Origin of the sequence: Chitinophaga silvatica, assembly GCF_003419895.1 — a bacterium.
Lineage (GTDB): Bacteria > Bacteroidota > Bacteroidia > Chitinophagales > Chitinophagaceae > Chitinophaga > Chitinophaga silvatica.
The window spans coordinates 1-57671 of sequence record NZ_QPMM01000014.1 but is presented as its reverse complement, the minus strand read 5'-3'; the positions used below and the strand labels follow the sequence as shown (position 1 = coordinate 57671).

Here is a 57671-nt window from a genome sequence, read left to right as displayed (position 1 = left end):
TTCCGTGGTACCTTCTGTTGCATCGGGAACCGCGCCAATGATATGATTTGCATAAAAAATTTGCTGGAATTTATTCTTCCAGTCATATGTATTTATGTTGTTCCCATTATTTTCATCCCATAAATAGTTGGGTTGAAGTTGGTTTACATCCCCGGAACGGGTTTCATTCATTTTAATTTCGTCTCCCCTGTAGGAAGCCAGTCCTTTATCATAAACATTGATTGCATAAGCGGCATCAAGTTCTTTGCGGAAATCTTCTACAGTAGTTGGGATAACCTTTCCTACCGGTACAATATCCAGATATTTTTTGCACGAAGTGGCAGTAGTTAATATTCCTATCAGTCCGGCTATATATAATACATTACGCATTGATAACAATTTTAGAAAGTGGCATTCAGGCCGATGGTAAATGTTTTAGGAATAGGCTGAGCATAGATATTTCCCATTGTTTCAGGGTCTAGGAAGCCATCATAGTTACCAGAGAATACGAAAGGATTACGTACTTCAGCGGTTACCTTCAGTGCCTTAAAACGGGTACGGTTACAGATCTCTTCCGGCAAGCGATATCCTAAAGTGATATTACGCACCCGAACATAACCTCCGTTTCTTACCCATAATCCTAAACTTGAATATTGATAGTATTTATCTGCCAGCCAGTGGCCCAGCAATTTCAATTCCTCATTTGTGTTTTCACCATTTCCAAACAGCGGTGGCATTTGTCCATTCGGGTTAGAAGGTGTCCAACGGTCAAGAATCTTATTGGAGGCATTGGTGCCACGATCATAGAAGAATGGATTGTAATAAGGCTGGATTTGTACTTTCTGCCCCAGGTTAAACATTACACCGATAGCAAGATCAAATCTTTTATAGGTAAAGTTGTTATTGAAACCACCTGTGTACAGTGGATCTGATGTACCCATATCATGAAACAAGGCTCTTTGTTCGGCATTGGTCAGGTTACTGTAAGGGAATAATCCGCCTAAATCCGGGTCCCCGGCAAAATCGTCCTGCAGCTGTAACAGCTCCGACAATGTTTGTTTTTTACCCTGATAATTAACGAGGATCATACCATGTTCATTCAGACCAGCATAATCAATTCCCCAAACTGTACCTGTTGCATGCCCTTCCCTGGAAGGGAAATAGGTATTATCCTGCAGGGTTTCACGCAATACGGTGTTCTTATTGTATGAGAAATTAAAATCAGTTGACCAGCGGAAATCCTTACGGATGATATTACGGGTATTGATACTAAATTCTACACCACGGTTACGCATTTCAGCCCAATTGACAGTCATATTCTGGAAACCGGTTTCCAACGGTAATGCACGAACGTTTATCAGATCTTTTCCATGACGATCATAGTAATCGGCAGTAATATTAACCCTGTTCTTAAGTACACTGATATCAATTCCTATATTCTTATTGATAGTTTTCTCCCATCTGAGCTTCGCATTCGGAGGGGTGCCTACCTGGATAGTTTGTATCGGATTTCCTGGTAAGATTGGCACATTCACATAAGTGCCTACAACAAATGGCGAAGTGTTTTTATCAATATTTCCTTGCAAACCATAAGAAGCACGTACATTCAGTGCATTGATGAAATTTACATCCTTCATAAAAGGTTCTTCCATCACTCTCCATAATCCGCTTACCGACCATAAAGGCAGGTATTTATATTTAGGATCAACCCCAAACAGATCAGAACCATCGAAGCGAATACTTCCACCTAGTGTATAACGGTTGTTGTAAGTATAACTACCTGTACCGAAAAATGAAACAAATGCATTTTCCAGATAGGTATTAGTATTCTTATACAGCTCACTTATATCATTGTCGTTCTGAAATTTGATAGGAATAGTTGTCAGCGTTTTCGGATCATAACCATACCCTGTATTGGTAAGGTATTTCTCTTTAACCCTTCTCAGCTCATTACCTGCCATGAAAGTAAAGTCATGTTTTTTATTCAGGTTGAAGTTATACTCCGCCATTGTTTTGAGAGTATACTGCTGCATGTTACTATTGCTGTTATTGATTACGCCACCATTAGGGATAATGGTTTTCTGAGTACCGGTCGCCGGATCGTAACGCATGTTCTGATCTGCCAGCAATCTAACATAATAAGTATTGCCTAAAGCAATCTGTTCGCCAGTTGTGATGTCTGATTGAACACCCAGTTGAGAGCTTACATGCAACCCTTTAATCACTTCATAATCCAGTTTGAAATTGGTATTCACCGACTGGGTTTTGAGTGTGTTGGAGGTATTTTTTCTTTCTTCCAGGAGGTTAAAGTCTACCACATTTCTATCGCCTCCAATGTTCTTGTCGTAAACGTAGTTACCATTGGCATCAAGAACATTCAGATAAGGATTAGCCAGGCGTGAATATTGTACCGGGTTTGTATTTCCACCACGATTAGAATTGAAAGAAGTCTGGCTACGTTGATTTGCAAAAATACCGGCAGAAAATTTAAGTTTATCTGTCAGGTCGTAGTCAGTTTTCAGGGTGATATTATATCTGTTGGCACCTGTTCCGATGGTTGCACCTTTTTCATCATAATATCCTCCGCTGAAATAATAGGAAGATTTATCGCCTCCACCAGCAACGCTTACACTATGTTCCTGAGTAAATGCACTTCTGAAGATAAGGTCATTCCAGTTGGTATTAATCTTTCTTAATGCATTAATTTCATTACGTGCAGAAGAATTAATACCATCCAATCCTTTAGTAGCAAGATCCTCAGCTGAGACATTGTACTTCCGAAGGATGCGTGAAACTTCTCCATTATTTTCGCCATAGGTGAAATCAGATGCAAACAGATCTAGCTCCAGATTTACTTTCTGGTCGCTGTTCATCAGATTTAACCGGCTTAAATCCGGTTTCTGGGTAAAGGTGAAATTGTTGCGGTAATTTACAGATAATCGCTCTCCTCTTTTCCCGGATTTAGTAGTGATCACAATTACACCATTGGCAGCACGGGCACCATAAATAGCAGTAGCGGCAGCATCTTTCAGTACAGTAATACTTTCGATATCTGAAGGGCTATAACCAGCAATAGAGGTAGTATAAAGTTGATCTATTGCTTTGGCATCTTCTAATTTTGGGAGATTTGTACCCTCAACCGGTAAACCATCAATTACCCATAAAGGGTCCTGAGTGCCCTGTAAGGAAGAGGTACCACGGATACGTATTTTTGCCGCCTGACCAGGAGCGCCCGATTGTGGTGTAATAGCCACACCGGAAAGCTGCCCCTGCAACATTTGTTCTACACTCATTACGCCACCAACATCGATTTTATCCATGTCGATTTTGTCGATAGCGCCGGTCGATTTATTTTTTCTAATAGTTTGGTAACCGGTAAATACAAATTCGTTCAGGTTTTTCCCGGCGGTAGCCAAAGCTACTTTATAATAATTGCTGGCCGTAAGATTCAATAACCTGGTTTCATATCCCATAAAACCAATAGTCAATTGCTTTACAGATAAGGAATCCGGCAATTTTATTGAAAACTCTCCTTTTTCATTGGTAATAGCGCCAATACTAATGTTTTCAATTACATTTTCCGTACCGGTAGTAGTACCAATTGTTTTACTACTTACATACACCGACACTCCAGGCAATGCTTCACCAGACGTGGCATCTACCACCTGGCCCCTAACAATACGCTGGTTTGTCTGGGCCTGGGCCCACCCCGGGGAAAGGCATACTGCCATAAGAAGGCAGAATACCTTTGCTAAAAACTGATTTTTTTTCATTACTTACAGAAGATCAGATTCTCGATTGATTGATTTATTTATTGTTTAAGGCTTGCTGAATACGGATAATCAAATCATTATAATGATCTGCCGTTGCCCTGTCATTAGTATTCTTACGGCTGTTCAATAACAGCAACAAACGACTTAGTTCGCCACGTTTTGCACTCACTGCATCAGATACACGATGAATAGAGAAATAATTGAGATTGCGGGAAGCACGTTCATTTTCTTGTTGTGGTTGCATGGAAAAACTACAGAATTCATTAAAGCCGGTAAGTTCAAATTGTGTTTGCAACTTTTTAGCTGAAGGAGGTGCAATAGACTTATCAATACTTACTATCAAGGCATCCACAAAACCTTTTTGACTGTTACGCTCAAAAATATCCAGAGATTGGCCTTTGATGGTTTTGGCAAAAACACCCTGGTGCATATCGCTCATCAAATCTGAAACGGTGTAAGCGGAAGAGCCGTTGGCTGCTTCATTTTCCAGCATGCGCGACAATCTTTCATCGCGAAGCAGATCGTAGTAAAAGAAAGATTGTAAACCCTTAGCATATACTAAAGCGCCATATTCTATATTACCAATCGGACTTTCCTTAATAGGATAACTTTTGGTATAAATATCATTTTTAAACAGCCATGCCGGTGTGTTAAAAACTTCTTCAATAAGATATTTTACAGCTTCCTGTTGTTTCTTCTTTGGTACATGCTGATAGCTGTTTTGTTTCTGTCCGAAAACCGTAGGGGTAACATAAATTCCACCAACATTAGCCAATACATGATAGCCATATTGGTTCCACTGGCCGATAGCACTGTTCAGCATTTTTCCTGCTTCATCATAAGTGCTACCCTCTTCTTTTGTCCAGCTGAGGATCTGAGGTACTATACGCTTCAAATTCAGCAGACCATACTTACTGGCTTTCACTGCATCATTGCCAAGATCTTCTATCTGGCTGCGCGGGTCAATGGCATCTCTTACATCCTGTTGTTCCCCGAATGCATACAGAGGGTCATTTTCGTGGGCACGCAATTGTTTGTTCAGTTCCGGCAGCTCTTCATGCGGATTCTTACCAGTATAGCGATATGCCCATCCGATAGCGAATTTATCATACACCCCAATAGCCGGAGTGATCTGAGTAACGTTATCTCCCGGCTGTGCCACATAGTTAAACCGTGCATAATCCATAATAGAAGGTGCAGTACCACCCATCCGGGAAGTAAATTCCGGAGAACGCAGTGAGTCCACATCAAAAGCAAAGGAACTACCCATATTATGTTGGAGCCCTAAAGTATGGCCCACTTCATGGCTGGATACAAAACGGATGGCATGGCCCATCAATGAGTCGCTAAACTGATTTCCTCTGGCACGCGGATCAATAGCTCCAGTTTGGATTCGTACCCATGAATGCAGTGTGCTCATTACATTATGCCACCAGATAATATCTGCCTCAAGAATTTCACCCGAGCGTGGATCTATAACAGATGGACCCATAGCGTTAGCTTTTGCAGAAGCAGCATAGGTAACTAAAGAATAACGTGCATCATCTCCATCAAAATCGGGATCATCGGTTGGGGCATCTTTTGCAATGATGGCATTTTTGAAACCGGCTGCTTCAAAAGCTTTCTGCCAATCTTCAATCCCGGCTTTAATATAAGGGCGCCATTGGGCTGGTGTGCTGGCATCTATATAGTAAATTATCGGCTTCTTAGGTTCCACAAGTTCCCCTTTCAGGTAACGCTGCAGATCTTCTGGCTTAGGTTCCAGGCGCCAGCGGGTTATCAGTTCACGCTCTTCCAGTTTATGTTGTGCATCACTAAAATACCATCTTGGAGTGGTAAAGAGCCCTACTCTTCTATCAGCAAATCTTGGCTTCATGGGTTGTTCACTAAGCAAAACCAAATTAGTAGTGGTTTCGATAGATACTTCCACACCGGTGATTTTCGATGTCAACTCAGATTTAGCTACTATATTTTCCTGGAATGATTTGATACCACGAATCCTGGAAAGGTCTCTGATAGGTGAACCTGGCAGTCCTAGTGCTTCAAAAACATTATTAATACTATTATTAGATCCATCAAATAATTTGGAAACATTCACAACTACTGCCGAGGAATCCTTACTAATTGCCTCTATCTTAAACTGATCGATCAGCGATGGAATAAAATTATCGGCCACAGATTGGGCGATAGCGTTATCGGCTGGTACTTCCAGGAATGGGTTTTGCTTACGCAAAAAGATTTTATTCAGAAGGGTATCTCTTTCAAATGCAATGACCATATTGGCATAGTTCATGCCTTTATTAACTCCTGCATCGTTGAGCTGCTCCGGCACTTTGGAAAGCTTATTCACTACAAGCAGTTGCCGGCCCAATAGGTTCAGGGGAATTTCAAAGTAATAATCAGTCTTCACCCGGTGCACTTTCATCAAACCATTACTGGTTACGGCATCCGAGGTGATTACTTCAGAATAGGGTTTCATCCCTTTGGTATCGGGTTTCTTTTTAGCAGTGGTATCTGCAACAACAACAGCTGTTTTCTTTCCGAACAGCCATCCACTTTTCTTCCTTGATTGAGCAATTACATCAGTGGATGTAAAATATTGTGTCGAAAGGGCTACGCATGGGAATAGCCATAACAGTTTCCTGTAACTCACGTGCATAAATAGGATGTTGTTAAATTGTTTTAAACAATACTTATGGGCAATAACGATCCAGTCCCATTGCGGAAATCAGGAATAACTATATGAAATAGCTAAACCCAGCAAGGGCTGGGTTACAAAGGACGAACGGATTGCTATAAAGTATTGGTGCGGCTATATTAATTTGGGCACGGATCTCTTCTCAAGCAAAATGGTTTCTACGTTTAATATATTTTTAAATTCAAGGCCGCAAAGCTATTGAAAAGTATAACGTAAACCGCTTTTCGTTAGACAACTTTCTAAAACTTGATAAAATAGTGCGCCGAAAACGGCTACAGCAAAGCGTTTCCGTTCATCATATTTTTTAAATTTTTTTATTAACTGGGTTATTTCGAACTACTAACCATATTATTGAAATGCTTTAAGGAGACTATCTTTATAGGCCGGTGAAACTTCCACCTCAGTTCCATCATTAAGGCAAACATACCCGCCGGCACCTTTATGATAAGACTGTACGAAGTGAATATTTACAATATGGGATTTGTGAACTCTAACAAATGGATGGGGTAACATCTCTGAAAAATGCTTAAGAAAACGACATACCATCTTTTTAGTTCCATTGATCAAATAAACATCTGTAAAATTTCCATTACCCTTCAACCTAACAATTTCATTCATCTTTACAACATCAAAACCATCAAGCGTTGGCAAAATCACCTGTTGCATGCCTGGATTATTTTCCCTGGCATTCTCCATGATTATACGATTCCTGTTAAGCCATTGCTTTTGTTGTAATTGTTGCTGCACCTTATTTACAGCCAGAATCAACTCTTCTATGCTAACAGGTTTGAGTAGATAATAAGCAGCACTCTGATTTAATGCTCTGAGTGAATACTCTGAAAAAGCTGTAACAAAAATAGTTTCGAATTGCAGATCCTGGCATCCTTCCAATACATCAAAAGCATTTCCAAAAGGCATTTCTACATCCAGAAATACCAGTTGTGGCTGCAGTTCATGCAGGAGTGAAATGGCTGTCCGGCTATTTTGTGCAGTACCAACCACCTCCACCTGGGGGCAATACTTACCGAGGTAATTTTGCAATGCAATTGTAGCCGCGGCTTCATCTTCAACGATTACCGATTTAATTTTTTCTGTCGAAATCATGCTTGTTAATTAAAGGCAAATGCATTATTACCTGGGTTCCTGTTGCTCCTTCAGTTGTAATTTCCGTCACCTGCAGGTGAATCTGGAGATGGTATATATCATTCAGCAAATTTATTCGTTCTCTCGTATTTGTTATACCCCTAGATTGGTGTTCTTTCTGGTGGATGGTTTTCAAATTTTGACTACGTGTCAGACCAATTCCATTATCCACAACCTCCACCCGGATATACTTTTCAGTTTTTGAGAAACTAACACGGAGTAATCCTTTGGTATCTTTATAGCGGAGCCCATGCCAGACGGCATTTTCCAGGTGTGGCTGGATCAACATATTAGGAATCATCATCATTTCCTGGTCTAAATCTTCATCAATATCCAGAATGTATACAAATTTATCTGTGAAGCGAAGCAGTTCCAGGTCGAGATATCTTTTCAGCTGTTCAGCTTCCACAGTTAGCGGAACAAAATCCTTATTTGAATTTTCCATTACATTCCTCATCAGGCCTGAATATGAGGTAAGATATTTATTTGCCTCCACCTCATTGTTTTCTGCAATATATTGATTAACACTATTGAGACTATTGAAGATAAAATGCGGATTCATTTCCCGGCGTAAGGATTGTAATGCAATTTTTTTGTTTTTTATTTTGATGGATCTTAGCGAATGGATAATAAATAATAACAGCACTACCATGGCCAGAATAAAGGAAATCAGGAAATAATTAAGTTTATTTTGATTGCTGATAAGGGCCAGTTGCAATACTTTTTCTCTTTCCAGATCTTTGATTTTCCCTTCTGTAAGATCAAACAGGCTTGCATCAACCAGGGAACTATCCCTTCGGATGAGTGAATCCAGGTTATGCAGAAAATTGTCATACTGGTTAAGCGCAGCAGCAGCATTTTTATGTTGTTTATAATGCGTAGCCAGGGCCAACAGGCAATCTTTGGCTTTTGAGGTATTCCCGCTTTTAAAGGCAAGTTGATATGCTTCTTCCAGTAGTTTACCGGTTTTGTCGGGCTGCTGATCTTTAGCATATAACTGAGCTAAACCCTGTATTTGGTTGATTTGTAGCTCAGTATTTTGTTCATTCTTCGCTTTTTCTAAAATATCCTCATTACTGCGGATCGCGTCTGAAATATTATTATCGGTAACGTATACTTTGGAGATCTTCCTACCAATGTCTGTGATTTCCAGTGTACTATTACTTTTCTCTATTGCTTTTTTATAACTGGCAATAGCATCAATTTTATTATTCTGTAAGAGGAGACTATTGCCTAGTTGCTTGTAAGCATAAGATGCTTCTTCCTTTTTGCCTTCCTTTTCAAAAATATTGATGTTGGATTGAGCATAATTTGATTGTTGAAGTGGACTACCTGTATTGCGCAAACGATTGGCATCATTAACATTCACCAGCTCCAGGCTCTTGTCTTTAGACAGATTGGCTGCAGTCTGGTAGTTGGCAATGGCTGATTCGATTTTATTTTGCATTTCCTGCACCTTAGCCAAAGCCCGTGTAACGGTGGCGGTATTAGCATGATTTAATCTGGTATAGATTTCCAATGCCTTCTTCAGATAATCTTCGGCCTTGGCATACTCATTTTTTTCCGTCAGCTCATTAGCTAATGCCTCATAATCTGCAGCTGTTTGCAGATCATTATCATCGGCAGTCAGTGACCTTGAGAGTTTACTGGCTGCTTTGGAAACCGAACTGCTGTTGCCCTTCTTTCCCTGGGCAACAACAGTTTCCGCAACAATCATCAACCTAAACAAGATAAATATATATAAACCGTAACGTACCATGAACATAGATTCTGTTGCAAAATAATGCTTTTCAAAACGGGTTTCTATTAATTCACCCAGTCAACCTGCCATTTCACCAAGTGCGCCAATTCCCATGGATCAGAGCAACTACTTTCATATTATAATCCTAATTCAAGCAATATGAAAGTGACACTATTTACCGGCCTGTTACTGGCATCCGGATTCCTGGCATGGAAACATGATTCCAAACTACAATCCATTGAAAAAGAATATACCAAACCGGCTATTAGCTCTCCTTCCGCCAAGGACAATACCCGTATCCAGGTAGCTATATTGCTGGATACTTCCAATAGTATGGATGGACTTATAGACCAGGCAAAATCGAGGCTCTGGAATATTATAAATACGCTTACCACTTTGAAATTTCAGGGTAAAGCTCCCATCATCGAAATTGCGCTATATGAATATGGAAATGATTGGCTTTCCAGGGAAACCGGTTTTATCAGACAGGTTGCTCCGCTAACCACCGATCTCGACCTGATTTCTGAAAAGCTATTTGCCCTCAAGACCAACGGAGGGGAAGAATATTGCGGTGCTGTAATCAAAAAAGCTGTAAACTCATTGGATTGGGGCTATAACCCAGCCGATCTGAAACTAATTTATATTGCCGGTAATGAAGAATTTACCCAGGGCAAAGTCAATTATGTTTCAGCTGCTTCCGAAGCCCTGAGCAAAGAAATTTATGTTAATACAATCTTTTGTGGAAGTAAACAGGAAGGAATCGCCATTAAATGGAAAGATGGTGCTGACAAAGGAGGTGGTAAATATTTCAACATAGATTCAGACAGAAAGGTTGACTTTATAGAAACTCCATATGATAGTCTGATCACCGTATACAATTCTAAAATCAATTCAACCTATTTCGGATATGGCAGATATGGGGCCTCAAAGAAAAGCAACCAGTTACAGCAGGATGCCAATGCAAGTTCTATTTCCAGGGCTAATTCTATAGAACGCTTTGTTAGCAAATCAAAATCTGTTTATAAAAATGACACCTGGGATCTGGTAGAACTTAATGAAAAAGATCCTACCCTTCTCTCAAAAATCAGCCAGAGTGAGCTTCCTCAGGAGCTTCAGGGAAAAAGTACATCAGAATTAAAACAAATAGTAGTAGCGAAAGGAAAAGAAAGAGACAGTATTCAGAAAGCTATGGTGGTATTAGGAAATAAAAGGCAAAAATACATAGATGAAAAAATGAAATCGAGTTCGAAAGCAGATGATCTTGGCACTGCTATCAAGCAATCTATAATCACTTTTGCCGTTACAAAAGGATATACTGCAGAAAAGTAATACCTGTTAATCCCAGCCTAAAACACAAGCCTGCATTATTTGCGGGCTTGTGCATTTTCCATCATTTTGTCGCATGATTCTAATTACAGGAAATAATATCATGAGTAGATTTCCTAAGCGAGGAAATAATTGATACATCCTGGAATTAATTGCAAATTCCATTTACATCTATCATACACGAGGTATTTAAACTGTCTGTTAATCCGTTTCTAACCATTTGCAAAACATTGGCCTGTTGGTCTGCTGTGGATGCAGTAGAAAGAGTACCTGCCACGACTGTATAAACAATCACCTGATTTTGGGCATTTTTGATAAGCCAGGCACGCCCACTATCGTAAAGGGGATTCTCAACAAATATAGTGGTTGTACCTTCCTGCAATTGAAACGGGGGTATTTTCCAAATATCCTGAAAACTGAGCTGGGTAATGAGATTGAATGCACTCATCTGATCTTCTGACGAAACACTAGCGGGAGCAGTGGGAATTCTGCCTATATTGTTTATTTTAATATTACAGGTTCCGGATGATGCTTGTTTTACATTATTTTCCATAGAGATGTTTGATTAAATAAGATTTACTGTAAATAATAATACAGATCGTTGTAAATCTAAGCGGCCGGAGAAACAGGCTACAGGACAGATGACCCACCATGTATACCTGTTATCAAAAATAAAGAATATCATTTATTTCTGACTATCTTTCTATGCTTTGCACCGAACTCCAATAAAGCATTAAATACATTACGGGTTTCATATGCATGTTCTGCAAGTGAATAGGAAACGGTGACTGGTTTGGTATTATTAATAGTTCTTATTACGAGTAGATTTTGTTCTAACTGTTGCAACTCCTTTGTTAAGACCTTTGGTGAAATGCCAGCAACTGCTTCCTGCAAATCTTTAAACCTCATTGTGCCGAAATAGGATAAATTTTGCAGAATACATAATTTCCACTTGCCACTTAATAGTTCAATAGCATCTCTTAATGCCAACGACCTCTCTTTTCCAGTATCTTTTTCGCAAGGTGTGATTAATGTCATGTTTAATCAATTTTGTTACTTTCCTAAAGGTAACGGATAGTGTAAGGAAGTTAAAGATAAAATAGTTTTACCGGGAAATTTAAAACGCTGTTGATGAAAATATCCTTAATTGCAAATATCTCTGCAAATGGTAAAGTACTGTTATCTGAAAACACCACTTACCAGGCCCCCCGGGAAGCTACGGGAATATTTATGGAAGTTGCCAACAGGGCAGGCAACCTGGTACTCGGAAAGAAAACCTTTGAGATGTTACAAAGGGTAATCGGAGATGTTAAAGTCGCTTTTCCAGGGGTGGAACTGGTATTAATATCAACATCACAAATAGCCACCAACGATTTCAAAGTTGTTAGCAGTCCGGAAGCGGCAATTACCTATCTGACTGCAAAAGGGGCTCAGGAAATTGCAGTCGGAGGAGGTACAATTACCTATAATTCCTTTCTGGAAAAAGATTTAATAACTGATATCTATTTCAATATACATCCTGTAATTGTTGGACATGGTGGTGTTTTAGCAACGGATAATGAACTGACATTAAAGTTCAAGCTGGTATCTTTAAAACAAATAGGTGAGAATATAGCACAACTACAATTGACTAAGATATAGACAATCTACCTAATAAATTTATTTTGAGCAGGCAGGTTTCCGGGAAAGTTGTTTGTGTCTTATCTTTGCGGCATATTAATAAAAATATGAGTCAATTTCCGCATATAAACCTGCCGTTAAAGAACAAGCTGACATTCACTGCTAACCCGGTAAATGTAGTACCATTGCCGAATGGCGAGATCTTATTGAACTTTGCGAGTCAGCCACTGATTACAAAGCTCAACGCTAATCTTGAAATTGTATGGGAAAAGATCATACAAGGGAATAATGCAAACTATGTAAGCAGCAAGCTTTCTGCTTCTTCTGATGGCCGCCTGATTGCTATTGCGGGAATGACTGATCTGCGTATCCTTGATGCAGAAGCAACCAAGGTGCTACATTCTGTAGAACATGGCTCCTGGGGCTGGTTTCTGGGTGCTGCCTGCTTTTTCACCAGAGATAATAAAACTATATGGTATGTATTGCCGGGTGATGAAAATGAAAATGATAAGTTAGAGGTAATGGATGCTACTACTTTTGAAGCCATTGCTTCATATCCACTGCTGGAAAGCCAACAACACGCTTACACATTTCATGCAACACCGGATAATAACATTATTCTGCTGGAAGCGGCTGCCGGGCAGGAAAACTCTATCCTGCTTCAGTTACAACTAATCGATGGCGTTATTTCCCTTACTGAATTAACCCAATGCGACGACGTAATTATGGGTAACTTTGCACCATCAGGAAAAGAGTTTGTTATGGCTCCTCATTATGACGGTCCTGTTGAAGTCTACTCTTTTCCAGAAATCGTTAAGATAGCGGAGCAAAAACAGGAAGCAATTTTCGATGGTAGCAAAGATTTTCCGGCCTCTGAACCAGATAACATCAACTACAGCGTATTCTTTGTAGATGATAATAATATCCTGGTAGTTACACAGTTTGGAAGATTGTTATTGCTCGATAGAAAAGATTTACGCAGCAAGGCTGAAGTAATGCCTGAAGGCATCGAATTTACAGCCTATGATCTGGATGGTAATCCAACTACCAATCCTGATTATATCTATGACTACAGCAGCAATATTATAAACGTAATGATAGTTCATAACCAATTACTGTTGACAACTGGCGAGGGTCAGTTGCGCAGCTACAATCTGCCTGTATAATAAAAATACTTAAAGTGTCTCCGTTATTGGAGACACTTTTTTTATCATATTCACTATTTACATTTACCCCTACTCCAATACCCTCCTGAATTCCATCCCTAAATCTGATTTTCCCATGAGCCTCTCAGGAAAGTAAAATTGAGCTTTTCAGGAAACTGCTTATCCTCACTCTTCCCTATTTTTGCAGTATAATAATTTGAGATGAAAACAACGAAAAGATCGCGACGCTTACTTAGGATTTTAAAAGGAATTGCCGCAACGATTGGGGTTCTCATCGTTCTAATAGCACTGTTTATGATGCACCCACAATTTGGAAAAAGGCCTTCCGGCGATAGACTGGAACGTATTAAAAAATCAGCACAATTTAAAAATGGAAAGTTCAGGAACACCAATCCTACTCCACAGGTGACACAAAGCCTGTCTGTAGCCCTGTACGACTACTTGTTTAATAAATCAAAGGAAAGTCAACCTACCCATAAAATTCCTTCCCTGGCTGTCGATTGGTCACAATTACCAAATGATCGCCCGGTTTTAATCTGGCTGGGGCATTCCTCCTATTTTCTTCGGGTAGATGGGAAAAATATCCTGGTAGATCCGGTACTGAGTGGCAGTGCCTCGCCTATACCAGGTGGTGGCAAGGCTTTTGAAGGTTCGGATGTCACAACTCCGGAAGCACTTCCCAATATCGATTATCTCTTTATTTCTCATGATCATTACGATCATATGGATTATAAAACGCTGAAGACCCTGAAGAACAAAGTCAGTAAAGTGATTGTTCCTTTAGGCGTTGGTTCGCATCTGGAGTATTGGGGATATAACCCTAATCAGATCATGGAAAAAGACTGGTGGGAAACAATAAATTTAGACGGAGGTTTTACTGTTACTGTAACCCCGGCCCGCCATTTTTCAGGACGCAGTATCTGGTCGGCCAATACCCTTTGGGCTTCATATGTGTTACAAACCCCTACTCAAAAACTCTATCTGGGAGGTGACAGTGGATATGATACTCATTTTAAGGAAATCGGGGATAAATACGGTCCTTTTACTTTAGCCATCCTGGAAAATGGGCAATACGACCTGAGTTGGAAATACATTCACATGATGCCAGAAGAAGTAGTTGTGGCAACAAAAGACCTGAAGGCCCAGGTACTATTTCCGGTACACTCATCAAAGTTTGTATTAGCGAACCATTCCTGGTATGAACCATTGGAACGTGTAAGCAAAGAGGCACTGAAACAGGGCCAGGCAATTATTACACCTTTAATTGGTGAAGTAGTTGAATTAAATAATATGAATACAAAACCCTGCTACTGGTGGAAGAAATAAACTGATGGATTTTAAAAATAACATCATGAAACAACAGGAAGATATACACGGTATTCAACGGGCCTGCTATTCTAAAAGTAGCAAGGCAGGTGAGCAATTCATAAAGGAACATGGTATATCTTTCATTGTTTCCGGGGAGATGGAGGCTTACGATGGCAATACCAAACACCTGTACCGAAAAGGTGATGTAGTATTATACCGCAAAAATGCGTTAATCCGTTTTGTGAAATATCCGGGCCATGATGGTTTTGAAGCCATCTCTGTTATTCTGGAAAAAAATCTGTTAAAAGAATTTGCTGAAAGACACGAAATACATTCTGATAAAAATCCAAAGGAAAGTTTGTTTAAAGTGGAACCAGATGAATTAATCAGTTCTTACTTTACAGGGCTTGAAACCTGGTTTGGCAATAAAATCAGTATAGAATTAGCCAATATTAAAAAGATAGAAATAATTCATTTGCTTCTACGCAATAATAAAGCCTTGAAAAATGTATTGTTTCATTTTGGGATGCCCGGCAAAATAGATCTGGAGGCTTTTATGAATACAAATTTCAGGTTTAATGTGCCGCTGACGCAACTCGCTTTTCTTACAGGCAGAAGTTTGGCTACCTTCAAACGTGATTTTGAAAAATTGTTTCAAACCTCTCCCAATAAATGGATTCAACAAAAACGATTAACGGAAGCACATTATTTGCTCGAACATAAAAAGATGAAGGCAAAGGATGTGTATTTGGAAATTGGTTTTGAAACCTTATCGCATTTCTCCTATGCGTTCAAAAACCGCTACGGCATAAACCCGTCGCAGTTATAATTTAAAACTTTATAAAAACAATACAGTAAGGGCTTTCCCAAGTCAGGAAAAGCCCCGGGGCATCGTTTTGCCCAAAATCAACATAACTAAAATAAATGATTATGAATAAAACAATCTTTATCACCGGAGCCTCTTCCGGTATCGGACAGGCTACAGCACTTTATTTTGCAGAGCAAGGCTGGAATGTGGTTGCAACTATGCGTAGTCCGGAAAAGCAGGATGTACTGAAAAACAACGACCAGATACTCGTTTTAAAACTCGATGTTGAAAAACCGGAAACATTCAGTGAAGTAATTAATACCTCCCTCTCCAGGTTCGGGAAAATTGATGTTTTGTTGAATAATGCAGGATACGGACAACATGGTCTTTTTGAGGCAACAACTCCAGAGCAGATTCAACGCCAGTTTTCCGTTAACCTTTTCGGAACTATGGAAATCACAAGAGCTTTGCTGCCTCATTTCAGAGAGAATAAAAGCGGAAACATCATCACCGTTACCTCTGGTGTTGGTAGGGTAACTGTACCATTGGTTTCCATCTATGCAGCATCAAAATTTGCACTGGAAGGCTTCTTCGAATCACTTTCCTTCGAATTAGCATCACAAAACATCAAAGTAAAAATCATTGAACCCGGCAATATCAGCACCAATTTCGAACAAACAACGAAAGCTAATTTTGCAACTGATGAAACGCTGACGGATTATTCATCTTATCTGAAACAGATGGATGAAGTTTTCAAAGCTATATATAGCGGTGGCGGTGCTACCGCAACTGATGTTGCTGCAACTATTTTTAAAGCAGCTACAGACGAAACTAATATCTTACGGTATGTGATAGGCGAAGATTTGCAACCACTTATCGACATCCGGAACAACGGTACAGATGAGAACTATTTGAATGTACTGAGAAGCACTTTTTCGCCTCAGAGCTAATCAAAGATAATGACATCAATATATATCAAAAATCAAAAGCCTGTCTCTGCATTGTAGAGAACAGGCTTTTAATTTTGTCTGTGAATCTGAATGGATTATTTTCCTAAGCAAATTCTATTAAGCTTCGAAGTATGTTTTTAAATAAAAACTACACCAGCTTTATTTTCCAAACAACTCTTTCAACTTTATTTCAATTTCTCCATCTCCTTCTTCACCAAACCCAACCTGCTTCATAATTATTTTACCATCCGGACCAATCAGATAAGCAGTAGGTACGGCTGTAACAGCAAAACTATTCACTGAAACATTTTTCGTATCCAACACTTGTGGCCAGGGTAATTGTTGCTTTTTCAGTTCATTAAGCCAGGCTTTTTTATCCTGATCGATGGAAATACCGAGAATCTCAAATTCATCACCACGGTACTTCTGGTATAGCTCTTTCATGTGTGGAAAGGAAGCTTTGCAAGGTCCGCACCAGCTCGACCAGAAATCAATCAACACATATTTACCACGAAGGCTACTGAAGGTCGTTGGCTTATCTTCAGGCGAGTTCAATGTAAAGTCTAACACTTCAAAACCTGCTACTGCACGTGTTAAACCAATCAAACGTGCATTAACCTCTTCAGCCGGAGCTGTACGTTTCTGAAGTTTTCCCAGCTTGTTATAAAGCCTTTGGAGATCATCTGATGGTATAACAGTCTGATAACGGCCAAGTATAAACGCACCGATGTAAGAACCTGCATTAGTTTCAACAAAATTGCAGATATATGGAATTAACATCGTTTTTACCTTTTCCTGGAAAACCGCATTATATGCCGAATCAATGGGATGGTCTCCATGAAAATGTTCAGTTACTGCTGCTTTCATTTCTAATCTCACCTTCTCTCTACCTTCTTCAAAAGCCTGAAAAGCAGTAGCCGAGCGATTTCCACGAATCTTACCGGAACGAAGTCCTTTGGTCACATCTTCCACATCAATATAAACGGTGCCGGGAGCATCTATTACTAATGGAAAAGCAGCAGGACCTTTTCTCGTTTTATTATCATACTCAGAGTGGATATAAGGCATACCATCCTTTACCCAAGGCATAGTAATGGTAAACCTACCATTTTTTATTTCAACTGAATCCTGATATTCATCCTCTCTAAATACATAAACTTTGTTATATCCCTTAAGATCACCTTTCACGGTTCCCTTAATAACAATCTTGGATTGAGCCACCGAGTTAATAGCAACTCCAATCAGTATTAAAACCGAAAATAACTTTCGCATACTTATAATTTGAAATAATTAATACGGGCGGGTTTCCAATGGAATACCCCAATTCGGATTAAACCTAAGCACTACATTAGTGATCGGTACAATAAAATCCTTGGAGTCGATAGTTCCAGTATAAGTCTGCCCGGCAATTTTGTGCGTAATCTGAGCTTTAGACCATGGTTTACCATTATCCAGAGTAAAGCGTTTCAGGTCCAGGAATCTTTTGAAACCTCCGATTGGCAGTTCGCGTCTTCTTTCCTCCAGTACCATTTTAATCACTTCATCCTGGGTTCCTGCAATAAGTGGCGGAGTACCGGTTTTAAAACGATATTGACGAAGAGTATTCAGATCCTTAATAGCAAGATCGAGTTTATTTGTTCTGGCATATCCCTCTGCACGCATAAGTAGTATTTCAGGCCAGGAGAAACCATCAGTCATTTTCATTTTCCGGAAACGGTAATTACTGATGCGCATGCCATCATCATAGCCTCCTCCCTGCGTTGTTTTATATCCGGCAGAATTTAGATAAAAAAAACTGAACCTCAGATCATTTGCCTGGTCATACAAGGCAATCAACTCGGCAGAAGGATAAGACAATGAAGCACCCATACCAGCATCTTTTTCCGTTGCTCGGTAGAACAACATCTCCCGGCTGTTTACAACATTAGTGTAAGCATCCTGAGAACTAATCAGCAATGAAGTAGTTGGCCTGGCAGGATCGGCCAGTTTTAATTTATTGTAATCATACAATACAGCTGCCGGACTACCAGCAGAAGACCATGCGAGGTTTGCATAATAGGCCACACTATCAAACTTTTGGGTAAAGAGATGATAATATGCCAGCATAGCATGACCAGTGGCCCTGTTGGCGCGAGATGGCCAGGTAGACCTTTCAGGAAGATTTGGTAATGCTTCATGCAGATCATTGAGTACACGGGTTACCACTTCTTCAGAAGTAGATAAATTAGGAATTGGTTTATTGATATCAACATCAACCAGATAAGGGATAGTTTTAGTTGAATTAGCTGTACCTGGTTTGTAAACCGGCCCATAGATCATATTGGCATTAAAATAGCACCATGCTCTTCCTATCAGTGCCTGGGCAACAGAAATTTTACCAACCACTTCTTCTTCCGGAGATTTTTGACCTATACTTCTGATTCCTTCAATTACGTTGTTGAAATAGGAAATCTGAGGATACATTCCCTGGGAGCCTGAACTCCAGAATTGATCATCGAGGTTCGGATTTTTATACGGCTGCCTGAAGATATGAGCATAATAACGCTCGATGTTCGGATGGCTGCTAAGAATAAATCCAACTTTTACCTGTCCTTCCGTTAGTTCAAGGTTATCACCCAAATTGGCCAGCAAAGAGCCTTTGTTCCCATCCAGAAAATTGAGTTCTACAGTACTTGTATTATCGAGCAGATGATCATAATCTGTTACCGATGATGGTATAAGCTTTCCTTTGGGTTTCACATCGAGATACCTTTTACAGGAACTCATCATGAAAACGGCGGCAAAGTATATAGAATATTTTAGTTTAGTCATAATAGTTAGATTATAGGTTTACGGAAAAACCGATATAAAATTCAGGTCTCAAAGGCAATGTCCTTTTAACGCTCATATTTACACTCTGCTCAATGGTTTCAGGATCTACTCCTACCTTATTTGCAGTTAAAGTCCACAGATTGCGGCCCTGGAAATATAGTCTTGCATTATTGAGCCCTGTGTTACCCCATAATTTATTGTCGAGTCTGTAGCCCAAAGTAAGGTCACGCAGTTTCAGGAAATCTGATTTTTCAATCATCATTTCTGAATACGGGAAATACCAGGCATCTGAATTGAAGGCAGCGAGTTTTGGATAAATAGTATGTTCTTCATCTCCTGGTTTGCGCCAGCGTTGGGAAACATCTTTATGATCAATATTATCGCCATTGTACGCATCTCTGCGGAATACTGCACCCATCTGCGCAATCATCATAAAGGAGAGATCAAATCTATCGTAGCTGAATGTATTGGTGATACTAACAATATATTTAGGTCTGGCGGTTCCTGAAAATACCATGTCTTTTACTGCCAGGTCTTTTCCATATATCTTTTTATTATCTACTGAATAATATTGAGGAGTACCTGTATTATCCAATCCGGCAAAGCGATAGCTAAAAATTGCGTCGAGCGGATATCCGGCCATTAATACAGCGCCTGCATTACTTCCCAGCATGGAGCTGGAGAAACTAAAGGTCAGGAAGTTAGGAACGAGATAGTCGTAGTTGAACTGCAATACCTTGCTTTTGTTATAACTACCGTTGAAAAATACATTCCAGCCAAAATGTTTTGTTTTCACTACATCTGATTCCAGAGAAAGCTCAATACCGGTATTTCTCGAGCTACCAGCATTCCTGGTGATCATGAATCTTCCATAGGTTGGATCTATAAAGTCGGGTGATAATAAATCCTTGCTTAGTTTATTGTAATAATCCAATGTAAGGTTGAGTCGTCCGTTCAGTAAACGCAAATCAGTTCCTACGTTTGTGATCATGGTACGCTCCCAGCGCAGGTTATTATCTGGCAATGAAGAAATGGTATAAGGAATGGCGCCTGTGGCCGCTGCAAAGGATCCTGGCGTAATCAGGAGGAATGGCCCTTGTGTAAAGGAAATATTACCATTGATACCGTAAGATCCACGAATATTCAGCTTGTCTATCCACGCAACATTAAAGAACTTTTCATTGCTAAGTTTATAGGTTCCCCCAACCGACCAATTGGGTTTATATCGGTATTTAGGATTGGTTCCAAACAGATTTCCCTGATCGATACGGGCACTCCCACTCAGAATGAAGCGATTATCATATTCATAGGAACCATTTGAATACACGGAAACGAAACGATTATCACGCAGCGAATAAGAACCGTTGCTAACCAGATCCATTCCATCAGGGAACAGGAAATCTGTTTGGTAGGCATAGCTGTTGAAATCGAGATAATTGAATGTAGCAAAGGTTCCGGCCTGATCATTATAACCTACTCTGCTTGGTGCGGTATTATTATCTATCAGGTCTTTATTTATTTCACTACCGGCAATAACTGAAATTCTGTGACGCTTATTAAATGTTTTTCCATAGTTGGCCTGTGCTCTAAAGGTATATGCTTCGCTCTGGCTACGGGTTTCACTTAATATTGCACCTTCAGGCAAATAATGCTTACCTGGATTTGTTACAGAAGATGCAGCATTGTAAAGAGATCGAACATAGTAAGAATTGGCCCCTCTCATGTTGCGCAGAATACCGCTACCTCTGGACCAGGAACCTCCCACTTCACCGCTTAATCCATCCAGGATATCTACAGAAATACTGGCTCCCATTCTGGCAAGGAATGCCTGGTTTTTGGTAGTAGAGATACTCAGGTCGTTAAGTGGATTGTATTCCATAGATTTCAGACCGCCGTAATCGTTATAGAGATCTACCAGATCGGGCCTTGTTACCGGAACATTTTGTGGTTTACCAAATTGGTCAACAACATTGTAATAAGGCTTCATCACTTTCCAGTTGGTGAAATCAAGCATATCGCCTGCATTTAATGGCGCCTTACTGTTATTGAAGTTGATATTGGAAAACATTTTTACGTTCACCCTCTTACCTGGTTTCCAATCATTTTTGAGATCCAGGATCAGGCGGTCGTTGCTGTTACCTTTCATATTGCCCTGGTTGGCGATATAACGTACAGCTGCATTGGTAGCGAATTTATCAGTGCTTGCAGAAATAGAGATGTTATGTTGTTGGGTTAAACTTCTGCGGAATAAATTCTTCTCCAACTGATCCAGGGTATTATTTTTTTTCAGCTGACTGAGTTCTGCGTTCACTTCATCTTCTGTAAGTAACCCCTGATCTTTCATTATCATTAACTGGGTTACACGGCCATAGAATGAAGACCCTTCATAATCCCAGCTCACATTAGCCACATCACTGTTATAATAGTCAACCTCTGCATCCACATAATCTGCAGCACTGGTTTTATTAAGGTAGGATAACTGAGGCCTTAGTGTCATACCGGTGATGCCTTTATAGCTTATCTGCATCTTTCCAACCTTAGGTGTTTTGGTAGTGATGACAATCACACCATTGGAAGAACGCGCTCCATATATGGAAGCAGCTACCGCATCTTTCAGTACCGTAATGGATTCAACGTTATCAATATTTACAGTTTCGAGTCCACCTGGTGCAGGATATCCGTCGATTACCACCAGAGGGTCACCATTGGCAAGAAAAGTAGATCGTCCACGTACTTCAACCTTACCATCTTTGGTGATGGCAACACCAGCAGCCTGACCTTCCAACATCGACAGCAGGTTGGATTGCAATTTACCTTCCAGTCGCTTTGTTTGCAGGGAAGAATATGCTCCCGTCATTCTTTCTCTGGAGATAGATTGATATCCTGTATTTACTGTAATTGCTACTTCATCGAGTTTGGTGGCAGCTTTGTTGAGTCGAACAATCAGCGGAGGCTGGCCGTCTTTCAGCATTTCAGCGGTAACAATCATTTCACGGGTAGTATAACCTACATATGAAAATCTGATGGTATTTCCTTCGCTGGCAGAGATAGAAAAACTACCATCCGATGCTGTTGCAATTCCCTTCTGTGTTTCTTTTACCTGGATGCTAACACCGGGAAGCGCTGTTCCTTCTACATCGGTAACGCGACCAGTAATCACCGAAACGGGTACTGGTATAGAAAGTCCTGGAATGGCGGTGGTAGATGGTTTCCCCGACAGAATTATTGTTTTTCCCTGTAGCACATAACCAAGTTCCTGATCTTTTAGTACCAGGTCTAACACCTTGTTTAAAGGAACGTCTGCTACAGAAAGCGAAACTGTTTTTGATCCTGAAAGCAATTCCTTGTTGCTAAACAACACATATCCTGTTTGCTTTTCAATTACTGAAAATACTTTTTTCAGTGAGAGATTTTTGCCAGAAAGAGTTACAGATTGGGCAGAACCAGCCGCCTGCACGGAGACCAGGGCCGTGACCATAAATACAGGTAGCAGTCTCATTACTTTTGAAATTTGTGCCGGTAGCCTGCTTCCCCGCAGTGCAGAGAAATACAGGCCGCCATAAGCATTTTTTTGCATAACTTGTGACTAATTTTGGTTGTGATAAAATCGGTTTGCGAGACCATTTATAAATCGACTAAAATACCGCCGGAAACGACGCCAATCGGTTCCGGCATTTTATTTTGGTTACATTACGGCATAACTATCAGCGTTCTGCCTTCAAGACGAAAATGAACATTTGATTTTTCAAGTGCAATCAGTAATCCGTTCAACGGAATATCCCGCGTCATTTTTCCGACAAATTCGATGTCGGGCACTTTTGACTCATATTTAACTTCTATATCATACCACCTTTTCAACTGGCGCATCACCTCATCTATTTTGGCATCTTCAAAATCAAAAACACCATTTTTCCAGGCCATTACTTTTCCAATATCACCGGCTTTTACCACCATATTCTCTACGATATCGCCATGCATGGTAAGGGAAGCCTGGTCGCCAGGCTTCAGTATTATTTGCTGTTTGCCGTTTTTCCGGTTCATTGAAACTGCTACTTTACCTTCGAGTAGTGTGGTATTGAGGGTAGGTTCATCGGCATAGGCATTCACATTAAATTGTGTACCCAACACCGTTACATCAAACCTGTTGTCGGCATTTACAATAAAGGGGATTACTTTTCCTGCTTTAATCATGGTAGTAGCTTCGAAATAGACTTCCCCTGTAATATCAACCCTGCGGGTATCAGTAGTAAACTGTGTAGGAAATCGTATTGAACTGGCAGCATTCAGCCAGGCTACGGTACCATCTGGCAATTGAATTTTGAATTGCCGGCCTTTGGGTGTAACAAGTTTATTATACGTTTCTTCCCCGGAAACCTTACCGGCTGCTTTATATTCGAGCTGGCCATTTTTTACAGACAACTCAGCTCCTTCCTGATGGGCAACAATTCCATTGCCAACAGAATCTAGCAGAATCTGTGAGCCATCTGCCAATGTAAGGATAGCACCATCCTGCCCCGGCATAACCTGTATCGCAGGCTTGGGCGTTAGCTTAGCCTGGTGTTCCGGATTTTTACCCGGCCAAAAGAACCAGGTACCGCCAAGCAGTAATAATACAGCTGCCGCATAACGGAGCCAGGAACTGCGTAGAAATGAAATACGAGATTTGGTAACTTCAGGGAGTTGAAGGTGTTGGCGGTGAAATGCTTCGAGTTCTTTTGTTGCAGCCTCTTTAAAGGTAGCATACTCTTTATTCAGTTCAGCAAGGTTATTTTCTTCGCTTAGCCAGGTTCTCCACTCCTGATGCTGGGTCTTTTGCTGCAGCCACTCTTCCAGCTCCAGTTTTTCTGCTTCCGATAATTGATCAAGTTTTTCATTAGCCATTAGCTTTGCAGCTCTCAGTAATGCAAGCAATTCATCATTCGGAATATCCGACTCATTCAACATTCAACAATCTTTATTTACTATAAGACAACGGTAGTCAACTGAATTTGACTTCTATCTAAAAAATTTTTCAAAAAAATATAAAATGACTATTAATCGGCCAGGAATAGGCTGATAAGTGCCATACCGGGAACTATTTTTCCACGTAGTAATCTTATGGCTCTGGCTTTCTGATGGCTTACTGCCGAAGGTGTGATTCCTAATTTCTGTGCAATTTCATTAGTACTGAACCCTTCGATGTTTAATTGTACGACTTTGGTACATTCGGGAGGTAAGGTCAAAATGGCTTCGTGTAAAACGCGGACTGCTTCAGCATTAAAAACTTTTTGTAAAATATCCTCGTACGATTTTTCTTCCTGTTGCTTTTCATAAGCCAGCTGTATTTTCTTTTCGTTCCGTTTTAGCTTTTTCAGGTGGTTTAAGGAGCGATTACGGGTGGCTACATACAGATAGGCGTTTATACTTCTAACTTCATTCAATGATGTTCTGGCTTTCCATAACTGAAGAAAAACCTCAGAAACTATATCTTTTGCAGCAGCTTCGTCGCTTACAATCCTGTTAGATAACAGGCAAAGAGCCGGATACATTTCTATAAAAAGCTGGTCGAATGCCTCTATATCGCCTTCGGTTATACTTAATATCAAATCCTTCTCACTATGTAACTCTCTATTTTGCAATGCTATTATTTACTTTAAGGCTCTATGTGGCTTCCAAAGATATATTTTACTGCAAAAAAATCCTAACATTCTACTCCTTCATGCTTTGGTACAGAGAGTAAAAGATCAACAAACAAGCATGTACGAGAATCTTATAAATCCTGGAATCTCACCACAAAAACTCCGTAATTTTTTCCGTTTATACCATTATATCTTGCAAATAAATGCAAATTTGCATTTATTTGCAAGATGCTTTAAAATAGACTATTCCGGAATATATGTCAGAGAGAAAAGCAAACATTTTATTACTAATCACATATTATTTTCTATGAAGCTAACAGCATTTATTACTGTTGCAGGGCTAACCGCTGCCATTACTACCTCATGTAGCTCACCACAGGTAAAGGATAACGAGCTTTCCAGGGATGAAAAAAAGGAGGGATATCAATTATTGTTTGATGGTAGTACCTTAAAAGGCTGGCATCTCTATAATCTGGGCGATACCGCCTCGGCCTGGGTTGCACAGGATGGAGAAATAAGATGCCTTCCTGGCACAGATGCTGAACATGGCGATCTGGTAACGGACGGAGAATTTGAAAATTATGAGTTGAAATTTGACTGGAAGATAAGCAAGGAAGGAAATAGTGGTGTATTCATCAATGTGGTAGAAAGACCAGACATTCCTACTGCCTGGGCTTCCGGACCAGAATATCAACTATTGGAAAAAGGCCATCACGACTATGAAAAGGAAATGAAGCGTTCTGGTTGCCTCTATGGCTTTTCTTCCCAGTTGAATCCTGTTGAGCTTAAGCCACTCGAAGAATGGAATCATTCTGTTATCAAACAACAGAATGGGAAGATCGAATTTGTTCTTAATGATGTAGTAACCGCCAGAAACGACTTTAATTCAGATCAGTGGAAAGAAGCTGTTGCCAATAGTAATTTCAAGGCATTTCCTGAATTCGGGAAACAAGTGAAAGGACGAATTGCTTTGCAGGATTGGAATAAGGGTATCTCTTTTAAAAATATTAAAATAAGGAAGATAGATTAACTTTTGCTTCCGGCCTTTTTCGAAGTTGATTACAAATAGAAAAAGGCCGGTAAATCAAATAATTTTAAGGTTCTTGAAACGCAATTCATCCAATTTCGGATCATCACTGGGTAGTTCTGTTACCAGTACTTTAATTGCATCTAGTCCACATACGACAAAGGGTTCTGTTGCACCAATTTTTGCACTATTACCGAGTACAACCACTTTTTTAGCACCTTTGAGCATGGCCTTTTTTACAGCCCCATCCTCTCTTATTGCGGCAGTTATACCGTAATCCTTCGAGATCGCACAAGTACCCATCAGATACAGATCAACTACAAACTCAGCAGCTTCCTCACAAGTTCTGGCACCTATATTAGTTTGCGTATCCTTATCGTAGTTTCCTCCAAGTACAATTACATTTATATTCGGGAATTTGCCTAACAAAGGAACCAAAGCCATATTATTGGTAATGATCCTTAATGAGGCATTGGCTGGCAACCATTCTGCAACAGCACATATAGTAGTTCCACCATCCATAAACACACTCATCCCAAGTTTTAGTAACGGCTGAACCTTCATCCCTATAATCTCCTTTTCCTTAGAGAGGAAATCAGTACGATCCTGGAAGGTCAGTGGAGTTTTATCTCGGGATATCGCTCCTCCTCTGACTTTAGACAAAAGACCATTTTCATGCAGATAGTCGATATCTCTGCGGATCGTATCTTCTGATACTGATAAATCTGCAGACAAGCTACTATACGTAACTGCACCTGTATCCTTCAAACTGGAAATTATATGCTTGAACCTTTTTTCTCTGATCATGTCCTGACAAATATAATTATTTCAACCCTTTGCATAAAATCCTTATATAATAAAGCATTCGACAGCAACAAGATTGACGAAGTTAACATTTTGATTTTCAAATTAAAATTGCAATATTTTGCAATTTTGCATATTTTTGCAAATATAGATATTAATTGCATGAGAAGCGACCGAATAACAATAAATGCTAAAAAAGCGACCCAGTATATATTCCTGGTATGTGGACTAGCCATCTCCAGCTGGGCTCCTATGGTGCCCTTCGTAAAAGAGAAACTTCACCTGAATGATGGGAATCTGGGCTTATTATTGCTACTTTTAGGAGCAGGGGCTATTTCTATGATGCCCTTAAGCGGATATTTCTCCAGGCTATATGGAACACGTATCGTTATCCTAATTTCAGGACTTGTTGCCGCTATCTTCCTTCCTATATTACTATTAATGCCTAATTCCTGGATGATGGGAATCGCACTATTTATTTTTGGAGCCGGTGTAGGTACTATAGATGTTGCTATGAATTCTCATGGTATTCACGTTCAAAACAAGTATGGACGGCCAATTATGTCATCCTTTCATGGTCTTTTCAGTGTTGGTGGTCTATGCGGTTCTCTGGGCCTGGGATTATTAATGAGAGCAGGACTTGAACCACTAACTGCCGCTATATCTATTTCAGTATTACTTGTTATCATTCTGATATGGAAATATCCATCATTGTTTTCCAAACAACATGAAGGTAATGAGCAGGAAAATCATACCCACACTGAACCTGAAGCTAAAATAAAAACAAAATCAGGCTGGTTTAGCCGGCGGGTCATTCTACTTGGTGCAGCATGTTTTGCTGTATTTCTTTCTGAAGGCGCCATACTCGATTGGAGCGCACTTTTCTTAAAGGAAAACAAAGGGATAGACGCTGAACTTGCAGGAGTTGGATATGCTACCTTTTCAATTGCAATGGCCGCCATGCGACTTTTAGGAGATCGTATTATTGAACGCGTTAATGCAAAATTCGTTGTAGTCGGCGGTGGTCTTATTGCCGCATTGGGAATTTTCATTGCAGTAGCTACTCCCTGGATTCTTACCACGCTTCTTGGGTTCATGCTATTAGGTGTAGGTGCCGCCAACATAGTACCCGTTTTTTTCAGTGAAGGTGGCAGGCTTAAAGGAATACCTGCATCGGCAGCCATTCCCGCGATCAGTACAATGGGATATGCCGGCCAACTTGCAGGCCCGGCACTTCTCGGATTCATTGCCTACCACGTATCGCTTGCTGCTGCACTGACATTCACCGGCATATTGCTTTTGTGTGTTGCCATAATGTATGCATTCAGAAAACCTGATGTTTAAATTTCTTATAAGAATAACATATGCTAAAATCTAAAATTGTAATTGTTGGACTCCTGTTCTTCACAGGGATAATGACATCAAACGCTCAAAAAAGAAAGGATATAGGTCTGCAACTTTATTCGCTTCGTGAGCTTATACCAACTGATGTAAAAGGAACATTAAAAGAAGTTGCCTTAGCGGGTTACACGCAGGTTGAGCTTTATGGATTTAATATTAAAGACCAATTCTGGGGGCTGAAACCTGAGCAACTAAAAAAGATCCTTGATGAAAATAATTTAAAGCCAGTAAGCGGTCATTTTAATATGTCTCCATACTTTAAAACTGGTGATGAGGCTGAATTAAAGGCTGCCATTGGCGCTGCAAAAGTATTAGGACTAAAATACATTACCATTCCCTGGCTCGAACCAGATATAAGAACAAGCGCAATGGATTACAAAACATTGGCGAAAAGACTTAATCATGCCGGTCAACTTTGCAAAAACGCCGGGCTTAAACTGGCTTACCACAATCATGATTTTGAGTTTATCAGGTATGGAAATGAAACCGGAATGGACATCTTACTAAAAGATACAAATAAAAAACTTGTAGATTTTGAAATGGATATCTATTGGGTTATCCGTTCCAATCTCCAACCCTATGCACTTTTCAAGGCTAATCCAGGTAGGTTTACAATGTGGCACATTAAAGACATGGATCAGTCAAATCACAATTTAAATGCAGAAATTGGTACTGGCACCATCAATTATAAAGATATTTTCAAACTGGCAAAACTTTCTGGAATGAAATACTTCTTTGTGGAACATGAATCGAACTATAAACCAGATATGATTGGTTCCATCAGGCAAAGCTGCTCTTTTGTGAAGGATCAACTACTTCAATAATAATAAAATTTAAAACAAGCAATATGAAAATAGAACATTTAGCTATTTGGGTAGATGACCTGGAACAAATGAGAAAATTTTATTTAAAATATTTTGATGTAATTAGCGGAGAAAAATATACGAATCCCAAAAAAGGATTTACTGCATATTTTTTAATGTTTGGAGAGGATAAAACCCGATTGGAATTAATGCATAGAAATGATATAATTGATGAACCGGAAAAAAGAGGATTTATGAGAGGCATTGCCCATTTTGCAATATCGGTTGGTGGAAAAGAGGCCGTAAACAGCCTCACAGAAAGACTGAGGGCCGACAATTATCATATTGAATCTGAGCCTCGCACCACTGGTGACGGGTATTATGAAAGTGTAGTTTTAGATCCTGAAGGAAATTATCTTGAAATCTCAGCTTAGTATATTATGATTAACACAATTGTATTCGATTTTGGTGGGGTATTAATCGACTGGAACCCACGACATCTTTATAAAAATGTTTTTACCAGTAACCAGGAAATGGAACAATTTCTTTCCGACATCTGCAACGATGAATGGAACCTCCAGCAAGATAAAGGCAGGTCCTTTTCGGAAGGTATCTCTCTTTTAAAAAATAAGTATCCGGCCCATTCAAAAAACATTGAACTATTTTATAGTCAATGGGAAGAAATGCTGAACGGAGAAATTTCCGGCACTGTAGAGATTTTAAAACAGTTGAAATCCCAATACAAAGTTTATGGCCTCACAAACTGGTCTTCCGAAACATTTCCTATTGCCTTGGAAAAATTTCCTTTTCTAGGGTTATTTGATGGAATCGTTGTATCAGGGGATGAAAAAATGATAAAGCCAGATCAAAAATTCTATCAATTATTATTAGAAAGATATAATCTAAATGCAGCAAATTGTGTCTTTATTGATGATAACATTAAGAATGTAAATGCAGCACTTACACTCGGATTTCATGCATTACATTTTACAAATCCTGATAAACTGAGATCTGACTTACAGATGTTGGATGTGATTATTTAAGGGAGAATTGATCATTTAAATTTTAGCAGGATGTAAATCCTGGAAGCGTGCTGCAACATCTCCAATACCCATAATATCTGGCACAAAAGTATACAGTAATGTAGTTTAATAAACTACAAACAATGGGGTTATCAGATATTATCATCAACAAAATAAAAGATGAAGGCCCGATTTCCTTCCATACTTTTATGGACATCTGCCTTTATCATCCAGCCTATGGCTATTATACTACACCAGGCGATAAAATTGGTGTCGATGGTGATTTCTTTACCAGTAGCAGCCTCACCAGCTCCTTTGGCGCAACCATCGCCCGGCAAATAGAGGAGATGTGGAACATCCTGGGGAAAAAGGACTTCACCATTGTTGAGTACGGAGCAGGCCAGGGCCTGCTTTGCCACGATATGCTGGAATATTTAAAAGATAACCAACAACTGTATAATCAACTCAGGTATTGTATCATTGAGAAACGTAAAGGCAACTACCAATCGGAAAAAGTAAGCTCCTATCGCTCTATCGATGAAATACCCGGCGATATGGATTGTATTTTATCCAATGAACTGATCGATAATTTCCCCGTTCATCAGGTAGAAATGCAAAATGAATTAATGGAAGTCTATGTAGATTACGACCAACAATTTAAAGAACTATTTAAACCAGCCCCCTCCTCGATCCGAAAATATTTTCACAAACTCGATGTAACCCTCCCGGAAGGTTACCGCACAGAAGTAAATCTGGATGCTATCAAATGGATAAAAAATATAGCCAGCCATCTGAAAAGAGGATTTATTATCACCATCGACTATGGCGCAACATCCGAAAACCTTTATAAACCTCACAGAAGTTGCGGTACCGTTGTTTGTTACTGTAAACATCGTATCAGCGATGATTATTTTTACAATATCGGACAACAGGATATTACAGCCCTGGTAAATTTCAGTGCCCTGGACCACTGGGGCCAAATGGCCGGTCTAAATACCATCGGTATTACCTCACAAGGCTGCTTCCTCGATGCCCTGGGATTCAAAGAGCTACTAAGAAATGCTATTCAAAAACAAAAGAAAGATATACTCCAGATGGTCCGTGAAGAATCCTACATCAGTTATAACCTTTTATTTGATATGGGGGCAAAGTTTCAGGTAATGATTCAGTCTAAGAATGTGGAGGAAACAAGGCTGACAGGGATGACTTATAAATAATTTACCATATTCCGATTCCTTTTATCCCGTTAACCCAACCTCAGATGTAACATTCCTGGCACTTTTATTATTTTATTTTTAAGTTTGCAGAAAGTCGGATACCAATACTAAAACGAATTTGCCAGGTATTATACCATATGAAGAGGAAGAGTTGCTTGCACGCATAGCGGAAAATGACACCGCCGCTTACGCCTATTTATATGATACTTTTTATAATACCCTTGTCTATTTTTCCCTCAGCATCATCGAAGATCAGCAACAGGCGGAAGATATTGCCACAGAGTCATTATTAAAGCTTTGGAAATCACCCACCCGATTCGACTCATTTGGTAAACTAAGGGGATACTTATTTACCCTTACCAGGAATGCCAGTTTGAATTACCTGAAACATTTACGGGTACGGGAACGAAGTTCCCTGGAAATATCCGGGCAGGAAAATCCTTCGGATAACTACCTGGAAACACTGGTAATAGAATCAGACCTGATGCGTCTTATATACCAGGAAATAAACCGCCTGCCCGTATCATACCGGGAGGTAGTAGAACTTTTATACCTGCAGGATGTGCCTTCAGCAGAAGCAGCTGCCCGCCTGGGAATCTCCATGGAGAACCTGCGCCAACGCAAGGGAAGGGCTATTAAGGAGCTAAAATCTGTACTCCTGAAAAAAGGAGTAAACGACCTTTTTCTGTCAATTTTCTTTTTTTGATAAATTTTTTGTCACGGTATACAACAGTCAGTTGTTTTACTTTAAATGACGGGGATGCCAACAGACGACTTTTCTTTAACGGACCATGCTTTTAATAATAAGATTGTAAACCTGCTGTATAAACAGTTGGTGGGAGAAGAATTGTCTGCAGAAGAACAAGCTACTTTGGACACCTGGATTAACCAATCAGCAGAAAACGAGGCATTGTACCACCGGCTCAGAGAAGAACCTTCAGTTCACAAAATGCTGCAAACCTGGTATGGTATTGACCGCAACCGGGAACTTCGAAAAGCGCAATTCCTGGCCCGGTTAGCAGACCAGCCAAAAGAAGACTTATTACCTGGCCGCATATACTTATTCCGGAGCAAGATTTTCCGCTATACTGCTGCTGCCGTACTGGTACTCGGACTAGCCACTATTTTCTGGAAATACGAACGGAAGGAAGGCTTGCAACCCGGGGAAAATATTCCGCTGGCAAAAACAGCTCCGATAGCTCCGGGCAAAGATGGAGCTATTCTCACCCTGGCAGATGGCTCCCAGGTGGTGCTGGACAGCGCAGGAAATGGCCTGGTTGCAAAGCAAAACGGAGCAAGTATTGTTCTTCAGAATGGTCAACTCGCCTATAATCCCGCTGGATCGGATCATGGTGCTACAGAGTACAACGTAGTCAGCACTCCTAAAGGAAGGCAATTTCGCCTTGTATTGCCCGATGGTAGCCGGGTGTGGTTGAATGCTGCCAGTTCTATCAGATATCCTACCGCATTTGATAACCGCGAACGCCGGGTAATACTGCAGGGGGAAGCATATTTCGAGATTGCAGCCAATGAAAAAGTGCCTTTTAAGGTAACAACAGACAAAACTACCGAAATAGAAGTATTGGGCACCCGCTTCAATGTAAATGCCTATACAAACGAAAACGCGATTAGAACTACCCTCCTCGAAGGAGCGGTAAAGCTGCATGCTTTCCAACAGGCAGTGATACTTAAACCTGGTCAGCAAGCGGCTGTGAGGCCTGCTAAAGCTATGCTGACAGTTACCGACAAGATTAATACAGAACAGGTATTGGCCTGGAAAAATGGACTCTTTGATTTTGAAGATGTCAGTATTGATGAAGTAATGCGACAGCTGGAACGCTGGTACGATATAGAAGTGGTATACGAAAAAGGTATTCCTCCTACCCGTTTTGGTGGGGAGATCAACAAACAGAATACCCTACAGGATGTATTACAGATCCTGGAAGGTTCAAATGTACATTTTCAACTGAATGGCCGTAAGCTGATCGTTATGCCATAAACACTGCACTGTTGCAGATTTATTACCATTATCAACTGAATTTATAATCGCTAAACCAATAATGTAAAATGACTTGAGACTTCAGCAGGGAACTCCCGTAAAAAAGCCGGAAGCGCTTCCAACACTTCCGACCATAAGGCCGGGCTGATCCCTAAAACAATTTTTCTAGGACGAACTGCTTTTTTATCAACCCTAACCAAGACGTAAGTTATGGATTTTACTGCTTTTCCCAAGCCGTACCTGAAAGTTATGCCTGTTCAGGAACCATCGGCACAGGGAATATCAACCAAATCGCTGTCTGCGGCTAACATGGCTTCTCTAAAGGGCCGCCGCTTCAATACAGCCTCAATTTTTCTTGCTATGAGAATGACATTTGCTTTGCTTTTTGTCTCGTTGCTGCATGTTCATGCGGCAGTGGAAGCGCAAACCGTGTCGGTATCGGGAAACAATTTATCTGTAAAAGCATTGCTCCTCGCCATTCGCCAGCAAACTGGCTATGTCGCCTTTTACAACCAGGAAATGCTGGCCGACGCCAAAAACGTTTCCATTAATGCCGATAAAATGGTACTTACTGATCTGCTGAAAATTATTTCAAAAGATCAGTCATTCCGGATGGAATTAAAGGAAAACACAAAAACAATCGTCATTACCCCACGACCTGTAGTAGTTGAAAAAACTACTTACGAAGGAATAGAACAGGTAGTGCCTAAAATATCCGGCAGAGTAGTTGACAGCGCCTGTAGTTGTCCACTGCCTGGTGCTACCATACGGGTAAAAGGCAAAACAGCTACTACATCGACGGATCAACAGGGTAACTTCCAGATCGAAGCCAGTGCAGGAGATGTACTTCTTATTACCTTTGTTGGCTATCGCCCGGGGCAATACTTAGTGCGGAAAGATAAGCCTGTACTGATTACCCTGGCCTCTGCCATTTCTTCTATCAATAACGTGGTAGTAACAGGGATCTTCAATAAATCGAAGGAATCCTATACCGGTGCCGCTAAAACTATTACTGCCAAGGAATTACAGAATTTCCAGGGGCGTAATATCTTCGTCACCATCGGTAACATTGATCCCTCTTTCTATGTAGTACCGGATAACAATTTTGGTTCTGATCCTAACCACCTGCCGGATATCCAGATGCGTGGTAACAGAAACCTTCCAAATATTGATCAACTGCAGGATAACACCTCTGCCCTGATCAACACCCCACTGATCATTCTCGACGGATTCCCGATTTCCCTGCAGCGAATGATGGACCTGAATACTAACGAAATTGCTTCCATCACCTTGCTGAAAGACGGACCTGCAACAGCCATCTATGGCTCCAGAGGTTCTAACGGAGTAATTGTTATTACTACCAAAGAACCTGTGGCCGGAAAACTACGTCTTACCTACAGGGGCTCCGCAAATCTCAGTATGCCTGACCTCTCCAGCTACCACCTGCTAAATGCCAAGGATAAACTGGAACTGGAGCGACTTTCAGGATTCTACTATAATGCAACAAAAAGTCCGCAGCAAAACATCGGTCTGCAACAATATTACAACCAGGTGAAATCGCTGGTAGAAAGTGGCGTAAATACCGACTGGATATCCAAACCATTAAGAAATGGTCTGGACCAGGGCCACTCCCTCCGCCTCGAAGGTGGTGACCAGGCTTTCAGGTACGCCCTGATCGGTGACCTTCATAATATCAACGGGGTCATGAAAGGATCTGACCGCAAAACTATCAACGGAACTGTAGATCTCTCCTACCGCCTTAAAAGACTAAACTTCCGTAATAGCCTAACCGTTGGTAGCGTCAAATCAAATGAATCTCCCTGGGGTTCTTTCGGAGATTATGTGAAATTAAATCCTTACTGGAGCCCGTATGATTCAACCGGCCATGTAGTTAAAACCTTCCAACCCTATAATTACGATTACTGGGCGCAGGTAAATATGCTTGGAGGAAAACCATATGCCAATCCAATGTATGACGCTACCCTTCATACTTTCAACAAAAATCAATACCTGAATATTATCAATAATTTCCAGGTTGACTGGACACCAATTGATCATTTTAATGTAAGAGGTGCATTTGGAATTTCTGCTACTAACAGTACAGCAGATAATTTTAAACCTGCAGATCATTCCACCTTTGCCAGTTACAGCGATCAGGATATTCTACGGAGAGGTAGCTACGACTTTACCAGTGGTAAGGGATTCAGCTATAATACCTCTCTGAATATGCAATACCTTAATGTTTTCAATGGGATACATTATCTCTCTGCCGGTGTGCAACTTGAAGCTGCAGAAGATAAGGCCACCAGCTATTCTTTTGCTGCAGAAGGTTTCCCTGACGCAAGTATAGATTTCCTGGGTATGGCCTTACAATATAAGAAAGATGGACATCCCGGCGGTAATGAGGCTACTACCAGAAGAGTAAGTGCTGTAAGTAACGTAAGCTATACCTATAACGACCGCTATTTTGCAGATGTGAGTTACCGTGTGGATGGTGCATCCCAATTCGGAACCAACCGACGCTTTGCGCCTTTTTATTCACTGGGTGCCGGATGGAATCTGCAACATATCAATTTCATCCACGATAATCTGACCTTCATCAACCGGCTTAAACTACGTGGTTCCTATGGGGTAACAGGTAATCAGTCATTTGCCACTTACCAGCCATTGGCTACCTATAGCTACATAGTGAGCGATCACTATAAGAACTGGCTGGGTGCAAAACAAAATACCCTTGGTAATCCCAATCTGCAATGGCAGAAAAACCAGAAATATAATGGTGGTGTAGAAGCAGAATTATTCAAAGGCAGAATTTCACTGCAAGCAGATGTATATCATGAAGTCACTTCTGACCTGCTGTCATCCCTGGAATTACCTTATTCCAATGGTTTTACCAGTTATGTTGAGAACATCGGACAACTTCAGCAAAATGGCTGGGAAATGAGTGCCACCTTTATGTTGATCCAGAATAATCCCCGCCAGATCAGTTGGTCCGTTACCGGTAATATTGCTCATAATACCGATAAAATCGTAAAGCTTTCAGAAGCAATGAAAGCAGTGAATGAAACAATGGCACTGAAATCTACGGGTAGCACACCAAACCGGATTATCCGGGAAGGTGCTTCACAAAATACAATCTACGCGGTTCGCTCTATGGGTATTGATCCCAGTACCGGCCGTGAGTTATACCTGAATAAAGCCGGGGAGGTGACCTATAACTGGAATGCTGCCGACCGTGTAGCCGTTGGAGTGAATCAGCCTACCTACAGAGGTAATTTCAGTACACTGGTACGTTATAAAGGTTTTACAATGAATGCTTCCTTTGGCTATCGCTTTGGTGGCCAGCTCTATAACCAAACCCTGGTAGATCGGGTGGAAAGCGCAGATAAATTCTTCAACGTAGACAGCCGCGTGTTTACAGATCGTTGGAAACAACCCGGAGATAAAACTTTCTTCAGGGGGATTAATGACTTCTCTGCCATTTTCCAGTCTTCCAGGTTTGTACAGAACGAATCTACCTTCACCTGTCAGAATATCAATTTTGCATATAACGTGCTGAATAAGGCATGGCTGAGCAATGTAGGACTACAGGCATTAACCCTGGGCGCCAATACCGGTGAATTGTTCTATTGGTCTACTGTTAAGCAGGAACGTGGATTAACCTATCCGTTTACCCGGCAGGTTTCCTTTAATGTGTTTGCCACTTTTTAATCCGGAAAGAACATGAAGAAGCTAACTATCACAACTATACTCTTCGGCATGCTGGCATTCAGCAGCTGTAGTAAATACCTGGACGTAAAGCCTCAGGCCCAGACAACCAAAGATGAAATATTCAGTACAGAAAAAGGTTTCAGGGATGCCTTAACCGGTGCTTACCTCCAAATGAAAAGCAGTAATACCTACGGTGGTAACCTGATGTGGGGAAGTGTTGAGTACCTGGCTCATAACTGGGATGTAATCTCCGCTAACACTGGTCTTACAGCCCTGGTAAATGGAAATTATACTGAAGCCAATGCAAGAGGATGGCTGGATAATACCTATGCCGACCTATACAAGGTTATTGCAAGTGTAAATAGTATCCTCGAAAGGATAGACGGGAAACAAAAAATCTTTTCAGGAAATAATTACCCCCTTGTTAAAGGTGAGGCCCTGGCATTACGCGCTTTTAACCACTTCGATGTGCTGCGCTTATATGGGCCAATGCCGGATAACCCTGGCAGCGGTACTTTGTTTCCGTATGTAAAGGAAGTATCTCATGAGATCTTTACGCCGGTTACATTCCAGGAGTTTGCACAAAATATCCTGGCCGACCTGGATGCTGCAGAGGTGCTGATGAAAAATACAGACCCAATTACAATTTACTCATTGGCGGAACTCAACCCACCAAATAATACGAGTACACCTCCTGTATTAGCAGACAACTTTTATATGTACCGTCAGATCAGGCTTAATTATTACGCGGTATTGGCACTGAAGGCCAGAGTTTACCTCTATCTTTCTGCCAGTAACCCCGAGTATAAAACTAGTGCCGCCAAATACGCACAGATGATTCTGGATGCCCGCGATCACCTGGGCCAACCAACCTATCGACTGGGTAAAGAAAGCGACCGTGTGGCTGGCGACCTTACCATGTCATCGGAACATATTGCTGCTCTCAACGTATATAACCTAGATCTGATCGCCAACAATACTTTCGGAGAAACAGGACAACTGGCACGTAGTGATTTTAATATTCAGGATGGCTTTTATTACCTCAACAACCTGTTTCCGGTTGCTGAAAGGACTTCGGATGTAAGATGGAAGAATATGTGGGTATACAAACAATCAGCCAGCAGTTATGTAATGTACAATAAGTATATCCAGCGTACCAGCAACCCTGTCTTGCAACTACCATTGTTACGCCTGAGTGAAATGTACCTGATACTTACAGAATGTGCTACCAGTAAAGAACAGGCAGAAGGTTATTATAAAGCATTCTGCGATGTAAAAGGCATCCCATTCCTAAATGGCTTTAATGCCGGTGGTTGGGAAGCAGACAGGAAGAATAAGCTTATCCGTGAGTATTGCCGGGAGTTCTATGCAGAAGGACAATCATTCTTTACTTACAAGAGATTCAATCTTACTACACTGCCTGCAAACTGGACAGCTGCCTATTTTACAGGCAATGCAGCCAGGTATGTAGTACCTAAACCAGATCGGGAAATTAATTATCATAACAACTAATAACTGCCATGAAAAGAATAATCTGCTACTGCGCTGTTGTCCTGGTTATTATTTCAGGTTGCAGGAAAGCGCCCTACCTCGTGTATTCAGATATTGCCAGGATCCAGATTTCGGATACCATAACTATGTCGGCTACTTTCGTTTTTAAAAATAAAAATATTGTCAGAGACACTCAATATATCAACGTTTCAACCATTGGCGGGATCACGTCTTTTGACCGGCCAGTGAAGTTCGAACAGATACCGGAATATACGTATACCTATAAACGCGACCCGGTGACTAATCAAATCGTGGATACTATTGTTACGGCCGTTCCATTCCAGGCAAAGCCGGGTGTACATTACGTTGATTTCAATGATAAATCCGTTCAGGATATAATGGTCGTAAAAGCCAATGAAGCGGTGGCAAAAATCCCTGTTATTCTCCTACGGGATACCAGCCTTGTTACCAATAGTTACCGCCTGCGATTCAAACTCGTAGCCAACGACCAGTTTGGTCTGGGAGTTAAGTCGGCACAGCAAAAAACATTGGTATTCTCCGATCGCCTCGAACGCTTCGCATCATGGAGTACAGATAATGGGCTGGCTGCCGGCTGGTTTGGTAAATACAGTACCGGTAAACACCAGTTTATGATTGATGTACTGAAACAAAATATTGATCAGGCCTGGTACGATGCTGCTTCAGCTGCTGGTGCCCTCCGCCAATATTCTACAGTATTGAAACAAGCGCTGGTTGACTTTAACAGTGATCCGGCCAACCAGGCCAGCGGAAAAGCTCCGTTGCGCGAAACGGCTTCTGTTACAAGTCCTATCGTGACATTCCCCTGATCCATTCAATCTTAAATCATGAAACGAATATATATCTTCCTGGCAGTAATGACATCTTTCGCTGCTGCCAGTTGTACTAAAGATAAAAGTACCGGCTTTACTTCCACCTTGCCAGCCTTTGGAGTAAGTGGTATTAAGGATACTATAAACGTATTTACACACCAGGATACCCTTCGTATCTCCCCACAGGTACTGGATAGTAGCCTGTATGACTTCTATTGGACCAACATATCCGGCAACTTTGTATCTGTCAACGGAAATAAGAACGTTACAGACACGTTGGCACGTACCCGGGAGCTGAACTATGTGGTAATGCTTGATCCTGGCCCTTATTATCTGGTTTTTAATATACGGGATAAGAAAAGTGGTGTTATAAAGCTGGTTCCCATTTATTTGAATGTATCTACCCTCAACAACGATGGCTGGTACCTCGTAAAAGATAATAATGGTAAAACTGAAATGGATTTTATCCATAAAGCAGGGCGTATCGACAACTGGATCGCTACCTATAATAATGGGAAAAGTCTTGAGGGAAATGCAGTAGATGCAGTGTTTGCACCTAATATGCGCCCAACATTAACTTCTGCTAATTTATATGGCGGCCTGGTGGTGATCTCGGATAAAGATGCTGGGATTTATCGCGTCAGCAATGGTCAGGCTACCTATTCATTCGATAGTATGTTCTTCTCTAAACCGGCAAACAGGAAGCCGCAAAGGGTTTTCCAACCGCAGAACATGAGCAACCTGATGCTGATCAATGATAATAAGGCCTATTGTATGACCAAAGGTACGCTGTTTACCGATCTGCCACAAACTTACAAACCATCACCGCAGGTTGCAGTAGGATCTATGGAAGTTGGATGGGATCTGACCACTAAATCCATCATGTACTTCAATGCTACCAATTATGCCAACATGGGAAGTAACGGTCCTGACCTGAAAAATATGACTTCCGATCTGATTTGGTCTATCGGCTATCCTGGCACCCGTAGTGTAGCCATGCTACTTTTCAAAATGCCTGATGGGAATGGAATGTTATATAAAATGAACACCCTTTATCAGTTCCTGAATGGGTCTGAAAAGGCGCTCATTATGGTACGCGATACCCTCGACGCAACACACGGATTGTTACATGCCAACGTAATCGGTGGTAACTATGATTCCGATTATCTCTATTATGCCATTGGCAATAATATCTACATGACAGATGTTACCACTGTTACGGAACGGTTACAGATAACTCTGCCTGAAGGAGAAACAGTAACAGCTATTCAACACGTAAAGTATCCTGTACCAACATCAGGAGTATCTTCCTATACTACCGACTACCTGGCGGTAGCTTCGTATAAGGCTAACCGTTATAAAGTCTGGTTATATAAACTGACATCCACCGGTACCATACAACCGCTTGCGCAGCCTACTTTTGAAGGTGATGGCCGCGTGAAACGGGTAATTTATATGCAACAAGGCCAGGGTAGCCGCGTCTTCTAATTAAAACCTGATACATGAACCCTCCTGCTACCGGTGTAAAGCACCGGTACAGGGATGTTCATGCCTTAAAATAGCAAACGACTATGAAGCACAAATTCATGTTAGCGCTGGCATGCGGCATCAGTAGCATCGCTATGGCACAGCAACCGGTAACTGACTCGGTTAAACGTAATAATGAAAAAGAAGAACTGGCTGAATTTTTAGCTGCTGCAAATCATAAAATTGATACCTGCCAGCAAAACTATTATGCAGCACAAAATGCCAAAGCCAAATATGATACTATTGGACTGGGCGACTGGCGCTATCGAATGAAAGTTATGAAGCAGGAGCGCAAAACACAGGAGATTGCGTTTATCAGACAACATCCGGATTATATGGTCAGCATCGATGCACTGAAAGATGTGATCGGTCATTTACCGGATGACATAGTAGGTTACCAACAACTGTTTAAAGGCTTAAAGAAACAGGTGCAGCAAAGTGAAGAAGGAGTGAAAACGCGCAAATTGATAGACCAATTTATGAAGGTACGCGTAGGCGCTATTGCCCCCGATTTTCAGGCCCCCGATACTTCCGGGAATAATATAAAGCTGCGTGACTACCGTGGTAAATACGTGTTGGTCGATTTCTGGGCCAGCTGGTGCGGCCCCTGCCGGGAAGAAAATCCAGCGGTAGTGAAGGCATACGAGCAGTTCAAAGACAAGCATTTTGATATCCTTTCAGTTTCCCTCGACCAACCTGGTAAAAGAGCCGAGTGGATTAAGGCAATAGAAAAAGATGGATTAACCTGGCAACATGTATCTGACCTGAATTCATGGGATAGTGAGGTGGCTAAACGCTACATGGTAAAATCCATTCCACAGAACTTCCTGATAGACCCTAAAGGAAAAATTATCGCTAAAAATCTCCGCGGAGAAGAACTGGTACAGCAACTCATAGAAATACTTAAATAAAACTATGCTTAAGATCAACATTGCCTTAGCAACCATGCTGGCACTTACCACTGGCGCACAGGCACAGAAAACCATACCTGCAGACAGCAGTGCCAAAAAAACGGATAGCCTCCCCTCCTCTATCAAACCCTACGATCAGGTGATCACCGGGAAGGCAAAAACCTATGATGGAATGTTCAAAGTACACTACCTCAATGGTAGGTACTACTTTGAAATACCGGATTCCATGCTCACACGCGCTATCCTCGTAGTGAACCGCATCGGAAAGGCTGCCACCAATCCTCGCCCCAATATGACCGGCTATGCAGGCGATCAGATTGCAGAAAATGTGATTCATTTCGACAGAGGACAGGATGATAAAATTCTGATGAAAGTAATGCGCTTTCAGGAACGATCTACCGACTCAACAGAAAACGGCTTATACCGTGCTGTGATCAAATCGAACCTGGAACCTATTGCTGCTGTATTTCCGGTGAAAGCCTACAATAAGACTGTGCCGGCTACAGTAATCGATGTAACTGATATCCTCAACACCGAAAATGAGATATTCCATTTTGGTCCGCAGGTGAAGACAGCACTCAAGATCGGAGGTATCCAGGCAGATAAATCCTTTATTACAGGTGTAAAAGCATTTCCGCTTAATATCGAGATCCGTACTTTACGTAGTTACCTGCCAGCAGGCGGAACCACTATCCCTGATACTTATGAGCTGAACAGCTCAATGGTATTGCTTCCTAAAGAGCCAATGCAGGCACGTTATGCAGATGCCCGTGTAGGTTTCTTTGCCCGTGGATATGTTGATTTTGATGCTGATCCACAAGGCGTGAAAGCCCGTTACCTTATCACCCGCTGGCGCCTGGAACCTAAAGAGGAAGATATAGAGAAATATAAACGGGGTGAATTAGTAGAACCTAAAAATCCCATCATCTACTATATAGATCCTGCAACACCCAAAAAATGGGTTCCATATCTGATTGCAGGTGTAAATGATTGGCAGAAGGCCTTTGAACAAGCTGGCTTTAAAAATGCTATCATGGCATTGCCGGCACCGGAGAATGATTCTACCTGGAGCATCGATGATGCACGTCATAGCGTGATCGTATATAAGCCCTCTTCTGTGGCTAATGCCAGTGGTCCGCACGTTCATGATCCACGCAGCGGGGAGATCATCGAATCGCATATCAACTGGTATCACAATATTATGCAACTGGTGCGTAACTGGTACATGGTACAAGCAGGACCTTTAGATCCGAGAGCTCGTAAAATGGAATTCGACGATGAACTGATGGGTCAGTTAATCAGATTTGTATCAAGTCATGAAGTCGGACATACACTTGGCCTGGCTCATAATTTTGGTTCCAGTTCCACCGTGCCGGTAGAAAAACTCCGTAATAAAGCCTGGGTAGAAGCCCATGGCCATACTCCTTCTATTATGGATTATGCACGTTTTAACTGGGTGGCACAACCGGAAGATGGTATCAGTACCAAAGGCATCTTCCCACGTATAGGCGATTACGATACCTGGGCCATTGAATGGGGATACCGCTGGTACCCACAATTCAAATCCGCTAAGGAGGAAGTTCCTTTCCTGAACAAATTAATCATCGATAGTCTGTCTGCCAATCACCGTCTCTTCTTCGGTAACGAAAACGCTGGCCTCGACCCACGCAGTCAAAGTGAAGACCTTGGCGACGACAATGTGCAAGCTGCTAAATACGGTATTAAAAATCTGCAGCGTGTATTACCTGAACTGAAAAACTGGACACGCGAACCAAACGAAGGATATGAAAATCTCCGAAGCATGTACGAAACAGTGCTCAGGCAATATATCCTGTTTGGTGCACAGGTAATGAAAAATATCGGTGGAGAATACCAAACATTCAAGAGTGTTGAACAACCAGGTGTGCAGATAGTACCTGTAGAATACGAAAAACAAAAAAGCGCAATGAAGTTTCTCAACGATTACCTGTTCAAAGCACCTGAATGGTTGTCGAACGATACACTTACTGCTTTAACAGGTATTGAGGCTTCCAGTTATATCAGCGCAGGAAATTATAATGTGTTGATGAGATTAATGGGATCTGGTACCATCACTACCCTCACCCGCGATGAAGCTCTGAACAAGGGTAAGAAATCCTACACCGCATCTGAAATGCTGGATGATCTGAAAAAGGGCGTCTGGACAGAATTATACAACAACAAACCTATTGATCTTAACAGACGCGGTTTGCAAAAAATGTATATAGATTTAAGCAAGAGAGCCTTTAAACAGGTAAATGAAATTGTGGGCAGGAATAACGGTAACGGTACTATTTTTTATATAAATCCAGACCCTACCGGCAATGATGCTTCTACATTAATGCGTGCCCAGTTGGTAGCATTGCGCACTGATATTAGAAATGCTATTCCTCAGCAAACTGGTATCTCAAAATACCATCTGCAGGATATGGAAAATAGGATCACTACTATCCTCTCCGGAAAGGAAGCAGAAAGTAAATAAACTCGTTCCTTAATTTTTTCTCATAAGCAAAAACCAATAACCCCAGGGGTATCTTCAGTTATCTGGAGATACCCTATTTTTTTTAGGACGAACAGTGCCGTAATAATTTAATTTGACCTCGGAAGCGCAAAAAATATTTCCAATAAAACATAGCAAGAATCGGATTGGGTGAGTGTTAGATTAGTTCGAAATTGCAATAAAATATATAATCGTATGGAAATTAAGAATTGCTTAACGACCGACATAAATGAAATTATGTCGATATATGAAGCTGCAAGGAATTTACAAATTCAGAGGAAAATGGTTGTTTGGCCTTTCTTTGACGAGACATTTATTTTAAAGGAAATAAAAGAAAATCGGCAATGGAAAATAGTCATAGATAACTTAATAGCCTGTAATTGGGCAATTACTTTTGAGGATAAAGAAATTTGGGGAGAAAAAGACAAAAATGATTCTATCTATATACATAGAATCTGTACGAACCCAACATTAAGAGGAAATAGATATATTGATGAGATTGTACGATGGTCGAAGCCTTACGCAAAGCAAATGGGGAAACGATTTATCCGCCTGGATACCTTAGGCAACAACACTAAATTAATTGAGCATTATACATCAGCTGGTTTCAATTTTTTAGGTATGGTTAAGTTAACGGATACAGCGAACTTACCAGCCCATTATCAAAAAGAACCAAATTGCTGTCTTTTCGAAATAGACCTGCAAAATGAAATGTAAAGTGGCTTAGTTATTTTTCAAGGATTGTTGGTGGTGGAATAATGCCACACATTCTCAGATTTACATCTTCAATAAATTAGAAGGCCGTGGACATGGCATCCACAGCCTTCTAATTTAAACGAGGAATTTACAATAGTGAATGCCTCCAGAAATTGAATAATCAATTGGCTTAAGAATCACAATTTCAATTTTAAGCCACCATTTACCACAAAGCCGTCCAATGGTGCGTATATATCCCTGAAAATCGGATTTGTTACAGTACCGGTATAGATAGTACCGAACCTTGTTTGTCTGGTATCCAGATAATTTTCAAAGTTTACAAATAATGAGAATTTCTCCCATAATCTTTCGGCCATAAACCCGCAGATCCAATAGGCTTTACCTGTAGTTCCATCACTGAGCGCCTGTTTGCTGAAGTAGTAGGCTTCCAGCCCAAGCTTCCACTTATCTTCCTTCTCATACATCAGAACATTATTAAGACGATGCCGGGCAGTAAGTGGATTTTCACGAATTACACCATTGTCATTAAGTCGTGCATCTGTAAAAGTGTAACCGATAAATAGTTTGAAATCTCCATATCCAAATTTCACATTTGTTTCCCAACCTTTGGTATCGATGAAGCCAGCTACATTCTCTAGCCGATACAGATTTCCATCAACTGATCTCAGTAATAAAGGATGATTAATATGGGTATAAAAGAAGAGTTGATTAATGCTGAAACTTACTTTACCATCAAGCAATCCGGATTTATAATTCAGATCAAAGTTAGTACCATAGGACCTTTCAAGTTTATTTTCATCTGATCGGATTGGAAGCACTGATTTATACTGAATTCGTTCAGTTTCTTCCGTGAAGATAGTAGGTGTTTTGTAACCTAATCCACCGCCAACACGGGATGATAACTTAGGCGAGATCTTAAATAAGGCGGAAATTCTTGGCAGGATAGCCAGGCCATAATCAATAATGTAGTCGCCTCGCAAACCGGTTTCCAGTTTAAGCCAGTCTGTAGTCTTCCAGGTATTTTGCACAAACGCACCGACTGTATTCTGATCGTAGTTGCGTTTGGGTATCGTATCTGTTTGTTTTTCCTTAAAATTGTCGGTATACGCATTCAAACCTACTACCCAATCCATATTCTCCCGGTGTCGGTTATACGTAGCTTCAGTATAGGATGACCACTGCTTTCCATCAAATACATAGCCGGGAATAGAGATAGTCCGCTTAAAGCTATTGACAGAATTTTTAAAAGTCAGGCTGTTACCTTCACCGAACTGATGATTGAATGAGAACTGTGTTGAAAAACGATTGCTCTTGTTTTTTTCGTAATAGCTATGCGTGCTGTCGCCCCGGCCTTTAATATAAAGAATGTCGCCGCCTGTTCTGTTCTCCGTACTGAAGTTCGCCCCTAAACTCATTGTCGTTTTCGGGCTGAAATTTACGAACAGCTTGGGATTGAATACATACCTTTCAAATTTAGGAATAGCTGTAAATCCCGTATTAGATGGATCATAAGCTTTATTACTATTGCGTGAGGCAAAAACCGTCAAGCCTACTTTATTGAATTGCTGGCCATAAAAACTGCTAAGATCCAGCCCCCCTGCAGATGTACCATTAATCAGAAATCGCAATTCTTTTTCAGGTGTTGGTGATTTGGAAATAAGGTTTACCAGGCCAGCTATAGCTCCGCCACCATAAAGCGTAGAGGAAGCCCCCTTTATTACTTCTACCTGCTTCAAATCCAATGGTGGGGTTTGTAGCAATCCTAATCCGCCGGAAAAACCAGCAAACAAAGGAAATCCATCTTTTAGGATCTGAGTATAACGACCATCAAGGCCCTGAATACGGATACTCGAATTGGCGGAAGTAGCAGACACTTGTTGCGTTTGGATACCGGTACTTTCGTTAAGCATCATGCGTATGTCGCCAGGTTTCATGTTTCCTTTTTCTTCCAGTTCTTCCCCTGCAATAAATTCAACTCTGGTAGGTATATCCTGAATACTGCGATTACTACGGGTGGTAGAAATTACAACTTCCCCCATCTCCTCGCCGGCATGTTCAAGATAAATTGTAGTGGTATCAGTGGGTAATGGGAAAGTATAAATTTCCGTTTTCTCCTGATATCCAATAAATGAAATTTTGATGGATTGTTTTCCGTTTGGAATTCCTGTAATGACTACCTTCCCGGTATTATCAGCTTTCGCTCCTTTTCCAGTACCTGTAATTACTACCGTGGCTCCAATCAGGGGATCTTTTGAATCCGCATCTTTGATAAATGCCGTAAATGAGTTTTGTGCCAGGCACAGGTGGGCCATACACATTAGTATAATTGTGCTAAGTGCTTTTAACATTGTTTGTTGATCTAACTAAAAATAGAGTAATAACCATGTATCTACATAGTATGAAACATTCATACAAAGAAACAATCAGGCAAATTTGGGAGGTTGCCAGATAGAGGCGGGAAACTCTGGTAAACCAGGTGCAGTTGGAGTATAGTATACGTTTCTGGGAAGTGGAACCGCTGCAGGTTCAGATTTCAATAATTCAGGTACAATGACACCATGACAAGTATTGCAGGAGAAAAACGGGCTACAAGGTAATTCTGGTTTGTTATGATTATCATGATCCCTGTGCTGTTGAGAATTTGAAACCTCGGTAATTTCCTCGCAGCAATAGTCATCTCCACAGCACGGGAATGCTGAGAGCACTATTACATACAAAGAAAATACGATCAGGAACCATTTCATTGGCACAAATATATGTAAGATCACATTCTCCTGCAATTGCTTGCTTGTTTTTTATGAAGGCAGTATAATAAATCTTCAGATTTACTGTAGTAATACTACTACAATTTTTGTGTATGGTAACCTTTATCTCCAAACGGCTGTAGTTCCATCATGACAAGTCTTTCCAACGTTTTCACATCAGCTTTCACATCTGCTTGCGGGTCGTTGGTTTCTTTCAGAACTTCCACAATTTCATATACAAAATCCTGTCCTTGTTGGTCATTCCATTCTTGTTGCAATAAAGTATTAGCGAAGTTTCCCATCTTCAATTGCAGGTTCAAACTATTCCAGGCTCTGTCTAAATCCATGCTGCTGCCTATATATAATTTATTGTTGCGTGTGTTGCGTAATTGATATACACCCTTGCGAAATTGTATTTCTTTATAGGTCATTTTGAGATCTTTCTTCTGACTCATCTTCCTTATTTTAATTGTTGATCAATAAAATTTTCTGCTTCCTTCAAAAAAGACGCATAACTACTTGGGTAACGTCGCCCCAGGTATAACGACAGCATACCTGTACTACCCAGTAACAGTGCAGATTTTGAGGTTTCCACTTCTTTCCTGGATAACTCTTTTTGCTTTGCTATATGTTGCCAATCAGCTTCGCATAATGTTGGTAATAATGATACTACAAGCATTGTAGTATTACCATTATCATCAATGTCACTCAATGCTTCTTTAAAAAACAATTCGTATATCCCGGGATACTGTACAAAATACTCGAGGTAGGCAAGAAAAAGTGCCTTAAGATGCCTTGTTCCCGCCGGCTGCTTTGCAGCCTTGACTGTAGCATAGTCAAGACATTCTTTGCGAAAGTCTTCCACACAATGAAATACGAGTTCTTTTGCATCTTTAAAATAATTATAAAGGGTGGCAAAAGAGTACCCTGCCCTATCGGCGATATTACGAACACTAACACTTTTTAATCCTTCGCTTTTGAGGATTTCCTTGGTAGCGTCGATAAAATAGCCCCGTACCCGCTGCTCATGTATCTCCTTTTTTCTAACCATGATGCAAATTTATTGAACAGTGTTCAAATTTTAAAATAAAGTTCAATGAATGAGAAATTTGATGGTAATTTATTTAAACATTACCCCATCAACCCATCTAGAATAATCAACCAGTACATGCTCTATTTCATATATGATTACTTAAAATAAAATTTTTATACTTTTTTTATTTAATTTAGATTGATTATTAACCTATAAAGTAAAATAATACTGTTACTATGCTATGTTTTTTTTAAATACAATGTTTAATTTATGAGCGCTTGGCCTCTTTGATTAAGCAGGAGTTTCACAATACCCGATAGTAAATTAGATATCATAACTGTGTCATGAACATTCGAGAACCCGAATATTTGCTTCTCCTACTTTTATGAATAATTAACTAAATCAGAAAATCACAAAAGACTTTATTACAGTCTTCCTGCAAGCTCATTCAAATGTGTGCAGGGGCATCATGCCCGTGCTGGGCTCAGCATGCGAATACTGTTAAATGAAATACCTATAAATAAAATCCTGATGAAAAAAAGTTTCTTTATTCTATTAATGATACTTTACACATTTCAACTTCATGCTGCCGATTATTACTGGGTAGGTGGAGGAGGAAACTGGAGTGATCTCAACCATTGGCGTTTAGGTAGCAGCAGTGGTAATAAACCAAGTATTGTTCCAGCAGCTGGAGACAATGTTATTTTTGGTGTAGATGCAGGCTTTACCAACACAAGCCGGACTGTAACGATCGATGCAAATTCATTTTGCAACAGTATGACTTGGAATATGGATGTGCCCAATACCCCCACTATTAATCGCACCGGGTCATTTATGCTAACCATGTCAGGAAGCCTAATCTTAGCACCTCAGGTAACTTATTCAATTTTTGTGGATATGGTAGGCTCAATAGATGCCGTTCTTACTGCTAATGGAAATGTCAAAGGTAACCCGACACTTACTATAAATAAACCGGGTAGCGGTCTAACGGTATCAGATAATCTCCAATTTGCCAATACCAGTTCGGGTAACATCACGCTAACTACGGGATTCTTTAATGCCCCTGGCAAAAATGTATTGATAGGTTCCTTCGTCAGCAATGGAAATCTGGCAAAAAGTGTGGATATCAGCAATAGTACTATCAATACTGGTACCTGGGACTACAGAGGATCAAGCAAATCACTCAATGCAAGTGGATCGGTAATGAAATCCGGTACTACATGGATGGTAAATGACATCTACCCTGAAGTAGAAATCAGCGCTGCCAATGGTCCCAATATGAATATCAATAATTGCGAAATACCTCAATTAACTTTTACCAATACCGCTGCATCCTCCCAGGCAAAAATAGGGAGTGGTAATAAAATCAATACTCTGACTTTTTTAAGTGCAGGATCCATTAGTGGTGATGGTAACCAGATAAATACAGTTGTAATTGCCAGAGCAGGATCAGTCATCGGAAACAATAATATTATCAACTCTATTATCATCAACGAAAGGGGTGCTATCAGCGGTTCCGGCAACAACATCACTTACATAGATATTAAAGGTACTACCTCTATTACTGCCGGATCAATCCCCAATACATTCGGCACATTACTGACGGCACCAAACAAAAATATCACAATCACCAGAACAAATAATATAACCACGCTTTTCAGGGCAGGTGGCGCACCCTGTGATGGGTTTACAGAAATTACCGGTACTACTGCCGGCACATTAAATTTTTCTGCTGGAGCTACTGCCGATATTAATAACGTCCTACTAACCGATTTAACTGCAACCGGACCTATACTACCCATTGCTGTAAATGGTATTGACAATGATGGTAATAGTGGCTTTACTATTACAGAACCTGCTGGAACCTCAGGAATACTTTACTGGGTAAATGGGGGTGGTGACTGGAATGACAAGAACCACTGGAGTAATACCAGTGGAGGACCTGGTGGGGCTTGTATTCCATTTAAAGGAAATGATGTGGTATTTGATGATAAAAGTGGTTTCACCAGCACTACAGCAGGTAAAACAGTAACTACCACTGCCAACACCTACTTCAATAATATGACATGGACCAATGGTGTTCAAAATGCACCTGTCTTTAATGTGTCCTCCTCTTTTACCATGCGTGCTTATGGGTCAGTTACTCTTACCTCTACACTTACTATTAATGCTGACATCAGGTATCTCGGTACAAATGCCGTAACGCTTACTACCAATGGTAATACCCTGGGAACGTTAAATAATATTTTGCAGAAAACAGGGGCAGGTGGACTTACATTAATAGATGATTGGAGTAGTGCAGCTGGAAAAATCAGCTTTGTTTCCGGGTTTCTTGACATGAATGGAAAAAATATTTCCATTCATACTTTTCAAAGTTCTGGTAGCCTACCCCGTACGTTGAATATTCAAAATGCCAATATTAATGCGGCATATATCTGGCAATATATAGGTACCAATAAACAACTGCAATCAAACGGATCATACATTGAAGGGGCTTACCAGTTTTCTTCGGATGGCTTACAGTATCCGGTTGTTCATTTAACATCTGCCAGTAGTAACGCAACATTTTCAATCAACAATACTACCATCAACGAACTGTATTTCACAGGAACGAATGCTGGTAATACATCCCCAAAAATAGGTAATAACAACACCATTAATGATCTTATATTCTCTGGAGCAGGAGCAATTGGAGGAAACAATGTTATCACCAATCTGGAGTTTAAAGCTGCAGGTACCGTAAGTGCCACCGGCAATATCATTGGTACTTTACTGACTGCTCCTAACCGGAACTACTTGTTTACAGGTACTACTACTATTAATACCAGATTCAGGGCAGTAAATCCGGCTTGTAACGGATTGGGAGAAATACGTGCCAATGGGAGTACTGCAAGTATTGCCTTTGGGGTCAATGCCGTTGTAGATGTAAACAATGTCTATTTAGAGAATATTGTAGCTACTGGCGGCGGCGGCACGCTTACCTTACCCATCCCTTTCAGTGGCGCAGATGCAGGTGGGAACGGCGGATGGAATATTACTACTTCCATTGGGGCTAGTCGTTATTGGATAGGTGGGGCTGGCGACTGGAACGATGCAAGCCATTGGAGTTTATCCTCTGGCGGTGCCGGTGGTGCCTGTATTCCTACAGTGGGAGATGATGTGTATTTCGACCAGAATAGTGGATTTACTTCCGCTTCCAAAACGATTACCGTTAATAACGGAAATGCCTACTTTCATAATATGAGCTGGGCAGGGGCTTTAAATAACCCGGTAATAACCAAATCCAGTACCTGGAAGATGGAGTGTTGGGGAAATAGTATCATACTAAATCCAACAGCTACCTTAAACATATCCTATCTACAACTCAAAGGCCCGGAAGCCACAGTCCTGCAAGGTAATACCCTCGGCAGCTTCGATATACAAATGAATAAACCCGGAGGTAGCCTTACTATCGCCAATAATTACAATAATCCCAATACTACCTTTTCACTTATTGAGGGTAATTTTATTGCAGCAGGAAAAACACTCAATGTAAAAAGTATTAGTAATGGTGGGAATGACAATGCGATACATGTAGATATTAGCAATGCTACTATTAATTGTACATGGACCTATAGTGGAGGAACTTCCAAACGCAGCCTAAATGCCACAAATTCTGTGATTAATGCTTCAGGATTTACGGCAAGCGGATTAACCTACAACATCGTTAATGCCAACGGAACCGGCAACACAAACGCATCATTTAGTAATACTACCATTAATTATATCACCTTTGTAGATCCAAATGTGCTATCTGCAATAGGTATCTATGGCACAAACAACAACCTTGGAACAGTGGAATTTAAGGGTAGTGGGGGCATTTATGGCACAGGTAATATTATTGGTACCCTCATATTTTTCCCTGGCGACAATTATGTCTTTACTAATGGCACTAATACTACAATTACAGGTGAATGGTTTGGTAGTGGTAGCCCGTGCAAACCCACTGAAATTAAAAGTAGTCACTCCGTCGCCACGGCAACAGTTACTAAAACTTCCGGAACAGTCGAATTTGATTATGTGAGAATAGGACGTATGGTAGCTACTGGGGGTGCTTCTTTTAAAGCCAAAGAGCATAGTACAGACCTCCTGGGAAATATAGGTTGGAATATTGCTCCGTATGACGGTGCAGCCCCCATATTAGGATTAGGGCCAGATATGAACCTTAAAAATTCAGAACTACCTTACACCATTCATACTGATGGTTTCTTCGGCTCTCCCCTCTCTCAATATGAATGGAAAAAAGGAACAACTGTTATTGGCACTGGCAATAAACTGGTCGTAACCGAAGCGGGAACATATAGTGTTAAAGTGAACTTTCCAGATGGCTGTTCCATTACAGATGATATTATAATAACATTGATCAGTACTGATCTCTCTATTACAAAATCAGTAAACAATACAAACCCCACAGTAGGTACTAATGTAGAATTTACCCTCGAGGCTACCAATAATGGACCTGGTGCAGGAACCGGAATTACAGTTACGGATCTGCTACCTAGCGGATACACTTACGTAAGTAGTAATCCATCAGTTGGTACTTACAACTCTACAACCGGAATATGGACAATTGGTAATTTAGCCGCAAAAGCGAAATCAACGCTCACCATTACAGCAACGGTAAATGCAACTGGTATTTATGTAAACAAGGCTAATATTACCTCTCCGGATGATGATCCGGAACCAGCCAACAACAATGCGACCGTTGAACTGGTACCAACGCCTATACCAATTGTTACACAACCAGGTTGTAATGAATTAACCGGTAGTATTGAACTGCCGTTAGTGGCCGGAGAAACTTATTCTATTGATGGGGGTACTACTTCTGGCGCCAACAATATTTTCTCCAATCTGGCACCAGGCGATTATTCTGTCATTGTAAAAATAGGCAACCTCACATCCACCTCTTTAAAAGTTACCATTAACCAACCACCAACAGTACCTGCTGCGCCAATAAGTCTTGGTGATCAGGTTGTTTGTGCTACCTCTCCCCTGCAAACATTAACCGCAAAGGCTAATGTACCGTCAGGTACAAACATTACATGGTATGATGCGCCTGTAGATGGGAATGTGGTCACCAACCCTGTCTTAAACTCTATTGGTACGATCACCTATTACGCAGTAGCCAATAAAGGAGCTTGTAACAGTTTAACAAGAACAGCGGTAACTTTAAAAATTAATGATGCGCCGAATTTAATTATTACAGCTCCACCGGTGGCATGCCACCCTGCGGCGATTGATTTAACAGCTACCGCTATCACCACAGGAAGTACTGCCGGGCTTCAGTATACTTACTTTACGGATGCAGGAGCAACCATTCCTGTAACAACACCTGCTGCCATTACGGTATCTGGCACCTATTATATCAAGGGAACAAATCCAACTACTTCTTGTAGTGTAATCACTCCTGTGATAGTACAATTTGTGGATCAACCACAGGTGGAACTTGTACACCCCGATTGTGTAACAAATACTGGTAGCATTAACGTTCTCTCCCCATTAGGATCACAGTTCAGGTATTCCAATAATGGAGGAACTACTTATCAGGTCAGTCCTTTATTTACAAATCTTGCTCCTGGAACATATAACGTAACAGCAACCAACCTGGATGTATCAGGATGTGTGAGCGCTACAACTACCGTTACAATAAATGCTACGGCAACTACGGTTACGCCACAAATATTCCATCCCGGATGTGATGAGACAAACGGAAAAATTGTATTCCCGATAAATGCGGCATATGAGTATAATATTGATGGTGCCGGATTTGTGGGCGGTAACGAGTTTAGTCTTGCACCTGGCACTCACACTATAAAGTCAAAAAAATCCGGAGATGCTTGTGAAGCGACTCCAGTTTCAATTACTATTAATCCAAGTGCTGGCAGACCAGCGCCTCCATCGGGTAGTAATCAACAGGTGTGTGAAATTCCCGGTGGGCAAACATTAACAGCTACTGCAACAGGATCAAATATTGTATGGTATGATGCTGCAACAGGTGGCAACATCATTACCTCTCCTACTTTAAGCTCAGTTGGTACTATTGTTTATTACGCTGAGTCTAATAATGGTACTTGTACCAGCGCTACAAGAACAGCTGTTAGCTTAACCATCATTCCTCTTCCGGTGATCAATACAATTACCGACATAAATGCTTGTGGATCAGTTACGCTCCCGGTAATTACAGGCACTAATTTATCAGGTAACCAGGCTTATTACACAATGGCAAATGGAGCAGGCACTAAATATAATGTAGGTGCATCCTTCTCTCTGTCTGGTGAAACTACCTTATATGCATATGATGAAACGACTGTTGTTTCACCTGCCTTAAGTTGCCCGGCTCAAACAAGTTTTAAAGTACTCATCCGCAGTACCAGCGAGGGAGCTATTGATGCAGATCAAACGATCTGTAATAATACCACACCGAATCCTTTACGTTCAGTAACAGACGGAACTGGTAGTGGAACAATCAGCTATCGTTGGGAAAAATCAACTACCAGTGCCACAACAGGATTTACTGCAATTACAGGGGTAACCACGGCCGGTTATAGCCCCGGTGCTTTAGTTGCAACTAGTTTCTTTAGAAGAATAACGATATCAGTATTCAATGGAGTAGTTTGTGAATCGGTACCTACTCCTGTAGTAACGATTACTGTACAGGATGCAGTAACAGCAGGAACAATCAGCGCCAGCCAAACTATTTGTGAGGGCAGCACCCCGGAACCAATAACCTCCGGAGTAGCTGGAACCGGGTCCGGAATAATCAGCTATCGCTGGGAAAGTTCCACGACAAATGCCACTAGTGGATTTACAACTATACCAGGGGCTGTGACAGCAGATTATAGCCCTGGTCAGCTATCAGTGACCACATATTTCAGAAGAACAACCCTATCTTCTCTGAATGGTTTTGTATGTGAATCTACACCTTCAACTGCAGTGGAGATTACCGTACAACGTGCAGTTACACCCGGAACAATCAGTGCCGATCAAACAATCTGTAATAATTCACCTGTTACAATAACTTCAGTTTCCACCGGAACAGGTGCAGGTATGATCACTTACCTTTGGGAAAGCTCTACTACAGATGCTTCCACTGGTTTTACGACTATTGCAGGAGCTACTTCGGAAGATTATACACCAGTTACATTATTGCCGGTTAATTACTATAGGAGAATTGCTATTTCAACACTCCATGGAGTAAGCTGCAAATCTGCACCAACCGCTACTTCCACCATTACAATACAGGGAGCTGTTACCCCGGGAACAATCAGTGGCGATCAGACTATCTGTAACAATATTATACCGAGTTCTTTAACATCGGTTACTGCTGGTACCGGGTCAGGAACGATTACCTATCGCTGGGAGAGCTCCACAACCAATGCAATTAATGGTTTCACCGAAATCATGAATGAAGTAGATGCAGATTATGCACCTAATGCTTTAACAACAACTACTTATTTTAGAAGAATTACTATTTCAACCTTGAATGGAGAAAGCTGTGAATCAGCATCTACAGCAGTTATAAAAGTAACCGTACAAGATGAACTGATAGCAGGTACCATCAGTACAGATCAGACCATTTGTAACAATACAACACCAGATCCTTTAACATCTGTTACCGATGGTACTGGTTCTGGTACGGTTACTTACCGTTGGGAAAGTTCTACTACTGATGCTACCACTGGTTTCACCACCATCCTTGGTGCTAATGCAGCAGATTATACTCCTGGCGCATTGACTACTACCACTTATTTTAGAAGAATAACTCTTTCAACACTGAATAGTATTTGTGAATCAGTACCAACTGCTGTAGTCACCATTACTGTACAGGATCTTGTTACAAACGGTACTATCAGTGCAGATCAGACTATCTGTAACAACACCACACCGAATCCTTTAACATCGGTTACCGCAGGTACCGGTTCCGGTACAGTTACTTACCGTTGGGAAAGTTCTACTACTGATGCTACCACTGGTTTCACCACCATCCTTGGCGCTAATGCAGCAGATTATACTCCTGGCGCATTGACTACTACCACTTATTTTAGAAGAATAACTCTTTCAACACTGAATAGTATTTGTGAATCAGTACCAACTGCTGTAGTCACCATTACTGTACAGGATCTTGTTACAAACGGTACTATCAGTGCAGATCAGACTATCTGTAACAACACCACACCGAATCCTTTGACATCGGTTACCGCAGGTACCGGTTCTGGTACGGTTACTTACCGTTGGGAAAGTTCTACGACTGGCGCTACTACTGGTTTTACGACCATTCCTGGCGCCAATGCAGCTGATTATACTCCTGGCGCATTGACTACTACCACTTACTTTAGAAGAATATCTCTATCAACACTGAATAGTAATATTTGTGAATCAGTACCAACTGCTGTAGTCACCATTACTGTACAGGATCTTGTTACAAACGGTACTATCAGTGCAGATCAGACTATCTGTAACAACACCACACCGAATCCTTTGACATCGGTTACCGCAGGTACCGGTTCTGGTACGGTTACTTACCGTTGGGAAAGTTCTACGACTGGCGCTACTACTGGTTTTACGACCATTCCTGGCGCCAATGCAGCTGATTATACTCCTGGCGCATTGACTACTACCACTTACTTTAGAAGAATATCTCTATCAACACTGAATAGTAATATTTGTGAATCAGTACCAACTGCTGTAGTCACCATTACTGTACAGGATCTTGTTACAAACGGTACTATCAGTGCAGATCAGACTATCTGTAACAATACCACACCGAATCCTTTAACATCGGTTACCGCAGGTACCGGTTCCGGTACGGTCACTTACCGTTGGGAAAGTTCTACGACAGGCGCTACTACTGGTTTTACGACCATTCCTGGCGCCAATGCAGCTGATTATACTCCTGGCGCATTGACTACTACCAC

The 57671-nt window shown here is 41.0% G+C and carries 39 protein-coding genes (1 of these 39 running past the window's edge); 22 read left to right on the top strand and 17 right to left on the bottom strand.

Annotated elements, in window-relative coordinates:
* The 5 genes from DVR12_RS23750 to DVR12_RS23730 form a co-directional block, all read right to left on the bottom strand.
* Positions 1–369, bottom strand: the start of a protein-coding gene (locus tag DVR12_RS23750) for a RagB/SusD family nutrient uptake outer membrane protein (RefSeq protein WP_116978305.1). 966 nt of this gene lie to the left of the window's left edge; 369 of the gene's 1335 nt are visible here — the first part of the coding sequence; its start codon is at positions 367–369; its stop codon lies beyond the left edge, outside the window.
* Positions 370–380: 11 nt separating this feature from the next.
* A complete protein-coding gene (locus tag DVR12_RS23745) occupies positions 381–3710 on the bottom strand; it encodes a SusC/RagA family TonB-linked outer membrane protein (RefSeq protein WP_158563354.1) in 3330 nt (1109 codons plus the stop codon).
* A 76-nt stretch (positions 3711–3786) separates the two neighbouring features.
* A complete protein-coding gene (locus DVR12_RS23740) occupies positions 3787–6411 on the bottom strand; it encodes a zinc-dependent metalloprotease (protein WP_116978303.1) in 2625 nt (874 codons plus the stop codon).
* 387 nt (positions 6412–6798) lie between these two features.
* Positions 6799–7554: a LytR/AlgR family response regulator transcription factor gene (locus tag DVR12_RS23735; protein WP_116978302.1), complete on the bottom strand. Its 756-nt coding sequence runs from the start codon at positions 7552–7554 to the stop codon at positions 6799–6801.
* Positions 7532–9310 carry a tetratricopeptide repeat-containing sensor histidine kinase gene (locus DVR12_RS23730; RefSeq protein WP_158563353.1) on the bottom strand — a complete coding sequence of 593 codons (1779 nt, stop codon included), beginning with the start codon at positions 9308–9310 and terminating at the stop codon, positions 7532–7534. The genes DVR12_RS23735 and DVR12_RS23730 overlap by 23 nt, the downstream gene beginning before the upstream one ends.
* A 183-nt stretch (positions 9311–9493) precedes the next feature.
* On the opposite strand from DVR12_RS23730, the gene DVR12_RS23725 reads away from it, so the two are divergent.
* A complete protein-coding gene (locus DVR12_RS23725) occupies positions 9494–10663 on the top strand; it encodes a vWA domain-containing protein (protein ID WP_116978300.1) in 1170 nt (389 codons plus the stop codon).
* A 145-nt stretch (positions 10664–10808) separates the two neighbouring features.
* Here the strand turns inward: DVR12_RS23725 and DVR12_RS23720 are convergent, their stop codons facing one another.
* A complete protein-coding gene (locus DVR12_RS23720; RefSeq protein ID WP_116978299.1) occupies positions 10809–11213 on the bottom strand; it encodes a hypothetical protein in 405 nt (134 codons plus the stop codon).
* A 128-nt stretch (positions 11214–11341) separates the two neighbouring features.
* Positions 11342–11698: a winged helix-turn-helix transcriptional regulator gene (locus DVR12_RS23715; protein WP_116978298.1), complete on the bottom strand. Its 357-nt coding sequence runs from the start codon at positions 11696–11698 to the stop codon at positions 11342–11344.
* Positions 11699–11791: 93 nt separating this feature from the next.
* Here DVR12_RS23715 and DVR12_RS23710 point away from each other — a divergent pair, with 93 nt between their 5' ends.
* The 5 genes from DVR12_RS23710 (at position 11792) to DVR12_RS23690 (ending at position 16512) form a co-directional block, all read left to right on the top strand.
* The gene (locus DVR12_RS23710; protein WP_116978297.1) at positions 11792–12301 is read left to right on the top strand and encodes a dihydrofolate reductase family protein; all 510 of its coding nucleotides are present in this window, start codon (positions 11792–11794) and stop codon (positions 12299–12301) included.
* An 86-nt stretch (positions 12302–12387) separates the two neighbouring features.
* Entirely contained in the window at positions 12388–13446 is a 1059-nt protein-coding gene (locus tag DVR12_RS23705; protein ID WP_116978296.1) for a hypothetical protein, read from the top strand.
* A 201-nt stretch (positions 13447–13647) separates the two neighbouring features.
* Positions 13648–14772 (top strand): MBL fold metallo-hydrolase, encoded by a 1125-nt coding sequence (locus tag DVR12_RS23700; RefSeq protein ID WP_116978295.1) that lies wholly within the window; start codon positions 13648–13650, stop codon positions 14770–14772.
* 25 nt (positions 14773–14797) lie between these two features.
* Positions 14798–15583, top strand: a complete 786-nt coding sequence (locus DVR12_RS23695; RefSeq protein ID WP_116978445.1) for a helix-turn-helix domain-containing protein — start codon at positions 14798–14800, stop codon at positions 15581–15583.
* Positions 15584–15684: 101 nt separating this feature from the next.
* On the top strand, positions 15685–16512 hold the full coding sequence (locus DVR12_RS23690; protein ID WP_116978294.1) for an SDR family oxidoreductase: 828 nt from the start codon (positions 15685–15687) through the stop codon (positions 16510–16512).
* Positions 16513–16671: 159 nt separating this feature from the next.
* Here DVR12_RS23690 and DVR12_RS23685 read toward each other — a convergent pair whose 3' ends face one another.
* From DVR12_RS23685 to DVR12_RS23665, 5 genes are all read right to left on the bottom strand, one after another.
* Positions 16672–17784 (bottom strand): TlpA disulfide reductase family protein, encoded by a 1113-nt coding sequence (locus DVR12_RS23685; protein WP_116978293.1) that lies wholly within the window; start codon positions 17782–17784, stop codon positions 16672–16674.
* A gap of 18 nt (positions 17785–17802) precedes the next feature.
* Entirely contained in the window at positions 17803–19323 is a 1521-nt protein-coding gene (locus DVR12_RS23680) for a RagB/SusD family nutrient uptake outer membrane protein (protein WP_116978292.1), read from the bottom strand.
* A gap of 10 nt (positions 19324–19333) precedes the next feature.
* Complete coding sequence (locus tag DVR12_RS23675; protein ID WP_116978291.1) at positions 19334–22900, bottom strand: SusC/RagA family TonB-linked outer membrane protein; 3567 nt, start codon at positions 22898–22900, stop codon at positions 19334–19336.
* Between the two features lie 113 nt (positions 22901–23013).
* A complete protein-coding gene (locus DVR12_RS23670; RefSeq protein ID WP_116978290.1) occupies positions 23014–24267 on the bottom strand; it encodes a FecR family protein in 1254 nt (417 codons plus the stop codon).
* 89 nt (positions 24268–24356) lie between these two features.
* Positions 24357–24941 carry an RNA polymerase sigma-70 factor gene (locus DVR12_RS23665; protein WP_158563352.1) on the bottom strand — a complete coding sequence of 195 codons (585 nt, stop codon included), beginning with the start codon at positions 24939–24941 and terminating at the stop codon, positions 24357–24359.
* 307 nt (positions 24942–25248) lie between these two features.
* On the opposite strand from DVR12_RS23665, the gene DVR12_RS23660 reads away from it, so the two are divergent.
* On the top strand, positions 25249–25971 hold the full coding sequence (locus tag DVR12_RS23660) for a 3-keto-disaccharide hydrolase (protein WP_116978444.1): 723 nt from the start codon (positions 25249–25251) through the stop codon (positions 25969–25971).
* Between the two features lie 54 nt (positions 25972–26025).
* Here DVR12_RS23660 and DVR12_RS23655 read toward each other — a convergent pair whose 3' ends face one another.
* Positions 26026–26775 carry a DeoR/GlpR family DNA-binding transcription regulator gene (locus DVR12_RS23655; RefSeq protein WP_116978288.1) on the bottom strand — a complete coding sequence of 250 codons (750 nt, stop codon included), beginning with the start codon at positions 26773–26775 and terminating at the stop codon, positions 26026–26028.
* A 159-nt stretch (positions 26776–26934) separates the two neighbouring features.
* Here DVR12_RS23655 and DVR12_RS23650 point away from each other — a divergent pair, with 159 nt between their 5' ends.
* The 14 genes from DVR12_RS23650 to DVR12_RS23585 all read left to right on the top strand — a co-directional run bounded on the left by DVR12_RS23650 (position 26935) and on the right by DVR12_RS23585 (position 44940).
* Complete coding sequence (locus DVR12_RS23650) at positions 26935–28116, top strand: MFS transporter (protein ID WP_116978443.1); 1182 nt, start codon at positions 26935–26937, stop codon at positions 28114–28116.
* Positions 28117–28136: 20 nt separating this feature from the next.
* Entirely contained in the window at positions 28137–28997 is an 861-nt protein-coding gene (locus DVR12_RS23645; RefSeq protein WP_116978287.1) for a sugar phosphate isomerase/epimerase family protein, read from the top strand.
* Between the two features lie 23 nt (positions 28998–29020).
* Positions 29021–29410: a VOC family protein gene (locus tag DVR12_RS23640; RefSeq protein ID WP_116978286.1), complete on the top strand. Its 390-nt coding sequence runs from the start codon at positions 29021–29023 to the stop codon at positions 29408–29410.
* Between the two features lie 6 nt (positions 29411–29416).
* Positions 29417–30019, top strand: coding sequence for an HAD family hydrolase (locus DVR12_RS23635; RefSeq protein WP_116978285.1), 603 nt, complete (start codon positions 29417–29419; stop codon positions 30017–30019).
* 122 nt (positions 30020–30141) lie between these two features.
* Complete coding sequence (locus DVR12_RS23630; RefSeq protein ID WP_116978284.1) at positions 30142–31215, top strand: class I SAM-dependent methyltransferase; 1074 nt, start codon at positions 30142–30144, stop codon at positions 31213–31215.
* 118 nt (positions 31216–31333) lie between these two features.
* The gene (locus tag DVR12_RS23625; protein ID WP_116978283.1) at positions 31334–31921 is read left to right on the top strand and encodes an RNA polymerase sigma factor; all 588 of its coding nucleotides are present in this window, start codon (positions 31334–31336) and stop codon (positions 31919–31921) included.
* Between the two features lie 54 nt (positions 31922–31975).
* The gene (locus DVR12_RS23620) at positions 31976–33214 is read left to right on the top strand and encodes a FecR family protein (protein ID WP_116978282.1); all 1239 of its coding nucleotides are present in this window, start codon (positions 31976–31978) and stop codon (positions 33212–33214) included.
* A 210-nt stretch (positions 33215–33424) separates the two neighbouring features.
* Positions 33425–36925: a SusC/RagA family TonB-linked outer membrane protein gene (locus DVR12_RS23615; protein WP_116978281.1), complete on the top strand. Its 3501-nt coding sequence runs from the start codon at positions 33425–33427 to the stop codon at positions 36923–36925.
* A gap of 12 nt (positions 36926–36937) precedes the next feature.
* Positions 36938–38437 (top strand): RagB/SusD family nutrient uptake outer membrane protein, encoded by a 1500-nt coding sequence (locus DVR12_RS23610; RefSeq protein WP_116978280.1) that lies wholly within the window; start codon positions 36938–36940, stop codon positions 38435–38437.
* Between the two features lie 8 nt (positions 38438–38445).
* A complete protein-coding gene (locus DVR12_RS23605) occupies positions 38446–39264 on the top strand; it encodes a DUF4843 domain-containing protein (RefSeq protein WP_116978279.1) in 819 nt (272 codons plus the stop codon).
* 18 nt (positions 39265–39282) lie between these two features.
* Positions 39283–40755, top strand: coding sequence for a PKD-like family lipoprotein (locus DVR12_RS23600; protein WP_116978278.1), 1473 nt, complete (start codon positions 39283–39285; stop codon positions 40753–40755).
* Positions 40756–40838: 83 nt separating this feature from the next.
* Positions 40839–41705: a peroxiredoxin family protein gene (locus DVR12_RS23595; protein WP_116978277.1), complete on the top strand. Its 867-nt coding sequence runs from the start codon at positions 40839–40841 to the stop codon at positions 41703–41705.
* Between the two features lie 4 nt (positions 41706–41709).
* Positions 41710–44205 carry a zinc-dependent metalloprotease gene (locus DVR12_RS23590; protein ID WP_116978276.1) on the top strand — a complete coding sequence of 832 codons (2496 nt, stop codon included), beginning with the start codon at positions 41710–41712 and terminating at the stop codon, positions 44203–44205.
* Positions 44206–44418: 213 nt separating this feature from the next.
* Complete coding sequence (locus tag DVR12_RS23585; protein WP_116978275.1) at positions 44419–44940, top strand: GNAT family N-acetyltransferase; 522 nt, start codon at positions 44419–44421, stop codon at positions 44938–44940.
* Positions 44941–45116: 176 nt separating this feature from the next.
* On the opposite strand, the gene DVR12_RS23580 is transcribed toward DVR12_RS23585, so the two are convergent.
* The 4 genes from DVR12_RS23580 to DVR12_RS23565 all read right to left on the bottom strand — a co-directional run bounded on the left by DVR12_RS23580 (position 45117) and on the right by DVR12_RS23565 (position 48735).
* Entirely contained in the window at positions 45117–47252 is a 2136-nt protein-coding gene (locus tag DVR12_RS23580; RefSeq protein ID WP_233522454.1) for a TonB-dependent receptor, read from the bottom strand.
* Between the two features lie 111 nt (positions 47253–47363).
* Entirely contained in the window at positions 47364–47684 is a 321-nt protein-coding gene (locus DVR12_RS23575) for a DUF6660 family protein (RefSeq protein ID WP_116978273.1), read from the bottom strand.
* Positions 47685–47782: 98 nt separating this feature from the next.
* Positions 47783–48139 carry a GIY-YIG nuclease family protein gene (locus DVR12_RS23570; protein WP_116978272.1) on the bottom strand — a complete coding sequence of 119 codons (357 nt, stop codon included), beginning with the start codon at positions 48137–48139 and terminating at the stop codon, positions 47783–47785.
* A 5-nt stretch (positions 48140–48144) separates the two neighbouring features.
* Positions 48145–48735, bottom strand: a complete 591-nt coding sequence (locus tag DVR12_RS23565; protein WP_116978271.1) for a TetR/AcrR family transcriptional regulator — start codon at positions 48733–48735, stop codon at positions 48145–48147.
* Positions 48736–49248: 513 nt separating this feature from the next.
* Between DVR12_RS23565 and DVR12_RS23560 the strand changes: the two genes are divergently transcribed.
* Positions 49249–57671: Ig-like domain-containing protein (locus DVR12_RS23560; protein WP_199417188.1), on the top strand; the 8423-nt coding region annotated here is incomplete at its 3' end.

Coding starts and splice junctions, on each gene's coding strand:
- DVR12_RS23705 (WP_116978296.1), top strand. CDS start 12,388: ATGAGTCAATTTCCGCATATAAACCTGCCGTTAAAGAACAAGCTGACA.
- DVR12_RS23640 (WP_116978286.1), top strand. CDS start 29,021: ATGAAAATAGAACATTTAGCTATTTGGGTAGATGACCTGGAACAAATG.
- DVR12_RS23590 (WP_116978276.1), top strand. CDS start 41,710: ATGCTTAAGATCAACATTGCCTTAGCAACCATGCTGGCACTTACCACT.
- DVR12_RS23570 (WP_116978272.1), bottom strand. CDS start 48,139: ATGAGTCAGAAGAAAGATCTCAAAATGACCTATAAAGAAATACAATTT.
- DVR12_RS23735 (WP_116978302.1), bottom strand. CDS start 7,554: ATGATTTCGACAGAAAAAATTAAATCGGTAATCGTTGAAGATGAAGCC.
- DVR12_RS23715 (WP_116978298.1), bottom strand. CDS start 11,698: ATGACATTAATCACACCTTGCGAAAAAGATACTGGAAAAGAGAGGTCG.
- DVR12_RS23610 (WP_116978280.1), top strand. CDS start 36,938: ATGAAGAAGCTAACTATCACAACTATACTCTTCGGCATGCTGGCATTC.
- DVR12_RS23710 (WP_116978297.1), top strand. CDS start 11,792: ATGAAAATATCCTTAATTGCAAATATCTCTGCAAATGGTAAAGTACTG.
- DVR12_RS23700 (WP_116978295.1), top strand. CDS start 13,648: ATGAAAACAACGAAAAGATCGCGACGCTTACTTAGGATTTTAAAAGGA.
- DVR12_RS23605 (WP_116978279.1), top strand. CDS start 38,446: ATGAAAAGAATAATCTGCTACTGCGCTGTTGTCCTGGTTATTATTTCA.
- DVR12_RS23720 (WP_116978299.1), bottom strand. CDS start 11,213: ATGGAAAATAATGTAAAACAAGCATCATCCGGAACCTGTAATATTAAA.
- DVR12_RS23685 (WP_116978293.1), bottom strand. CDS start 17,784: ATGCGAAAGTTATTTTCGGTTTTAATACTGATTGGAGTTGCTATTAAC.
- DVR12_RS23600 (WP_116978278.1), top strand. CDS start 39,283: ATGAAACGAATATATATCTTCCTGGCAGTAATGACATCTTTCGCTGCT.
- DVR12_RS23645 (WP_116978287.1), top strand. CDS start 28,137: ATGCTAAAATCTAAAATTGTAATTGTTGGACTCCTGTTCTTCACAGGG.
- DVR12_RS23695 (WP_116978445.1), top strand. CDS start 14,798: ATGAAACAACAGGAAGATATACACGGTATTCAACGGGCCTGCTATTCT.
- DVR12_RS23655 (WP_116978288.1), bottom strand. CDS start 26,775: ATGATCAGAGAAAAAAGGTTCAAGCATATAATTTCCAGTTTGAAGGAT.
- DVR12_RS23615 (WP_116978281.1), top strand. CDS start 33,425: ATGGATTTTACTGCTTTTCCCAAGCCGTACCTGAAAGTTATGCCTGTT.
- DVR12_RS23580 (WP_233522454.1), bottom strand. CDS start 47,252: ATGGCCCACCTGTGCCTGGCACAAAACTCATTTACGGCATTTATCAAA.
- DVR12_RS23675 (WP_116978291.1), bottom strand. CDS start 22,900: ATGCAAAAAAATGCTTATGGCGGCCTGTATTTCTCTGCACTGCGGGGA.
- DVR12_RS23730 (WP_158563353.1), bottom strand. CDS start 9,310: ATGATTGTTGCGGAAACTGTTGTTGCCCAGGGAAAGAAGGGCAACAGC.
- DVR12_RS23660 (WP_116978444.1), top strand. CDS start 25,249: ATGAAGCTAACAGCATTTATTACTGTTGCAGGGCTAACCGCTGCCATT.
- DVR12_RS23630 (WP_116978284.1), top strand. CDS start 30,142: ATGGGGTTATCAGATATTATCATCAACAAAATAAAAGATGAAGGCCCG.
- DVR12_RS23585 (WP_116978275.1), top strand. CDS start 44,419: ATGGAAATTAAGAATTGCTTAACGACCGACATAAATGAAATTATGTCG.
- DVR12_RS23690 (WP_116978294.1), top strand. CDS start 15,685: ATGAATAAAACAATCTTTATCACCGGAGCCTCTTCCGGTATCGGACAG.
- DVR12_RS23635 (WP_116978285.1), top strand. CDS start 29,417: ATGATTAACACAATTGTATTCGATTTTGGTGGGGTATTAATCGACTGG.
- DVR12_RS23745 (WP_158563354.1), bottom strand. CDS start 3,710: ATGGCAGTATGCCTTTCCCCGGGGTGGGCCCAGGCCCAGACAAACCAG.
- DVR12_RS23740 (WP_116978303.1), bottom strand. CDS start 6,411: ATGCACGTGAGTTACAGGAAACTGTTATGGCTATTCCCATGCGTAGCC.
- DVR12_RS23725 (WP_116978300.1), top strand. CDS start 9,494: ATGAAAGTGACACTATTTACCGGCCTGTTACTGGCATCCGGATTCCTG.
- DVR12_RS23575 (WP_116978273.1), bottom strand. CDS start 47,684: ATGAAATGGTTCCTGATCGTATTTTCTTTGTATGTAATAGTGCTCTCA.
- DVR12_RS23565 (WP_116978271.1), bottom strand. CDS start 48,735: ATGGTTAGAAAAAAGGAGATACATGAGCAGCGGGTACGGGGCTATTTT.
- DVR12_RS23670 (WP_116978290.1), bottom strand. CDS start 24,267: ATGTTGAATGAGTCGGATATTCCGAATGATGAATTGCTTGCATTACTG.
- DVR12_RS23650 (WP_116978443.1), top strand. CDS start 26,935: ATGAGAAGCGACCGAATAACAATAAATGCTAAAAAAGCGACCCAGTAT.
- DVR12_RS23620 (WP_116978282.1), top strand. CDS start 31,976: ATGCCAACAGACGACTTTTCTTTAACGGACCATGCTTTTAATAATAAG.
- DVR12_RS23680 (WP_116978292.1), bottom strand. CDS start 19,323: ATGACTAAACTAAAATATTCTATATACTTTGCCGCCGTTTTCATGATG.
- DVR12_RS23595 (WP_116978277.1), top strand. CDS start 40,839: ATGAAGCACAAATTCATGTTAGCGCTGGCATGCGGCATCAGTAGCATC.